The 57,671-nt window shown below is 53.6% G+C and carries 54 protein-coding genes (2 of these 54 only partly in view); 11 read left to right on the top strand and 43 right to left on the bottom strand.

Going from position 1 to position 57,671, the window contains the following annotated elements:
- On the bottom strand, positions 1 to 59 hold the start of the coding sequence (locus MKY58_RS15810; protein ID WP_339321124.1) for an FMN-dependent NADH-azoreductase. 556 nt of this gene lie to the left of the window's left edge; the window shows 59 of its 615 coding nt (coding positions 1-59); the start codon lies at positions 57 to 59; its stop codon lies off the left edge, out of view.
- A 164-nt stretch (positions 60 to 223) separates the two neighbouring features.
- On the opposite strand from MKY58_RS15810, the gene MKY58_RS15815 reads away from it, so the two are divergent.
- A complete protein-coding gene (locus MKY58_RS15815) occupies positions 224 to 880 on the top strand; it encodes a transcriptional regulator (protein ID WP_339321125.1) in 657 nt (218 codons plus the stop codon).
- 110 nt (positions 881 to 990) lie between these two features.
- Here the strand turns inward: MKY58_RS15815 and MKY58_RS15820 are convergent, their stop codons facing one another.
- The 6 genes from MKY58_RS15820 to MKY58_RS15845 all read right to left on the bottom strand — a co-directional run bounded on the left by MKY58_RS15820 (position 991) and on the right by MKY58_RS15845 (position 9,544).
- Complete coding sequence (locus tag MKY58_RS15820) at positions 991 to 1,272, bottom strand: superoxide dismutase family protein (RefSeq protein ID WP_339321126.1); 282 nt, start codon at positions 1,270 to 1,272, stop codon at positions 991 to 993.
- Positions 1,273 to 1,416: 144 nt separating this feature from the next.
- Positions 1,417 to 3,696: a glycoside hydrolase family 3 N-terminal domain-containing protein gene (locus tag MKY58_RS15825; protein ID WP_339321127.1), complete on the bottom strand. Its 2,280-nt coding sequence runs from the start codon at positions 3,694 to 3,696 to the stop codon at positions 1,417 to 1,419.
- Between the two features lie 44 nt (positions 3,697 to 3,740).
- Complete coding sequence (locus tag MKY58_RS15830) at positions 3,741 to 5,069, bottom strand: MFS transporter (RefSeq protein ID WP_339321128.1); 1,329 nt, start codon at positions 5,067 to 5,069, stop codon at positions 3,741 to 3,743.
- 174 nt (positions 5,070 to 5,243) lie between these two features.
- Positions 5,244 to 7,781: a helix-turn-helix domain-containing protein gene (locus tag MKY58_RS15835; RefSeq protein WP_339321129.1), complete on the bottom strand. Its 2,538-nt coding sequence runs from the start codon at positions 7,779 to 7,781 to the stop codon at positions 5,244 to 5,246.
- A 321-nt stretch (positions 7,782 to 8,102) separates the two neighbouring features.
- The gene (locus MKY58_RS15840; protein WP_339321130.1) at positions 8,103 to 8,624 is read right to left on the bottom strand and encodes a PadR family transcriptional regulator; all 522 of its coding nucleotides are present in this window, start codon (positions 8,622 to 8,624) and stop codon (positions 8,103 to 8,105) included.
- 155 nt (positions 8,625 to 8,779) lie between these two features.
- Positions 8,780 to 9,544 carry a class I SAM-dependent methyltransferase gene (locus tag MKY58_RS15845; RefSeq protein ID WP_339321131.1) on the bottom strand — a complete coding sequence of 255 codons (765 nt, stop codon included), beginning with the start codon at positions 9,542 to 9,544 and terminating at the stop codon, positions 8,780 to 8,782.
- A 188-nt stretch (positions 9,545 to 9,732) separates the two neighbouring features.
- Between MKY58_RS15845 and MKY58_RS15850 the strand changes: the two genes are divergently transcribed.
- Positions 9,733 to 10,191, top strand: coding sequence for a GyrI-like domain-containing protein (locus MKY58_RS15850; protein ID WP_339321132.1), 459 nt, complete (start codon positions 9,733 to 9,735; stop codon positions 10,189 to 10,191).
- 115 nt (positions 10,192 to 10,306) lie between these two features.
- Here MKY58_RS15850 and MKY58_RS15855 read toward each other — a convergent pair whose 3' ends face one another.
- The 10 genes from MKY58_RS15855 to MKY58_RS15900 form a co-directional block, all read right to left on the bottom strand.
- Entirely contained in the window at positions 10,307 to 11,104 is a 798-nt protein-coding gene (locus tag MKY58_RS15855) for an ABC transporter ATP-binding protein (RefSeq protein ID WP_339321133.1), read from the bottom strand.
- Complete coding sequence (locus MKY58_RS15860) at positions 11,097 to 12,017, bottom strand: ABC transporter permease (RefSeq protein WP_339321134.1); 921 nt, start codon at positions 12,015 to 12,017, stop codon at positions 11,097 to 11,099. Before MKY58_RS15860 ends, MKY58_RS15855 begins: the two co-directional genes overlap by 8 nt.
- 134 nt (positions 12,018 to 12,151) lie before the next feature.
- A complete protein-coding gene (locus tag MKY58_RS15865) occupies positions 12,152 to 13,192 on the bottom strand; it encodes an ABC transporter substrate-binding protein (protein ID WP_339325173.1) in 1,041 nt (346 codons plus the stop codon).
- 206 nt (positions 13,193 to 13,398) lie between these two features.
- Positions 13,399 to 14,082 carry an HAD family hydrolase gene (locus MKY58_RS15870; RefSeq protein WP_339321135.1) on the bottom strand — a complete coding sequence of 228 codons (684 nt, stop codon included), beginning with the start codon at positions 14,080 to 14,082 and terminating at the stop codon, positions 13,399 to 13,401.
- Positions 14,083 to 14,323: 241 nt separating this feature from the next.
- Positions 14,324 to 15,256 (bottom strand): 1-phosphofructokinase, encoded by a 933-nt coding sequence (gene pfkB, locus MKY58_RS15875; protein WP_339321136.1) that lies wholly within the window; start codon positions 15,254 to 15,256, stop codon positions 14,324 to 14,326.
- Positions 15,257 to 15,483: 227 nt separating this feature from the next.
- Positions 15,484 to 16,407 carry a carbohydrate kinase family protein gene (locus MKY58_RS15880; protein WP_339321137.1) on the bottom strand — a complete coding sequence of 308 codons (924 nt, stop codon included), beginning with the start codon at positions 16,405 to 16,407 and terminating at the stop codon, positions 15,484 to 15,486.
- 44 nt (positions 16,408 to 16,451) lie between these two features.
- The gene (locus MKY58_RS15885) at positions 16,452 to 17,036 is read right to left on the bottom strand and encodes a histidine phosphatase family protein (protein WP_339321138.1); all 585 of its coding nucleotides are present in this window, start codon (positions 17,034 to 17,036) and stop codon (positions 16,452 to 16,454) included.
- Between the two features lie 15 nt (positions 17,037 to 17,051).
- Positions 17,052 to 17,474 carry a metallothiol transferase FosB gene (fosB, locus tag MKY58_RS15890; RefSeq protein ID WP_339321139.1) on the bottom strand — a complete coding sequence of 141 codons (423 nt, stop codon included), beginning with the start codon at positions 17,472 to 17,474 and terminating at the stop codon, positions 17,052 to 17,054.
- Between the two features lie 40 nt (positions 17,475 to 17,514).
- Positions 17,515 to 18,009 carry a tetratricopeptide repeat protein gene (locus tag MKY58_RS15895; RefSeq protein WP_339321140.1) on the bottom strand — a complete coding sequence of 165 codons (495 nt, stop codon included), beginning with the start codon at positions 18,007 to 18,009 and terminating at the stop codon, positions 17,515 to 17,517.
- Positions 18,010 to 18,036: 27 nt separating this feature from the next.
- A complete protein-coding gene (locus MKY58_RS15900; protein WP_339321141.1) occupies positions 18,037 to 19,068 on the bottom strand; it encodes a LacI family DNA-binding transcriptional regulator in 1,032 nt (343 codons plus the stop codon).
- Positions 19,069 to 19,363: 295 nt separating this feature from the next.
- On the opposite strand from MKY58_RS15900, the gene MKY58_RS15905 reads away from it, so the two are divergent.
- On the top strand, positions 19,364 to 20,413 hold the full coding sequence (locus MKY58_RS15905) for a 2,3-butanediol dehydrogenase (protein ID WP_339321142.1): 1,050 nt from the start codon (positions 19,364 to 19,366) through the stop codon (positions 20,411 to 20,413).
- Between the two features lie 256 nt (positions 20,414 to 20,669).
- On the top strand, positions 20,670 to 21,431 hold the full coding sequence (locus MKY58_RS15910) for an MBL fold metallo-hydrolase (protein WP_339321143.1): 762 nt from the start codon (positions 20,670 to 20,672) through the stop codon (positions 21,429 to 21,431).
- Positions 21,432 to 21,640: 209 nt separating this feature from the next.
- Here MKY58_RS15910 and murI read toward each other — a convergent pair whose 3' ends face one another.
- From murI to MKY58_RS15945, 7 genes are all read right to left on the bottom strand, one after another.
- Positions 21,641 to 22,450, bottom strand: a complete 810-nt coding sequence (gene murI, locus MKY58_RS15915) for a glutamate racemase (protein WP_339321144.1) — start codon at positions 22,448 to 22,450, stop codon at positions 21,641 to 21,643.
- A gap of 166 nt (positions 22,451 to 22,616) precedes the next feature.
- Positions 22,617 to 23,105: a GNAT family protein gene (locus tag MKY58_RS15920; RefSeq protein ID WP_339321145.1), complete on the bottom strand. Its 489-nt coding sequence runs from the start codon at positions 23,103 to 23,105 to the stop codon at positions 22,617 to 22,619.
- A 25-nt stretch (positions 23,106 to 23,130) separates the two neighbouring features.
- Positions 23,131 to 23,631: a DinB family protein gene (locus MKY58_RS15925; RefSeq protein ID WP_339321146.1), complete on the bottom strand. Its 501-nt coding sequence runs from the start codon at positions 23,629 to 23,631 to the stop codon at positions 23,131 to 23,133.
- 258 nt (positions 23,632 to 23,889) lie between these two features.
- Positions 23,890 to 30,000 (bottom strand): S-layer homology domain-containing protein, encoded by a 6,111-nt coding sequence (locus tag MKY58_RS15930; RefSeq protein ID WP_339321147.1) that lies wholly within the window; start codon positions 29,998 to 30,000, stop codon positions 23,890 to 23,892.
- A 132-nt stretch (positions 30,001 to 30,132) separates the two neighbouring features.
- Positions 30,133 to 30,762: a pyridoxamine 5'-phosphate oxidase family protein gene (locus MKY58_RS15935; RefSeq protein ID WP_339321148.1), complete on the bottom strand. Its 630-nt coding sequence runs from the start codon at positions 30,760 to 30,762 to the stop codon at positions 30,133 to 30,135.
- A gap of 153 nt (positions 30,763 to 30,915) precedes the next feature.
- Positions 30,916 to 31,653, bottom strand: coding sequence for a MerR family transcriptional regulator (locus tag MKY58_RS15940; RefSeq protein ID WP_339321149.1), 738 nt, complete (start codon positions 31,651 to 31,653; stop codon positions 30,916 to 30,918).
- 123 nt (positions 31,654 to 31,776) lie between these two features.
- Complete coding sequence (locus tag MKY58_RS15945) at positions 31,777 to 32,103, bottom strand: hypothetical protein (RefSeq protein ID WP_339321150.1); 327 nt, start codon at positions 32,101 to 32,103, stop codon at positions 31,777 to 31,779.
- Between the two features lie 247 nt (positions 32,104 to 32,350).
- On the opposite strand from MKY58_RS15945, the gene pepT reads away from it, so the two are divergent.
- Positions 32,351 to 33,628 (top strand): peptidase T, encoded by a 1,278-nt coding sequence (gene pepT / locus MKY58_RS15950; RefSeq protein WP_339321151.1) that lies wholly within the window; start codon positions 32,351 to 32,353, stop codon positions 33,626 to 33,628.
- A complete protein-coding gene (locus tag MKY58_RS15955) occupies positions 33,628 to 34,464 on the top strand; it encodes a class I SAM-dependent methyltransferase (protein WP_339325174.1) in 837 nt (278 codons plus the stop codon). The genes pepT and MKY58_RS15955 overlap by 1 nt, the downstream gene beginning before the upstream one ends.
- A gap of 188 nt (positions 34,465 to 34,652) precedes the next feature.
- On the opposite strand, the gene MKY58_RS15960 is transcribed toward MKY58_RS15955, so the two are convergent.
- The 11 genes from MKY58_RS15960 to MKY58_RS16010 all read right to left on the bottom strand — a co-directional run bounded on the left by MKY58_RS15960 (position 34,653) and on the right by MKY58_RS16010 (position 44,848).
- On the bottom strand, positions 34,653 to 35,804 hold the full coding sequence (locus MKY58_RS15960) for a glycerate kinase (protein ID WP_339321152.1): 1,152 nt from the start codon (positions 35,802 to 35,804) through the stop codon (positions 34,653 to 34,655).
- 84 nt (positions 35,805 to 35,888) lie between these two features.
- Positions 35,889 to 36,332, bottom strand: coding sequence for a threonine/serine exporter family protein (locus MKY58_RS15965; protein ID WP_339321153.1), 444 nt, complete (start codon positions 36,330 to 36,332; stop codon positions 35,889 to 35,891).
- Between the two features lie 9 nt (positions 36,333 to 36,341).
- A complete protein-coding gene (locus MKY58_RS15970; protein ID WP_246537094.1) occupies positions 36,342 to 37,100 on the bottom strand; it encodes a threonine/serine exporter family protein in 759 nt (252 codons plus the stop codon).
- 344 nt (positions 37,101 to 37,444) lie between these two features.
- Entirely contained in the window at positions 37,445 to 39,607 is a 2,163-nt protein-coding gene (locus tag MKY58_RS15975) for a glycosyl hydrolase family 18 protein (RefSeq protein ID WP_339321154.1), read from the bottom strand.
- 440 nt (positions 39,608 to 40,047) lie between these two features.
- On the bottom strand, positions 40,048 to 40,569 hold the full coding sequence (locus tag MKY58_RS15980) for a GNAT family N-acetyltransferase (RefSeq protein ID WP_339321155.1): 522 nt from the start codon (positions 40,567 to 40,569) through the stop codon (positions 40,048 to 40,050).
- Between the two features lie 794 nt (positions 40,570 to 41,363).
- The gene (locus tag MKY58_RS15985; RefSeq protein ID WP_339321156.1) at positions 41,364 to 41,855 is read right to left on the bottom strand and encodes an 8-oxo-dGTP diphosphatase; all 492 of its coding nucleotides are present in this window, start codon (positions 41,853 to 41,855) and stop codon (positions 41,364 to 41,366) included.
- 109 nt (positions 41,856 to 41,964) lie between these two features.
- Complete coding sequence (locus MKY58_RS15990) at positions 41,965 to 42,474, bottom strand: hypothetical protein (protein WP_339321157.1); 510 nt, start codon at positions 42,472 to 42,474, stop codon at positions 41,965 to 41,967.
- Between the two features lie 218 nt (positions 42,475 to 42,692).
- Positions 42,693 to 42,992, bottom strand: a complete 300-nt coding sequence (locus MKY58_RS15995) for a hypothetical protein (RefSeq protein WP_339321158.1) — start codon at positions 42,990 to 42,992, stop codon at positions 42,693 to 42,695.
- Complete coding sequence (locus MKY58_RS16000) at positions 42,908 to 43,228, bottom strand: hypothetical protein (protein WP_339321159.1); 321 nt, start codon at positions 43,226 to 43,228, stop codon at positions 42,908 to 42,910. Before MKY58_RS16000 ends, MKY58_RS15995 begins: the two co-directional genes overlap by 85 nt.
- A 345-nt stretch (positions 43,229 to 43,573) precedes the next feature.
- Entirely contained in the window at positions 43,574 to 44,095 is a 522-nt protein-coding gene (locus MKY58_RS16005) for a DUF4241 domain-containing protein (RefSeq protein WP_339321160.1), read from the bottom strand.
- 237 nt (positions 44,096 to 44,332) lie between these two features.
- Positions 44,333 to 44,848, bottom strand: coding sequence for a GNAT family N-acetyltransferase (locus MKY58_RS16010; RefSeq protein ID WP_339321161.1), 516 nt, complete (start codon positions 44,846 to 44,848; stop codon positions 44,333 to 44,335).
- Between the two features lie 359 nt (positions 44,849 to 45,207).
- On the opposite strand from MKY58_RS16010, the gene MKY58_RS16015 reads away from it, so the two are divergent.
- Positions 45,208 to 46,479: an MFS transporter gene (locus MKY58_RS16015; RefSeq protein WP_339321162.1), complete on the top strand. Its 1,272-nt coding sequence runs from the start codon at positions 45,208 to 45,210 to the stop codon at positions 46,477 to 46,479.
- Between the two features lie 160 nt (positions 46,480 to 46,639).
- Here the strand turns inward: MKY58_RS16015 and MKY58_RS16020 are convergent, their stop codons facing one another.
- The 3 genes from MKY58_RS16020 to MKY58_RS16030 form a co-directional block, all read right to left on the bottom strand.
- A complete protein-coding gene (locus MKY58_RS16020; RefSeq protein WP_339321163.1) occupies positions 46,640 to 47,179 on the bottom strand; it encodes a BsuPI-related putative proteinase inhibitor in 540 nt (179 codons plus the stop codon).
- 47 nt (positions 47,180 to 47,226) lie between these two features.
- Positions 47,227 to 47,892, bottom strand: coding sequence for an HAD family hydrolase (locus MKY58_RS16025; RefSeq protein WP_339321164.1), 666 nt, complete (start codon positions 47,890 to 47,892; stop codon positions 47,227 to 47,229).
- A gap of 100 nt (positions 47,893 to 47,992) precedes the next feature.
- Positions 47,993 to 48,991 (bottom strand): NADH:flavin oxidoreductase, encoded by a 999-nt coding sequence (locus MKY58_RS16030; RefSeq protein WP_339321165.1) that lies wholly within the window; start codon positions 48,989 to 48,991, stop codon positions 47,993 to 47,995.
- Between the two features lie 271 nt (positions 48,992 to 49,262).
- Here MKY58_RS16030 and MKY58_RS16035 point away from each other — a divergent pair, with 271 nt between their 5' ends.
- Positions 49,263 to 49,694, top strand: coding sequence for an Lrp/AsnC family transcriptional regulator (locus MKY58_RS16035; RefSeq protein ID WP_339321166.1), 432 nt, complete (start codon positions 49,263 to 49,265; stop codon positions 49,692 to 49,694).
- A gap of 92 nt (positions 49,695 to 49,786) precedes the next feature.
- Here the strand turns inward: MKY58_RS16035 and MKY58_RS16040 are convergent, their stop codons facing one another.
- Both MKY58_RS16040 and MKY58_RS16045 read right to left on the bottom strand, forming a co-directional pair.
- Positions 49,787 to 50,968 carry an ABC transporter permease gene (locus MKY58_RS16040; protein WP_339321167.1) on the bottom strand — a complete coding sequence of 394 codons (1,182 nt, stop codon included), beginning with the start codon at positions 50,966 to 50,968 and terminating at the stop codon, positions 49,787 to 49,789.
- A gap of 155 nt (positions 50,969 to 51,123) precedes the next feature.
- Entirely contained in the window at positions 51,124 to 51,903 is a 780-nt protein-coding gene (locus MKY58_RS16045) for a nuclear transport factor 2 family protein (RefSeq protein WP_339321168.1), read from the bottom strand.
- Between the two features lie 197 nt (positions 51,904 to 52,100).
- Between MKY58_RS16045 and MKY58_RS16050 the strand changes: the two genes are divergently transcribed.
- The 3 genes from MKY58_RS16050 (at position 52,101) to MKY58_RS16060 (ending at position 54,830) form a co-directional block, all read left to right on the top strand.
- On the top strand, positions 52,101 to 52,706 hold the full coding sequence (locus tag MKY58_RS16050; RefSeq protein WP_339321169.1) for a TetR/AcrR family transcriptional regulator: 606 nt from the start codon (positions 52,101 to 52,103) through the stop codon (positions 52,704 to 52,706).
- A 56-nt stretch (positions 52,707 to 52,762) separates the two neighbouring features.
- On the top strand, positions 52,763 to 53,230 hold the full coding sequence (locus MKY58_RS16055) for a MarR family transcriptional regulator (RefSeq protein WP_339321170.1): 468 nt from the start codon (positions 52,763 to 52,765) through the stop codon (positions 53,228 to 53,230).
- A 169-nt stretch (positions 53,231 to 53,399) separates the two neighbouring features.
- Entirely contained in the window at positions 53,400 to 54,830 is a 1,431-nt protein-coding gene (locus MKY58_RS16060; RefSeq protein ID WP_339321171.1) for an MDR family MFS transporter, read from the top strand.
- An 85-nt stretch (positions 54,831 to 54,915) separates the two neighbouring features.
- Here MKY58_RS16060 and MKY58_RS16065 read toward each other — a convergent pair whose 3' ends face one another.
- The 3 genes in view from MKY58_RS16065 to MKY58_RS16075 are tightly spaced (at most 57 nt apart) and all read right to left on the bottom strand, a layout consistent with a single transcriptional unit that may run on beyond the window.
- Positions 54,916 to 55,788, bottom strand: a complete 873-nt coding sequence (locus MKY58_RS16065) for a sugar phosphate isomerase/epimerase family protein (protein WP_339321172.1) — start codon at positions 55,786 to 55,788, stop codon at positions 54,916 to 54,918.
- A gap of 57 nt (positions 55,789 to 55,845) precedes the next feature.
- Positions 55,846 to 57,129 carry an alpha-L-fucosidase gene (locus MKY58_RS16070; RefSeq protein ID WP_212951593.1) on the bottom strand — a complete coding sequence of 428 codons (1,284 nt, stop codon included), beginning with the start codon at positions 57,127 to 57,129 and terminating at the stop codon, positions 55,846 to 55,848.
- A gap of 25 nt (positions 57,130 to 57,154) precedes the next feature.
- Positions 57,155 to 57,671: the end of an extracellular solute-binding protein gene (locus MKY58_RS16075; protein ID WP_339321173.1), read on the bottom strand. 710 nt of this gene lie beyond the right edge of the window; 517 of the gene's 1,227 nt are visible here — the last part of the coding sequence; its start codon lies off the right edge, out of view — the gene reads right to left on this strand; the stop codon is at positions 57,155 to 57,157.

Raw genomic sequence — 57,671 nt, forward strand, 5'->3', positions numbered from 1 at the left:
ACACTGACGGCATGCTCCGCCGGGCGATTGCTCGCTTGAATAAATAACGTTGTTGTCAAGTCATTTCCTCCATTCATAGGCCACTTTTGATGGACTATACTTTATAAAGTATTTTATTTATAAAACAAATTTAACCAGTTTCTTTTGACTTTGTAAAGAACTTTCTTTAGAATGTGAGGAGAGCAGCAACTTTCGTAATATGTGATGTGGGGGTCGTGAACCATTGAAAAAGAAGGACGAGTCATCTGTAACATCCACCAGAAAAGCCATTGTAACGCTGCTGAAGCAGCACGGTCCTATGGATGCCGTTACGTTAGCTTCGAAGTTATCATTGACAGGGATGGCTGTGCGTCAGCATTTATATGAACTACAGAAACAGGAAGTCGTTGAATATGAGGAAGAGGCTCGTCCCATCGGCAGGCCAGCGAAAATATGGAGGCTGACGGCCTTGGCCAACCGTTGGTTTCCTAACGGCTATTTGCAATTATCGGTCGATTTACTTCATTCGGTCAGGGCCACGTTCGGAGATGAAGGATTGGGGAGAGTGCTTGAGGACCTCAAACATAATCAAATAATAAAATATCAGGAGCATTTGTCGGATGCGGACAGCCTAAGGGACAGGCTCCAAAAGCTGGTCATGATCCGTATGAACGAAGGGTATTTTCCGGAAATACAAGAGCAGGAGGACGGAAGCTTCTTATTCGTACAGAAACATTGCCCGATTGCAGAGGCTGTCGCTGTGAGTTCCTGTTTTACCGATAACGAGCTCGAACTGTTTCAATCGGTGCTTGGCGATCATGTGACCATCGAACGTGTTGAATATCTTTTGTCAGACGGCCCCAGCTATGCCTATCGGATAACGGACAATCAGGGCATGTGAAGATAACCTGGATCAATATACTTTCTGATAAAAAAACGCATCTCCCGGTGGAGATGCGTTGTTCACGGGCATTTCTATGTGTTAACCGATATCGCCGCCTGCTTGCCGGATTACTCCGGGATATTTCCGCCCGCCACACGGTCACCCGAATTGCCCGCCGGATCGGTGACGTTGTCATCTTCGCCGGCATGGATGATCAGCGAGCGTCCAAGCACTGAGTTGGGCTGGCCTTTCTCTAGCGTTCCATGCTGAATGATCGTCTCCGCTTCCACGGTGCCGTCAGCGCCTACGACTAGGTTCGGCATGTCCCCGACATGGCTTCCTTGCGGATTCTCAAGGCCATGATGCTTATGGGTCGGGTTAAAATGAGCACCGGCAGATTTAAAATCCATTATCATATCATACCCGGTTTTAGTCCTCAATGATCAGAGCTAATTTTCAGATGATCCTCAGCATTCCTAGAACAAGAAGAAGGCTGTCCCAAAAGCCATCCTCATGGCAATGGTACAGCCCTCTCATATTTAGGTTAAAACGAGTCAGCTTCTACGATATTTCATCGTTCGCTCATCCTCGATCACGCCGCTCCAGTTCAACCCGAAGGCAAAGTCATATACATGTTTCTCCGAATCGACATGGCACTCCATATCGTGCGCGACATCTTCCAACTGCTCTTCGACGGTGCGCATATGGGCGGGCATTTGCATCGGCAGCAGCCCGGACGGCTCCGCCGCCCCCGTCAATACATCCATGATCGCCTGATCCTGAACGCCGAAGTTCGCAAGGATGGCATCCACTTCCGCTTCAAACTCCGAAACGACCGTGGGATTGCTCAGCACCATGGAGACGATGACGGGTTTGCCTTTCATTTTTTCCTTCGTCTCCAGTACCATGTTTAAATCCGTCGTATTATGCGGAATAACGGTTTTTCCTTTATAAGAACGGTTTCGCGGTTCCTTCCCGTGTTCATCGCCGGCCAGGCTGACTTCCCGGGCATACTCTGCCGTATACGGCTTGTATTGCAGGCTGATCGGCACATAACCGTTTCCGCCCTGCTCCTCGTCCTCCTGGCTGTAGCCGGTGCCGGATTTCGGTGATGCGATAAAGACAAGGGCGAATTCCGCTTCGTCCGGTTGGTCGGTGACTTCGAAATATTTCGAGACGACCTCCAGGTTGACCGGATAATCATAGCTTTCCGGCGTCGGATGGCCGAACCAGTCTTTTCCCGGCGGAAGAAAACGTTTGGGGATGTAAACTTTGCTTTTTGCACGAAGCGGGAGCACCCCGTTTTTGTTTTTGAGCATGACGATCGATTTAAGCTGTGCTTCGTAACCTTCCCGCATAAATTCGGGGTTCCCGACCAGCTTGGCGCTTTCCTGCGGATCGAGGTACGGATTTTCAAACAAGCCGAGGCGGAACATATTTTTCAGCAGCCGGACGGCCGATTGCTCGAAGCGTTCCCGCATATAGGCTTCGCCGTGTTCGCGAACCCCGATCTTGTAAGCCTCAAGCACCGGCTCGATCTCATTGTTGCCGCCGAATTGGTCAACGCCCGCCATCAGCAGCTTGTAATGGCGCTCGGCCACGGTCAAATCCTCCACGCCCCATGGTTTTCCGCTCAGAAAAGAATCCTTGGCACCGGAGACGTCGGCCGTGATCATCCAGTCCGTGCATACGACGCCGTCATACCCGTATTTGCCGCGCAGCAAATCCCGAATCAGGTACGAGTTATAAGAGTTGCCGACATTTTCGCCGTTTACGGTGTCCTGGCCGAAGGAGATCGTGTAATACGGCATGACGGCCGACGCCTTCCCTGTTTTGCCGTCCAGCTTGAATGCCCCGTCAACAAAAGGCACCAGATGTTCGTCAAAGTTGTTGCCCGGATACACCGCATACTTCCCGCAGCTGTAGTGGGCGTCCCTTCCGGCTTCGCCCGATCCGCCTCCCGGCCAATGCTTCACCATCGCGTTGACGCTGTCATAACCCCAACCGTCCGCGATTTCCCGTTCGCCTTCGGATGTCTGGAAGCCGTCGACATAAGCGCGGGCCAGATCGGCGGCGAGCTTCGAATCTTCGCCGAACGTGCCGTTAAACCGGAACCAGCGCGGCTCCGTAGCAATGTCGATTTGCGGAGACAGGGCGGTTGCTAGCCCTAACGCGCGATATTCCCGGGAAGCGATCATCCCGAACTTCTTCGTGATCTCGGGATCGAAAGTCGCCGCCAGGCCGAGCGTCTCGGGCCACATGGAGATATGGCCGCCCGCACCCGCGTTGAATTCGGAGCTTGAATCCGAAGCGTGGCGGGGATCGGAGCTGTTGTTCGCCGGAATACCGAGGCCGGTGCCTTCGGCAAACGCCTGGATTTTATTGTTCCAGCGCGCCGCAACTTCCGGACTTTCCACCGTGGTTACGAGCACGTGCCGCACATGGTCCTTGGTCAAAAATGCGATCTGCTCATCGGTCAGTTCCCAGGGCTTCGCTCCGCTCTCTTCATACGTTTTCCCGCCGTACGTGCCTGAAAACCAGCCGGTACTGAGCGCGGGAATGGACTGATGGCGGCTGTACAGCATCAGGCCGGCAATCTGCTCGACCGTCATTTTCGAGGCCAGATCTTTCGCCCGCTCCTCCGGCGACAGCCGCCAGTCCTCGTATTTGTCCAGTTTGCCATCACGGCTTAAATCCTTGAAGAACAAGCCGTCCTGTTCGATGATGCCCACGCCCGATTCCTCGCTGTAGCCCAGCGTGGGGCCGCCGGGATTTTTTACATATCGAACGGTTTCTTCTGTCTTATTGATCGTATCTAGAGTATGGTCTCTCATATTTGCTCTCCCCGATTCTCTTTATTTTTATCCGAGTTTTACGTTCAGTTTATGTTGCCTGCCGCAAGGCCGATGCCTGCCGTTTCGGTTCCGTTCTCTGTGGCTACGGGCTCGCCTACTTCCGGCAGCGGCTTGATGGAGATCATGCCGATTGCCGTGAATATGGCAAGGACGAGGTAGAAGAACGTCCAGCTGCCAATTCCAATCGATGTGCCTGCGCTTAACAGAAGCGGAGCAATCGCCGGAACAATCGATTGCGGCAAGGCGTTTGCCACGTTCATAATGCCGAAGTCCTTGGCCGAATCTTCTTTGCGCGGCAGAATGCGCGCCACCAAAGCCATATCGACGGCGGAAAAACAGCCGAACCCAAGGCCAAGCACCGCGGATGCGATGACATAAGCCAAGTAATGAGGAACAAACGCAAATATCAGAACGGCAATCACCATAATGAATGCAGACATATACAAGAACGGTTTTTGCTTTCGGAATTTATCCGACAACATCCCGCCGAAAATACTGGTCAGCGCCATGGCAATCGTGGAAATAATGTTCACGGTAGCCACGCTGGATGTCGCCTGGGCTTCCGTGTAACCCATCCGGTTGACAAGCATCACCGTGAGGTAAAGGCTGCTGCAGTATCCCATCATCATTAGAAATTTCGAAGCGACCGCCCAGGAAAACATCGGGAACCGCCGCGGGCTAGGGTAAATTTTGCTCAGCTTTTCGCCGAGCGGCACGACCGTGTTATGCTCGCGGATAATTTCCACTTTTCCTTCTTGAATCAGGAACAGGCTGATGATCGGACCTACGATGCCGATTGCGGCGATCAGCGTCCATTTCGCGGCCGAGGAGACATCGGGCAACAATGTCATCAATACCATCCCGACTACGATGCCGAGCGGTAAGGACATGCCGAGCAGACCGGAAATCGTGCCTTGTTTTTCTTCTTTCACCTGATCGGGAATGAGGGCCGTGTACGCCGCCATCCCGAAGTTGAAGAACAGCTGCGCAATTGCCCACCCAACGATGATGAGCCATAACGAGGATGTCCAGCCAATCATCAGAAGCGCGGCGCTGCCGACCAAAGGGCCGAGCAAAATCCAGGTGCGCCGGCGTCCGAATCGGTTGATCGTCCGATCGCTGATCGCACCGCCCAAAGGGTTTCCGATCAAGGCGAAGAAAGCGCCGATTCCGGCCACGAGGCCATAAGACGACGTATATCCATTCGGATCGATCTCGATCATCTTGAATGTCAACAACAGTGTCGCCGGCGTCATGAGTGCGACCATCATCAGGCCGTAGCCCAACATCACGCCGAAGGTCAATCGGCCAAAAGGGGTTTTGACCTGTCCTTTTACTTTAGCTCCAGCCATTTATATAACCTCCCATTGTCTTGAAAACGATTACAATCAAATTATAAAAGAAACCGCCTTCATGAAGACAGGCGGTTGTTTAAAGACTTATGGGGCGATTTTTAATCTCATTATGAAAGCGTTTAACTCTCCCTTTCCGATTGGCTTAAAAATTGACACAGATTGCGCTGCCGCTCATACCATAGGCGTTAATTCAATCAGCTGCACCTCATGCGGTTTCAAGGTGGAGCCAATCACCGTCCCGTTCTCGTTCTCCACGTTCAAGACTTGAACCTCTCTTAATGGGGTGGAGCTCTGCTTCAGATAAGCGATATCCTCAGCCGTCAATGATTCCGGTGCCCCCATTTCCACCCATTTGTCGTAGCTGCTGCCGTGTTTGCGGGTGATCGTTTGGGTAACCATGCGGTACGCGCCTTGAGGTAACCCGCTAAGCGCGATGTCGATTTTTAAGATTTTCTCTTCCTTGAATCCGTTATACCTGTGTGTTTCATCTATAAACGAAGTGTCGCCGAGAGCGTAAAGATCATCATAATGACAGTAATTATACGTCATGATTTGAATGGAGTCTCCGCGGGCGGCCACGATATATCCGTCCCCGCGGGCAATCAGCGTCTCCCCCAGCTTGCCGAGCAGCCTGTACGCATGCATGGCGGGCTTCGGGATCCCATATTGGGCGATCAGCCCAAGCCCTCCGTGAAACAAACGCGGTGACGGGAACGTTTCCTCGATGTTGTCGCTCAGCACCCAGTAACCGAAACCGTCGATGGCATCAAGATTATCGAGAATGTTTTTGGCGATATAGGCAGCCTTGTATAAGGTATCGTTCGTCAATTCGCGGTGATAGGCGGTCGAATTCCATTCCGTCATATACACCTCGCGGCCGGATAACCCCTGGTCGGCGAGCAGCTGCAGCTCCATCGCAAGTCTCTCCTTAAGAAAATCGGGATTCGGCGAAATCCCTCCGAATTTCTCCAGCAGCCTCCGGTAAAGCTCTTCGTCCTGCGTGAGCTCCGCTTCTTCCTGCTGTACTCGTTTTTCGATTTCTTCATGCGGATAAAAATGCAGCGGAATGAAGTCGGGAAGACAATCGTGCTTGCGGCAAAACGCGAAAAAATTCGTCGCCGTTTCCGGCGAAGTCACGGTGATGATCCGGCCGGGCGCGCCGATCTTCAGTCCTGCGGATAACCGTTTGACGGTTCTGTAGGTGGCCAGATACAGCTCATGGTATTCCTGAACGGATCCGGGCCAAAATACGTTTAATTCCGGCTCGTTCCAGAACTCGAATCTCCAGCTCTCGACCTCCGCCGCGCCGTAACGGTTCATGCAGTGACGAAGGAAGCTGTCGATAAGTCCGCACCATTTATCCAGCGACTTCGGCGGGCTCGTAAAGCTGGCTCTGTAGAACACCGTCTTCCCGGGATCGGAGGCCAGCGCGGAGGGCATAAATCCCAGCTCCACGAACGGCTTCAAGCCAATCGACAGCATAAAATCGAACAGCTGGTCCACCAGCCTGAAATTGTAGCGCGGCCGGCCTGCCTCGTCTTCATCATATACCATCATCCCGTCGTCAAAGATCCCGTGGAAGCGTAAATACCGGAATGGACAGCATTGCTGCACATAGGCCAGCTGCTGTTGTACATCGGCATGCAGCCCTTCCTGCGCTTTCCCGATCGTGATGAGGTTTTTCCACGTATGCTTCAGGTTTCTTCCCGGAGCGGCCGCGTTCACCTCGTAGGTCTTCGATTCGATTGCCTGGATCGTTTCAACCTCCAACGATTCGGTCCGCCGCAAATACTGACGGATGATCCCCAGTGCGCTGGATTGGTTGAACTGAAGATAGTTCGAAGAGATGTCTTGCTTCTTCTCTTCCGTTTCCCGTTCAGGCCGATACTGCTTGCGGTATTCGTGAGGGGTCATGCGGTATTTGTTTTTAAACGCCGTGTAAAACGATTTGGCATTGGGAAATCCGTGGCTTAACGCCAGATCGGCAATCGGGAGGTCTTCATGACGAAGCAGTTCCTCCACCGCGTTCTTCAACCGGATGCTGGTCAAATAGGATTGGAAATTAAGCCCGATATTTTCGCTGAAAAATTTGGACAGATACGGCACGGACAGAAATTCCTTCTTGGCAATCGATTGCAGGGTGATCGGTTCATTGTAATGCTCATCGATGTAATTGATTATTCGGAGCATGCGCTCCATATACTTCTCGTTGATCGCGCCGCCGGTTTCGGAGGATTTGAACTGCTTAATGAGCATGGAAAATACGGCCAGCATGCGGATGCCCATATCCAGCTCGTACGCCTCTCCTTTTTTCTGCTTCAGCTCGACCATCTCCGCCAGCATCTGGCGGATTCGGTCCAACCCGCTTTTCTGTTCCGGCCGGACCGTGGAAGAATTGCACTCGAACTGTATGTCCTCAATGCCTTTAATGTTATCCTTCAAAAATACCATTGGGATCAGAAACGTGGCGATAATGTTCATATCGAGCCCAATGACCTCATGGACATGGCTGGAATTGATCAAAAACACATCGCCTTCGGTTATCGTGTGCCGCTCGATTCCGACGGTGACTTCCAGATTGCCGGACAGCACGAATATGATCTCCACGCTGGTATGCCAATGACTCGGCACGTAATTTACCCGGTGCAGCGATACATCAAACGGCAGATCGTCCGCTGTCTCCACCAATTCAAAGATGGACGTTTTCAAAGATGTCCCCCCAGACAAAGATTGTGTCTCTTTTTTGTACTATCGTCCATTATACAAAATAGTATGCTTTAATATCTAAGCGCACTAATCAAAGTCTAAAGACCGCGATCAGGGCATTTTTGATGTATTGGATTTAGGCTTTAACTCCATTCGCGTGCAAACGAAACTAAATAACCAGCCGCCGATGGATTACAGGCGACTGGCTCTCTACTTAAAAGGTGTATGGATTAGGTCAATTTTTTATATCTTTGCATATGTAGCCCGAATTCTTAGCGGAGCAAAAAAATAATGAACGACGCGGAATTTCGGCGTTAATGCTCATCATTCTTGCTTCGCTTCCAGCTCTTGCAGCGTTTGGATCAGAAAATGCTTGTTGCACTCGAGCAGAGCCATGCGGTGGCGGAAAGACAAATTCACGCCGATGCCCTCGCCGTGCGGCGGAATTTTCGAACATGCCCCGATCAGTTCCTGCACTCTCTCCAGCTTGATCTTAAGCAGTTCTATGGCATCCTCCCGCGACAAATGATCGATAAACATCAGTCCGATATTCCCGTCCGGCGTCGTATTTTCGGCATGGACCAAGGAAGCGCGGAGCAATTGAAAAAAACGTTTTTTGCCTTCTTCCGTGATCGAATAAATCTGGCGCGGCGGCCGGTTGCCTTCCTGCTCGACCGTCACGTTTACGCAGCCCTGCTTGTCGAGCCGCTTCAAAATGGCATACGCCGTCGCTTTTTTCATATCGGATACTTGACCCAAATTGCGCTCAATGAAATCGTTGATTTGATACCCGTGCTGGCTTTGGGTCATCAGCAATCCCAAAACGAGCAGTTCGCGTTCATCCATCGTTAAGACTCCTTCAATGCTGTTGCTACTTCTAGTATAGTCATTCTTGACTAGCAGGTCAAAAATGGTTTGGCGCGAGGTTGTATGAAATTATGGCAGTAGATCGTCTAACATCCCAGGTACCGCGTCCGGGGGAAAGCCGCGCAGGCAGATCGTTACCGTTTCTTTCGGGCCGCGATGATAAAACGGTGACAGCTCGTATCCAAATATCCTTGCTGCTCCAATGTACGATGAAGCTCCCGAAGCTGCCGGTCATACCGCTCCACCGAAAAGTCGGGGATTTGCCAGGGAATGACGCTTAAATAATAGACGACGGCTCCCAGGTCATAAAACCTGGAACGCGTTACCTCCTCGTCTTGGCCTTGAATATCGAAATACGGCTCCAACTCCCGCACGGCGTAATCCAAATTCCAATGCGCAAATTCGTCGTTCGGCGCTGCCAGCCATTCGTTCAGTTCCTGGTCGTTCGTCCCCCCAACCTGCTGGGTGATGAACAAGCCGCCCGGTTTCAAAATCCGGTGAACCTCCTTGGGGCAATACGATTCATGGCGGTTGATCACCAGATCGAATTCCTCGTCCGCAAACGGAATCTGCTCATCCTTTTCGATGTAGGAAACCCGGACGCCCAACGGTTCAAGCCTTCGGCGGGCTACCTCCACATTCGGCTTATACCCTTCCGTAGCGCAAGTATGCGCGGGAAGCCGGCTGAACCTTGACAAGAACTCGCCGCCGCCAGTCCCCATATCCAGCATGCTTTCCGATTGGGATATGGCTTGTTCCACCAGATTGTAATAATTCCAGCGCAGCGGAAATTCCTGCAGCCTTCCCGTGTTCCCCAGATACGAAAAATCCCAGCCGCTAAACGTCATGTCCGTCGCTTGAACGACTTCCTCATAGGACAGGTTCGTCAAATGCTTCATGTTCCCACACCCTTTCGTTTCTCTCTGTCGTCCTGAACATATCATTTCTATGAAAACGGCCAAAAAACCTTTTTTCGGAGGAGGGATGTTCTTTTGCCGCTTTTTCGAAAAAAATGAATGAATATATTTTTATACCATGATAGCATCCAAAGTGAATTCACTCATATGACCAGAAAAGGAGCTTAACGATGAACCTGAAGATGGAAAACATTCCGAATTACCGCTTGGCCTATGTGCGGCAAGTCGGCCCGTACGGCCCGGCCAATGCCCAAGCCATGGAAACACTGAAACGGTGGGCCGCAGACAGACATTTGCTGACCGAATCGGCCATTCTGCTCGGAATCCCGCAGGATCGCCCCGAAACGACGCTTCCCGAAAACTGCAGGTATGACGCCTGCATCGTGATTTCGGCGGATGTTGCGTTGGATGATACCGTGGAGGAAGGCGAATTTACCGGCGGCGAGTATGCGGTTTGCACGGTGAAGCATACCACGGAAGAGGTTCAAAAGGCATGGGCCGCCGTTTTCCCGGCTTTGCGGCAAAGCGGATATCAACCGGACAACAAGCCTGCCTTGGAACGATATACCGGGAAAATGATCGCCGATGGATATTGCGAAATTTGCATCCCTGTGATGAAAACGGTCTAAAGAATACGCAAAAAGAAGAACAAGCGGCTGCCGATCGCGACAGCTCCTTGTTCTTCCTTATACGCATGTTTTATGGCACGATGATGAGCTTATTGCACGATGTCATTTGAATCGCTTATCCGCCCAATACGACCCGATCGTCCGACAGCTTGTGGCCGCTGATCCGTTCGAATTCGCCGAGCAGCTTTTCGATCGTAAGATCCTTTTTCGTCCGTTCATCGATATCGAGAATGATTTTCCCCTTGTCCATCATGATCAGCCGATTTCCCAGCCGAATGGCCTGCTCCATATTATGGGTGACCATCAGCGTCGTCAGCTGCATCTCGCGCACAATCGTATCCGTCAATCTCGTAATCAGCTCCGCGCGGGCGGGATCAAGCGCTGCGGTATGTTCGTCAAGAAGCAAAATCTGCGGCTTGGTGAAGGTGGCCATCAGCAGGCTGAGCGCCTGCCGCTCCCCTCCGGACAACAGTCCGACTTTGGCGCGGAGCCTGTTTTCAAGGCCGATGCCCAAACGTTCGAGCGATTCGCGGAACATGCTGCGGCGGCTTGCGTTGATGCTGACCGAAAGTCCCCGCCGGGCCCCGCGCCGGTAAGCCATCGCCAAATTTTCCTCGATCGTCATTCGCGGCGCCGTTCCGGCCATCGGATCCTGGAACACGCGGCCGATCCATCGGCTGCGGCGGTATTCGGGAAGGCCGCTGATCTCCTGGCCGTCGATCCTGACCGCGCCGGCGTCCGGTTTCATCATGCCCGAAATGATGTTCATCAAGGTCGATTTGCCTGCGCCGTTGCTTCCGATGATCGTGACGAAGTCGCCGGGATTCAGCTTCAGGTTGATGTGCTGCAAAGCGATTTTTTCGTCCGGCGTTCCCGGATTAAACAGCTTGGAAACATGGGATAATTCAAGCACGGAGATCACCTCCCTTAAACTCCTTCGATAAGGCCCCCGTGAGTTCTTCGGTACGCTTTTTGGCCATTTTTTTCTGCTTCATCGCCCGGCTGGCCGTCGGGAAGACGAGCGCAATGATGACGATGACCGCCGTAATGACCTTCATGTCCGAAGCATCGAGCCATTCCACCCGCAGCGCCAAGGCAACGACGATCCGGTAGACGATCGCGCCGAGCACGACCGAAATCGTGGCATGAATGATGTTGCGGGCTCCGAATACGGCTTCGCCGATGATCACCGATGCAAGTCCAACGACAATCATGCCGACCCCCATCGTAATGTCCGCAAATCCGGATTGCTGCGCGATCAGGGCCCCGGACAGCGCCACAAGGCCGTTGGAGAGGCTGACGCCGATGATTTTGGTGGTGTCCGTGTTAGCCCCGAAGCTGCGGATCATCCGGTCGTTGTCGCCGGTTGCGCGCAGCGCCAGGCCGACGTCCGTCCGGAAAAACCAATTCATGAGCAGCAGCACGATGATCAGCATGCTCCCCAGCACGATCCACGGGTTGACGGAGGTAAGCACGGTATCGGCATCGATGATCGCGATGTTCGGTTTGCCCATAATCCGCAAGTTGATGGAATGCAGCGCAATCATCATTAATATCCCGGACAACAGCCCGTTGATTTTTCCTTTGGTATGGAGCAGCCCCGTGCATAACCCAGCCGCGATGCCGCCGGCAAAGGCCACGATGCAGCTCAGCCATGCGTTATATCCGTGGGAAATCATGACGGCGGCAATGCCGCCCCCTGTCGTAAAACTGCCGTCAACGGTCAAGTCCGGAAAATCGAGAATCCGGTACGTAATATAGACGCCAAGCGCCAACAAAGCATAAAGCAGTCCCAGTTCGACCGCGCCTATCAGCGAACTGATCATAATGACGTTCCTCCTTCGGGTAATTTCCGCCCCGATCGGGCGGAAGAGTTCATAGATGCCGCAAATCCAGCCCGTATGCAATGAAGGGAGTGGACGAAGGACGTCGCCACTCCCTATCACACCAATCCGTGCCGTTACTTATTGATGATGTAGTTCTCCTTGTCCTGCACTTCGTTCTTCATTTCTTCCGTTACCGTAACCCCTTGCGCCTCGGCAGCCTTCAAATTGAGAACGACGTCCAGCTTCTCCTGCATTTTCACCGGAATCTCTCCCGGATTTTTACCGTTTTTCAAAATGTCCGCCGCAAGTTTGCCGACCTCGTATCCGTGATCGAAATATTTGAAGCCGACGGTCGCGAACGCGCCTTTTTCAACCGTATCGTAGTCGCTCGAGAAAAACGGAATATGATTTTCGTTGGCCACTTGGATGATCGTATCCGCTCCGCTGACCACGGTATTGTCCAGCGTAATGAAAAGCGCGTCGGCGCGGCCGACCAATGACTGCGCGGCTTGCTTGACTTCGGACGTGTTGGTCACGGCCGCTTTGACCAGCTTGATGTTATGCTTGGCCAGCGCTTCTTCGGCATTTTTGGCCATGACGACCGCATTCTGCTCCCCTTCGTTGATGATCAGACCTACCGATTTGATGTTCGGAAAATGCTTGGCGATAAAATCCATCAGCCGTTGAACCGCCTCGGGATTCGTGTCGGAAACGCCGGTCACGTTGCCGCCCGGCTTCTCCAGGCTGGAAACGATCTTGGCATCGACCGGATCGGTCACGGAGGCGAACAGGACCGGTTTGTCCTTGACCTCTTTCACGACGGCCTGCGCCGAGCTGGTGGCGATGGCGAGCACGAGGTCTTCCTTGCCCGAAGCAAACTTTTGCGCGATGGACAGGTTGGTCGCCGAATCATTTTGGGCGTTTTTATAATCCACTTCCAGATTGTCGCCTTCGGACAACCCCGCATCCTTAAGCGCTGCCATGAAGCCTTCCCGCGTCGCGTCTAGCGACGGATGCTCGACGATTTGGGAAATGGCGATTTTATACGTTTTTTTGTCCGCTTGGTTTCCGGAGCCGCCGGCTTCCGTTTTCTTGCCGTCAGAACTGCCGCAACCTGCAAGCGCTGCCGCCAAAAGCGCCGACATGACGACAGGCAGCCATTTTTTCTTCAACATCATTAGACCCCTCCAACATTTTCCTCTACACTGCTTTTGTGTTCGAAAGCATTAAAGCAATCGGGTAAAAAAAAGAGTGCCGATCGTATAAAATTTTCCATTCCATACAATCCATTGATTATTCATAATCATAAAGGGGCACTCCGGCATCCGTCAATCGGTATCATGTAAAAAAATGAATTTTTTTATCGGATTTTAAAGGATGATTATTCCAATTCGCCTACCCGGTTTTGCTTCTCCAGCCGTTCGATCAGCTCGTTTAACGGCATCGCTTCCATGTCGGGGATTTTCAGGTCGTAACCTTCGAACGAAAAGGTCGTCGTCATCTCGTTCGGCACGATCACGGTACGGACTCCGGCTTGTTTCGCCGCGATAAACCCGTTCAAGGAATCTTCGAAAGAGACCGCTTCCTCCGGCTGGATCTCCAGCTTTTGCAGCGATAATCGATAAAGCTCGGGGTCCGGCTTCACCTTCTTGACCAAATCCGCCGTATTGACGAATTCGAAATAACCGTGCAGGCCGAATTTGTCCAGGTACGGCTCGATCCAGTTGTAATAGGAGCTCGAGGCGATGCAAACCCGCAACCCCAGCCTTTTGGCTTCCTGCAGATAGCTGACGACGCCGGGCCTCGGCTGCACGTCCTTCAACAGCTCCCGGTAGCAAACGTCGACCTGCTTGCGGATCCGTTCGGCATCCCCGGCCTGTTCAAGCAATTCGGCGAGGTATGTATATGGGTTGAAAAATTCGAAGGAAGTCCCGACGCACCGGGCATACATTTCGAGCGGGAGCTCCTTGCCGTATTCCCTGTATATTTTGCAAAAGGCGTGGTAGGCCGGCGTTTCCGTATCCACGATCAATCCGTCGAAATCAAAAATAAGCGCTTTAATCATGTAACTCTCCTTTTCGTCCTCGTATTCTTTTCCCCGTCGCCGGTCCCCATTTTCCCAGCCGTTCGGCATGAACCCGCCCTTTCCCCGGGAAAATAAACAGCCGCTTCACGGCCGCTCTGAAATAGGCCCTCGGTTTATACTATAAAATTCTTCGCCGGCGCGGCACATTCCTCTTTTTTCGGGAAGCGGCGAAAGACCGGACGCCAACGCGCCCGGCCATTACAAATGATACTGCCGCAAGTTATAATGCCGTGATCCGTACCTGCCCGCGCAGCCGTTCCACCTCATCCGGTTCGATCAGCCCCGCTTCGTCCGTCATGGCGTTGGAAGTGCCTGCCGCCGAAGCCAGAGCCAGCCCTTCTTCGAGAGACAGCCCTTTGGCCAGCGAGACCGCCATTCCGGCGACGTACGAATCCCCGCAGCCGACCGTGTTCACGACGTCGACCTTCGGCGTTTCCACGCGGAAAGTTCCCGCTTGGGACGCCACCATGGAGCCTGCGCCGCCGAGCGAGACGCTGATCCGGTCCATGCCGTATTTTTGCAGGAGCGTTTCGACCGCCTTTTGGAGCGCCGCCTCATCCTGAACGTGGATGCCGAGAAGCCCCTCGACTTCCTCTTCGTTCGGTTTGATCATATCCGGCCCGGCTTCCAGGCCGAAGCGCAGCGCGTCCCCGCTGGCATCCAAAATGACGTAGGCTCCGGCTTCTTTGGCGATCGATACGAGCTTCACGTAAAAATCCTTCGGAACCCCGGCCGGCAGGCTGCCGCTAAAGCAAACGATGCGGGATTTGGCAGCGTGCTCGCGGATTTTCTCTTCCATCTGCGCCAAAGCCTGCGGGTCGACGGTCGGCCCCGGCTCCAAAAGCTCGGTGGAAATACCGTTTTCCTCGTCCAAAATGTTCAGGCAAACCCGCGACTCCCCGGGAACGGAGACAAAATCATGCCCGATGCCCATCCGGTCCAATAGCTGTTTGATCATTTCGCCGTTAAATCCGCCGACGAAGCCGGTTGCGGTCACCGGCACGCCGAGCTGGGCCACGACTTTCGCCACGTTGATCCCTTTGCCGCCCGGCGCGGCGCGGAACCGCTGTACCCTTGAAACCTTGCCCAGCGGAAACGTCGGAAGAAAATACGTCTTATCGATGGCTGCATTCAATGTTACGGTCGTAATCATAAATACCCTGTCATCCCATCCTAGCCGTGAACGTGAGCTCCTTTTCCGTCATGACCCGGCCCGGGGAAAGCCGTCCTTCGCTGCCTGCTCACCGTTTGCTATCCGTCTCGATGCCCCCTGAAGCCCTTGCGGTCATGGGGCAAAAACCCCATGCCGCCGGGCACATCGGCAATATCCAAAGTATACCTGCATGCCTCAAATTGCACAACGTTACATTCCGGAGCTACTCACGCCTCTTCCAGCATCGCGTGTACTTTTTCCAGCGTCGGCAGGGAGCCCGTCCCCCCGATCCCCAGCGTCGAAATCGCCCCGCTTGCGTTGGCGAACCTCACCAGCTCCCGTCCGCGCAAACCGCTGCGGTACGCATAAATCAAACCGGCATTAAAAGCGTCCCCGGCACCGGTCGTGTCGACCGGCGCGACTTGGAAGGAGGCGACCAGCTCCGGTGCCCGCTCCGGCGCAAACAGCATCGCTCCCCTTTTGCCGCATTTGACGACCACGGTATTCACGCCTGCCGGAAGCCCTCTGGCTGCTTCTTTTACGCTTTCGGCCCCGTAAATGTGCATCATTTCCTCTTCGCTCGGAATAAACAGGTCCGTGTGCGGCAGCAGACGGTCGATTTGTTCGCGGTACCACAATCCGCGGACGTCCCAGCCGGTGTCAAAGGAGGTCGTCGCCCCCTCGGCCCGGAGGCCCGCAAACAACGTTTCCCAATGCGGCCGCATGCCGTCCTGAAGAAAATAAGAGCCGAAATGCACATGGTCCGCTTCGGCAAGCAGCCCCGCAGGGAGGTGCTCCGGCGCAAGCAGCGGAATGCTGCCCGGGTACGTGAGCAGTCCGCGGTCCCGCGGCGTCGAAAAAGACAAGGTGACCCCGGTTTTAAGATCCGCCTTCCGGATGACATGTTCGGTATTCACCTGCATCCGATCCAGCTCGCGCAAGCAAAAACGCCCGAAGTCGTCTTCCCCCACCACGCTTACGAAATGAACTTCGGCGCCAAGCGATGCCAGCGCGCATGCAGTAATCGCCGAAGACGAACCCAACACCACGTCGAAGGAATCGATCAGCTTTTCCCTGTTCCACTCCGGCATCACGTCGGTGCCGGCCAAAATAACGTCCACGTTCAACTCGCCGACGACAACGATTTTCACGGCATTTTCCCCTTTGCAATTGGTCTTATGGTCTTATGCCTGCATTACAAATTGACGGCGTCCAAATGACGGCGGCAGTTGTACAAATCGCATACCCACTGTTCATCCAGCTTGCGGATCAACGTGACCGACGTGTTGTGAAGATGCTGGCGTTCCCCCATGTTCGCAACCAGCGCCGGAAGCAGCGTCGAGATCAAGGCGCCATGGCTGACGAGGAGCACGCGCTGCCCGGGATGCCGCTGGCAAACCTCCTTCACGAGTTCCGTTCCGCGCGCAATCATCGACTCTTCGGTCTCGATTCCAAGCTCAAACTCCCGCCAGTCCTCGCCCCACATCCGAATCCGGTCTTCCTCCGTCGTGCCTTCGATTTTACCGCAGCCTTTTTCCCGCAAACGCTCATCGCTATAGAGCGGAATGCCAATCGCTTTGGCGATCGTTTCCGCCGTTTCCTTCGCCCGCGACAAATCGCTTGCATACACGGCATCCCATGTCTCGTTCCGGAACCGTTCCGCCAGCGCCCGGGCTTGCGCCCGGCCCGTATCATTAAGCGGAATATCCGTTTGTCCCTGCGCCTTTTTCGCCACGTTCCAGTCGGTAATGCCGTGTCTGACCCATCCAATCGTCGTCATCCTATGTCCCCCTTGTTATTCGTCGTAAAATGTCATATGGCCTTTTTCCGCCCGGTAATAATCGAGACGGTCCTGCAGCGTGCCCGTGTGAAGCTCGAAGCGGTGTCCGTCCGGGTCCAGGAAATAGACCGATCGCTTATCCTTTTCATCGCGTTCCCGTCCGGGCAGGACTGTGACATCAAGTTCCCTCAGGCGGTGAAGCCAAAAGTCGAACTCTTCTTCCGCCACCGAAAAGGCGATATGGGTATACGTCCGCGGCACCGCTTCTCGCTTTGCATCCTCTTCGTTCAAGGCAATCCACAGCCCTTCCAAATCGAAGTAGGCAAGCTTTCTCCCTTTGACGAGCGGTTTTGCCCCAAATACGTTCTCATAGAAGGCCATCGAGGCGTCGAGATTCGAAACGGAGAAACAAATATGATTGATTCCCTGCAATTTCATGCGGCCGCTCCTTTCCTTGAAACTTCCGGATCGGCTTCGCTCACTGCCATACTTCATCCAGCTTATCGGCATAAAAGCGGATCGCCCTAGCGTAACCCCGAATCCCGTCATCCCCGGACGTATCGGCGATTTCGGCCAGCAGCAGCTCCATCGCCTTCGGGTGTCTGCCTAAATTATACAACACCATCGCATAAAACACGCGGAATTCTCTTCGCTCCGGAAACGCGCTCATTCCCTGTTCAAGCACCTCCGCCGCCCGGCCGTATTCCCCGAGCGACCTGAAGGTGCTGCCAAGACCGAGCAGCGCGCCTGCAAGCGATTCTTCGCCGAGCCCTAACCGGATGGCTTCTTCATAATACGGCACCGCCTCCCTTTCGAGACCGAGGACATCGTGGGTCCATCCCGTCTGGTACCAAATTTCCGCATTGCCCGGCTCCTCTTCCAGCAGCGACAGCCATAACTTCCTGGCCTGTTCGGCATCGCCCGATTCCCGCAGCGATATCGCCTGACGAATCTTTTGTTCCGTATCCGACATGTTTCCGCCCCTTCCTTTCCAAGCCCGTTAGTCCAGGTAGACCGTGCTCCGCTTCATCTTCACGCTGGACTCGCGCACGATCAGCCTTGGTTCGAATTGCACCCTCTCATAAGCGCCTTTGGATGGTTCGCGGATCCGTTTCAGCAGCAGCTCCGTCGCCAGGCGGGACACTTCCGCCCCCATGATGGATACCGAGCTGATCTGCGGGGAAGTGAGCGTCGTCCAAATGTTGTTGTCGATGCCGACCACGGCCACGTCCTCCGGCACCCTGACCCCAAGCTCTTTAAAACGGTTGATCAGCCCGATGGCGACCATGTCGTTCCCGGCGTAAACCGCGTCCGGCATATGTTTCAGGCTTTTGAAATAATCGGCGGCTTTCGCCCCCGTGCTAAGCGAGAAGTCCTCGCCGAAATAAACCAGCGACAAATCGACGTGCGCCAGCGAATTGACATAAGCATTGTAGCGTTCCTCGATGATATCCTTAGGCGCTCCGGCGTAACCGATCCTCGTGCGGCCGATGCTGATCAAATGCTCCATCGCAAGGCGCCCTTCCTGCTGCGACATGCAAACCACGTCCGCTTTAATGTCGGGCCCCAGCTTTTTCCCGTAGTTGATGACCGAGATCGGCACCGGCGATTTGTTGACGAGCTCGACGAAGTTTTTCGGATACGCCAGCGGCAAAATGATCAGGCCGTCCACGTGCAGCTTTTTGACGTCGCGGATCGTCTCCAGCTCGATCTGCCCGATGCCGGACGTGTTGATGTTGACGACGCGGTAGCCGTGATGTTTGGCGGCCTGCTCCACGGACCAGGCGATTTCGGGCATGAACGCGTTGCGGATATCGGGCACGGCAAGCGCGATCTGATAGGTGCTGCGCACCTTCAGGCTTTGCGCCGCAATGCTCGGGATGAAACCAAGTTCTTCGATCGCCTGAAGCACCTTCGTTTTCGTTTTTTCGCTGATGCCCCCGGAATTGTTGATGGCCCTGGATACCGTCGCGATCCCGACGCCGGCTTTTTTGGCGACGTCTTCGATGGTGACTTTCGAGTTTTTTGACAAGCCGACCCGGCCCTCCTTAATTCGGAATCGTTTCCTATTTTCGTTCCGTCTTTTCATTTACTATTTCTATTATACCATGAAAATTTTGGCGGTTGAATTACGCGGAGATCCGGGTGATATACCCTAGCTTAAAAGGCTGTTTTTCAAGAAAAAATCTGTGTGCCCCGTTTCGAAACCGGTTTGACAATCCTGTGAAGTTGTGACATATTAGTTTTCGGAAACGTTTCCGAAACGCGAGCAATCCAAGCTCATCTGAACCTATTCAGAACCTAAGATCGAAATGGAGATGTCAAGCATGAAAGCATTAAGATGGCATGGCCAAAAAGACCTGCGTCTGGACACCATCGAAGAACCTGTCGCAACGAGCGGCAAAGTCAAAATCAAAGTGGAATGGTGCGGCATTTGCGGCAGCGACCTGCATGAATACACGGCGGGACCGATTTTCATTCCCGAGTCCGCCCCTCATCCGCTGACCGGCGAAAAAGCCCCGATCGTGATGGGACATGAATTCTCCGGGCAAATCGTCGAAATCGGCGAAGGCGTGACAAAATTCGGCGTCGGCGACCGGGTCGTCGTCGAGCCGATTTTCGCGTGCGGCAAATGCGAAGCCTGCAAGCAAGGCAAATACAACCTGTGCTCCGACATGGGCTTTCTTGGACTTGCCGGCGGGGGCGGCGGATTTTCCGGTTACGTCGCGGCGGATGAAGCCATGGTCCATAAAATTCCGGATTCCGTGTCCTTCGAGCAGGGCGCGCTTGTCGAGCCGTCAGCGGTCGCTCTGCATGCGGTCCGTTCCAGCAAGCTGAAAGTCGGCGATAAAGCGGCCGTATTCGGCACAGGACCGATCGGCCTGCTCGTGATCGAGGCATTAAAAGCTTCCGGCGCATCCGAGATTTACGCGGTCGAGCTGTCTCCGGAACGCAAACAAAAAGCGGCGGAGCTCGGCGCGATCGTCATCGATCCGAAGGAATTCGACGCCGTGAAGGAAATCCATAAACGCACGCAGGGCGGCGTGGACGTCGCCTATGAAGTTACCGGCGTTCCCCCTGTGCTCACGCAGGCGCTGGAATCCACCAAAATGGGCGGCGAGCTGATGATCGTCAGCATCTTCGAAAAAGAGGCGCCGATCCACCCGAACAACGTCGTCTTGATGGAACGGACCGTCAAAGGCATCATCGGGTACCGCGACGTCTTCCCTGCGGTCCTCAGCCTGATGGAGCAGGGTTATTTCCCTGCGGAGAAACTCGTGACCAAGCGGATTTCGCTCGACGACGTGCTCTCCGAAGGCTTCGAAACGCTGCTGAAGGAAAAAAACCAGGTTAAAATTCTCGTGAAACCGGAATAACCGATCCGGGATCGTTCTCTTCTTTTGATCTATCCAACTTCCAACCACCTATTGCAAAGCCGGATTCTCGTCCTGAGAAATCCGGCTCTTTTTTATCCGCCGTTTCGAAGCGGATCGCGACAAAACGCGTCGATAATTTTATATTGACAAATTCTTTAATTTGTGTTATGATATAATATTTGTGTTTGACTAATGATTTTTGTGGCGCTATGATAGTACCTGCCTTACATTTTTCATGAACCTATGGAGGTGCGGCATGAACCCAGCCACGCAAAATTATCGTATTCATATGCTTGACATCGCAGCCGTCGTTATGGGAAAAGAGGACATCATTCATCCCGTGCTGATCCATGATGAGAGGCACGCGGTGTTGGTCGACGCCGGATATCCCGGCCAGCTCGGCAAATTCGCCGAAGCGCTAAACCCTTACGGACTTCGCATGCAGGACGTGACGCAGGTCATTTTGACCCACCAGGACATCGATCATATCGGAAGCCTTTCGGCAATCCTCGAAGAGGCGGGGCATGACGTCGAGGTGATGGCCAGCGCGGAAGAAAAACCTTTTATCGAAGGCGAAAAGATGTTATTAAAAATAACGCCCGAAGCGCTTGCCGCAGCGGAAGCCATGATTCCCCCCACCGTTCCGGACGCGTGGAAGCAGGCCTTCCTCTCCACATTAAAAAATCCGCCCAAATCCCCCGTGCACAGGGTCATTCATGACGGACAAAGGCTGGACATCTGCGGCGGCATCGAGGTGATAGCAACGCCGGGACATACTCCGGGACACATCAGCCTATACCATGTTCCAAGCAAAACGCTGATCGCCGCCGATGCGCTCCGGGTCGCCGACGGACGTTTATGCGGACCGGATCCGGACCAGACGCTGGACATGGGAAGGGCGATGGAATCGGTCGGAAAGCTTGCCGGCTGCCAAATCGAAACGATCATCTGCTACCATGGCGGCATGTACAAAGACGGAAACCTTTCCCGAACCTTGCGTGAACTGGCTGGCCTCTAAGGGAGCCGTCAAATATGCGTTGCGTTTGTTCCATATAACAGAAGTCCCTTGCTCCCGGTCGCCGACAGGCCGTTTGATTCCGGACCTTATACGACGCCGGCAACGCCGGCGGCACGAAACGGCAAAAAATCCGCCACGAATCCCCGCGATTCCCGGTTGATTCATGACGGATAAGCTTAGCGCTCGGACGGATGGCGCCCGATATGGCTCTAACCCGTTACTTTTACAGCTTTGCCCGTGTTTGCCGTTTCACGGCTGTGGTAGAGCTCGAAGGCCTGCTGCATTTTCCGCAAATAATCCGGTTCCCGGCCGGAGCAAGCAAAACGAATTTCCCCCTTGCCGCCCGAGCCCAGTCGTTTTTGCTCCGCCAAAACGCTCCGGAGCCTGCGGATCGTGCCGCGGCTGCCGTCGATAATCTCCATATGCGCCGGCAAAATCCGGCTGAGCAGCGGCTTATAAAATGGAAAATGGGTACATCCCAATACAAGCGTTCCATAATCGTTCAAATCGTACGGCGCAAATTTTTCTTCAAAATAAGCCGTCATCACGCCGGGATCGAACTGCATGGCCTCGCAATACGCAACCAGTTCGGGCAGCGGGAGCGAATCCACGATGCTGTGGTCGTCCACGCGGGAGACAAGCTGGGCGTATTTCGATTGGTGAAGCGTCAGCGGCGTCGCGGCGACCAATACTCTTTTTCCGGTGTTGCGGTTCATTTCGACGGCCGGCTTCACCGCAGGTTCCATCCCGATGATCGGAAAGCGGTATTCCTGGCGCAGTTCCTCCGCCGCCGCGCTGGTTGCGGTATTGCAGGCAATGACCAGCGCCTTGATGTCTTCCCGCAAAATTTGATCCAGCGACTCACGCACAAAGTCCTGCACCTGCTCCTTGGTTTTCGTGCCGTAGGGCGCATGAAGGGTATCGGCAAAAAACAAAAAATCCTCTTCGGGCAGCTGCTTCACGGCTTCAGAAAGGACGGTCAATCCGCCTAAGCCTGAATCAAAAAGCGCAATTCGCATGTTGTTCACCTGATTTTTTCATAGATTCGTTTCGCATGGTTCTTTGGTTCCCTATATGATGAAAACCAAATTATGGCCAAAAGTCAAGGATAACCGCCGTGGAAAAATCATACATTGCCGTGAATCGCCGCGGTATGAAGCCATCACGAACCCGGTCCCGGCCAAGTTAAACCCGCCTGCGGACCATGCAAATAAACGGGGTTTCCCGGCCGTGTACGGGGGAAGACAAGGCGCCCGCCCGCTCGAAGCCCGCCTTCCCGTAAGCGCGGATCGCCCGCTCGTTAAAAGCGGCGACAACCAGCCGGATCCCTTTTCCCGGAAAGGCACGCTGCACGTACCTGGTTCCCTCCTCGACAAAGCGGCGGCCATGCCCCTGTCCGGTCAGCTCGGGCTTCATCCCGAGGCCAAAGTCCACCAAAGATTCATCCTCATAGATTCCCGCGGCGTAACCGCCGGGGACTCGGGCCGAAATGCCCGTGCAATAAAATCCGATGACGCGTCCTTCGGCATCCTTGACGGATACGTAATCGCCGTTCATCAGCTCGGCGGCATCCTCTTCGCTCCCGTCCATGCTGTACAGCTCATAGGGAGGCGGATATTGCCACAATGCGATGACCGCCGCGTCCTCCGCGTTCATGCTGCTGATTCGATACACTGCTTAGCACAACCTTTGCCTGATTTTAAAATAAGGTTCTTGCGGATTGTTCTTGAAGAAGGGTTTCACCAAGCCCGCGGCCGATGACATTCGCCGATACGCGTTTGATGCCAAGCTCCTTGGCCCAAACCGAAAGCTGGCCGACGTGGTGAATTTCGTGGGCGATGACGTGCCGCAGCACTTCGCCGTACACAAGCGGCTCCGTCTGCCATGGAACGCGCACCACGGTTCTCTCTTTTTCCGCGTTTACCTTCGATAAAATATCCTTGATTTGGCCGCGGCAATCCTCCGACAGCATCCTGATTTTCTCCAGCGATGCGTAATCCTCGAAACGAGGCTCCCAATCCGCCATTCCTTCGATCGCCCGGATCCAGCTCAGTTCCACGTCGACGATATGGAACAGCGTCCGAAGTATCGATCCGACGCCCCCCGTCCGTTCCTTGGCGAGTTCGCCGGCGGGCAACTCTCCGAATACCTCAAACCACTCATCTCTCACCTGCCAGTTATACTCAAACCAGGTCTTCAAGCTGCCGCTCCCTTCCATCCCCTTACCATCTTCGTTTTATCCTATGCCGCAAAGAGTCTGCATTCTCTCCGCGGCTGCTATTTTTCATAGGGTTTAGGGACCGTTTTTCAAAAGTTAAACACAGTATACCACGGATCGATTCCGGCTGCCGCAATCGGAGCCCGCAAACGATAACCCCGGGCAGGACACAACAAAACCGGGTGGTCTTCCACCCGGTTTTGTTCCATCCGTTCAAGCATGCTATGAAAGGCGCACGTATCAGTGGTTCAACAGCATATATACCATTTTGGCCATTTCCGCCCGGGTCACGTTCCCCTTCGGATCAAAACGGAGATTGCCTTTGCCTGTCATCAAGCCAAGCCCGTTCACCTGTTCGACGGCTTCTTGGGCCCAGGTCGACACCTGATCAAGATCCGCAAAATTCGCTTTTGCTGATCCGCCCTGCATTTTGCCGTACAGCCCGCTCGCCTTCGCCAGAATAACGGCGGCTTCCTCGCGGCTGATCGGAGCCTGAGGCCGGAATTTCCCTCCGCTTCCTTGAACGATGCCCAGCTTGGACGCCTGGGCGACCGCGGCGGCATAATACGCATCCGCAGGCACGTCGGTAAACGATGGCGTTGTTTCGGACGCATGTTGGCCCGCTCCGCGCATGACGAGGGTGATGAAATCCGCCCGGCTCACCTGCCGGCCCGGCTGGTAATGATTCGCATCCACGCCCTGGACCAGATGTTTGGCCGCCAATTTCGTAACGTATTCCTCCGCCCACGAACCTTTTACGTCCTCAAACTGCTTGCGGTATTCCAAAACCGCATACGCGCCTGGCGCATCGGCCGCAAACGAGACGGTGCCGCCGCGGAAGCTGCCGCCTTTGTACACGGGCTCCCTGCCAAGCAGGTACACGCCCGCGTAATCGCTTTGAAGCTGTTTTTGCTGCTCGGCCGTCAAACTTCTTTCGATCGTGATCGGACCGCCGAAAACGGCAATTTCCGTTTCGGTTTGTCCTTTGACCAGGATCAGGCGCAGCGAATAAACGAGGCCGGCATGCACGTAATCCTTGGAAGCATTCAAGCTTGCGCCCAGCTTTTGCTTGATGCCGTCATTCATCGCGGTATCCAGGCGAAGCAACAGTTGGTCGGCTGCTTCGAGCCGTTCCGGAATCGAGGCGGCCGGCATCGTTACCGTGAATCCCGGCGCGGAAACGATGATCGACAGCCCGCCGTCTTTGGCTTTTTTCACCGGCCCTGCAGGGAGGTACAAAGCGGATTCCCCGTCCCCATCGGCGCTTCCGTTCAATTCTACGATGACCTTTCCGTTGTCGGCCGTGGCGACCGCTTGTTCCAGCGCCTGCTGATCGGCCCGGTACGCGCCGTCCGAAGACGGTTTTATCGCGAGATGTCCGCGTCCGGTTTCAGCAACCGGCGGTTTTTCCGGGCCGGAACCTCCCGGATGGGTTCCTTGGTTTCCGCCGGCGTTTCCTGGGCCGCCGCTGTTTCCTCCGCCTCCCGGCGGATGCGTTCCCCCGGTGGCTGCTCCTGTATCGAAGCCCCAAATATCCGACAGCACGCTGCCGCTATGCCCGTCCTCCGCTTTGGCGTACCATTGCTGATAGCTGTTCGAAGGCAAGCCTTTCCAGGCTACCGATGTTTCGGTACCGCTTGGAACGTTCGATTGGGCGCCGATTTGCTGGCCGGTGTAAACTTTTACGCCGATGTAATCCGTAGCCACCCGTTTGGTGGCAGGCTCAAGCCCGAGATCCAGGCTGAATTCGTCTTTGCCCTTATCCGTTTCCGGATCGTAGTAATTATAATCGTCCAAATAAGGGGAGTACGTCTTGATATGCAGCTTGTTGTTTTTCATGTCGAACTGCATGAGACGGATATACCCGAGTCCGCCTTCGGGCGCCCCTTGATAATCGGCAAGCATCTGGTACACGCTGCGATCCGGAATGCCGTCGCCGTTATCGTCCAGCTGATCGACCTTCAGTTCCGCATCGTGATAGTGGCCGGACAACGCCGCGATCACGTTTTTGTTGGGCTTCACGACCTTTTCGAAAATCTGGTCGGCGATCGGTGCCCGGTTGTTCGACACGAGAAGGTATTCATGCAGGCACAAAATCGCTTTGCGTTCCGGATATTTGGAGACGACCTCGTTCATCCATTCGATCTCCTTGTCGCCGAGTCCCCAGCCCATATACACGATAATGAAGTCGTTTCCGTTCGAAGATACCAAATCGTAGTGCCCTCGGTTGTTGTCGTACGATCCGCCGAACACCTGGTTGTCTTTAAAGCGGTCTTCGCCGAAATATTGCTTGAACTTCGTATAATCGTTGTTTTGGTGATCGACGTCATGGTTCCCTGCCAGCACGCCGTACGGAATGCGGGCGTCTTCGAGCACCTTCATGTCTTTGTCCGCTTCGATCCATTGATATTCCTGATACGATTTATCGACCACATCGCCCGTATGGATCACGTATTTGATGTTCATTTTGTCCTTTTGGTCGACGATCCAGTTGACGATTTTTTGGTAAATCTGCGGATAGCTTTGGGAGTAATACTGGGTGTCGGACATCCATACGAACGAAAAATCGTACGGATCCTGGGATTCCGGCACCGGTTTGCTGCCGCTAGCTGCCGCCTGAACGGCGATTTCATCCTGCACCAATACGTCGATCGCCTGGCCGTTCGCGTAATCGCCGGCCTTCACGACCGCATTCAGCTCGAAATCATCCGCACCGGCTATGACCTGATCCAGCTGAACCCATTTCCCCTGCGTCGGGCTCCAAGCATATAAGCTTACTTTCCGGCCTGCGAGCGATTTCCCTTTCCAGTTGATTTCTACGCGGTCGGTGCCTTTGACCGAAGGATCCAGTTTCACCTCAAAGCGCTGGTAAGGAAACTGTTCGACGGACTCGTTCACGAGATACTTTCCGTCCAATGCGCCGATTTTTTCGTAATCCTCCGCACTCATGGCTTTTTCCCCGGCAGGGGCCATCTCTTTGGGAGGTTCGGTTGCGGACGCGTTCAGGTACCCGGTGAACCCTTCCGCGCGGCTGCCGTCATATTTGAACCCCTTATAAAATGTCACGTTCATCGGATCCTGGTTCGGATCCTGCACCTTGACGGTCAGGTTGGCTTCGGCGCCGACATCGGTTTGCCCCTGCTTAGGGCTGACGAGCTGCGGCGGAAGCGGATTTTCGTCCGGCACGTTAAAGTTGACGGTCTTTTCGGAAATGTTTCCGGCTTTGTCCGCGGCCTGAATGGACAGCGTATGCGTTCCGCCCTTCATTGCTCCCGAGGAGGTGCGGTACGGAAGCTCGACCGGTTTGCCGTCCAGATTTACCGTCACCTTGTCCACGTCTGCCAAGGCGTCTTTGATCTCGGCATCGATGACGAATTCCCCGCGGTACTCCTTGCCTTCTTCCACCGTCGGCTGGATGGTCGGAGCGGTATTGTCCACGATGACGTTCGACGTGATTTGTTCCTTGCCGTCCGAAACGGTCACCCGGTGAGTACCGTCCGGCACGGTCGACGTATCCCAAGCGTATGCCCTGGCTTTCAGATGTTCCGGCTTCAGATCGAAGTGAAACCCGATCGATTCGCTTTTGCCTGCGGAATCCCCCATCTTGATCTGCTTTTCTTTTTCGGCGTAGGCAGGATCCCAAATTTCGGTGCCGTCGGCCAGCAGCAGCCGGACGTTTTTGACTTCGAAATCGTCTTTGTTTTCTTCCGGACGTTTATCGAACGGCGATGTTTTGGAGCCGGCCCGGATGTAGATGACGTTATCTCCCGCCGCCAAACGGTCCGCGCTGATCGGGAAAGACAGCGTCGTATAAGACGTGATCGGATCCATGAAGGTATACAGGATCGACTTGTCCTCGAGTTCCGGCGGTCCCATCGTCACCGCGTTTTTGAAATAATAATCGACGTTGACGGCATCGAAAACGAAATAAGCGTCATGCTCAAGCCCGGCAAACGTGCTGCCGTCAGGCACTTTGGTCCCGTCGATGCTTAACTCGACGTCTGCGGCTTTAGCGGCTTCCGCGGTTCCTTTGATCGTACGGACGCCTTTCAAAATTTCCTGGTCCTTTACGTTCAAGCGGAGCGGGGCATCGCTTACGCCTCCGGTAACGTCCACTTTCGCGATCGCCGATTTCGTTTCGTTCACCCCGTCGGACGCGACGAAATAATATTCGATGTATTTCCGTCCGATCAATTCGGCCGAACTCAGCTTATAGCGGTAAAGCATATCGTTAAAATCTTCCGTCAGGCGATGCCCCGTAAAATTCGGCTGCTTGTCCGAACGGACAAACACTTCGACCGAGGTCACCTCATGATCGTCCTTGACGTCTGCTTTGATCTCAAGCCCTTTGGACTGATCCGCTTCCGTTACGCCCGTGACGTCCGTTACCGTCGGCGGGACCGTGTCGGCTTCGACATGAACCGGCTCGGCGGGAACCTGCGCTGCCCTCACGGAACCGGGCGAAGGCGCGTCCTGGCCCGATGCGGCTTTGATCATGACCGTGCTGCCGTTCACCGGGTAGCCGAAAACGATCGCCTTGTCCTCTTTCGTTTCATCGCCTTTCGTTCCGCCTTCATACATCAGATCGGCATCGTAATAGGCGGCTGAAACTTCCTTGCCGGTATTCGTTTTGATTACGACCGCCCGTCTGCCGGAGTTGGCCATGCCGTCGCTTTGGATCGTCTGCAGCGTTTCCCCCGGAATCAGGTTCGTTTTGTAAAATTGATTAAAATCATTTTCCGTGTATGCCGTATTGGCGCTGTTTTTGATCCAAAAAACGACGGATTGTTTCGGTGGAATCTTAAAATCCGGGTTCACAGACGCCCATTCCACGTCGGCTCCCGGTCCTTTGTCCGGATATCGGTAATATATTTTGTAATTTTTGAAATTTACCGGCTGATCGGAATTGTTGTACACCTCGATGTATTCGTACGCGTCCGTCGAAGTGCCCGGAACGTTGGCCGTGTTAGGCACAAGCTCGGTCACGAGCAGCACGGGCGCCTTGGCCGGATGAAACGGCTCCATGCGGACTTGGGTCGCGTAAGGTTTGTCGAGCTGGCCCGCTTGAATGCGGTATTGCAGCGTCGGCTCCGCCAGCGCGGCCGCAGGAATCGTCGCCGTGTAATCTCCCGTGTTGCCGGAGTCGGTCATCGTCGTTACGGTGTATCTCGCCTGGGACAGTGTTTTGTAGAGCAACTTTACGGCAGCTTTGGAACCATCCGCATTCGTGCCCGGATTTTGTACATGGGCTTTGACCTCGTAATCCGCGGCATCCACAACATCGGCTGGCGCATGAGTGATTACCGTTTGTTTTCCTTCTTCAATAACCGGAGGTACCGCTTGCGATGGATCGATCGTCCCCGGCGTGGCCGCCGTTTTTCCGGATTCCTCCGTAACGGTCATCAGCGTGCTGCCGGCAACCGGATGTTTGAAAAAGATCCCCATATTGGGCTGCACATGCTGCGCTTCGTAAGCAGCCGATACGATCGTGTCGCCGCTGCTGCTTTTGATCGCCAGCGTTCTGGCGTTTTTATTCGCCATCCCGCCGCCGCCCTGAATCCGGAAAAGGCTGGCGCCTTCAACCAGGTTCGTTCCGAAATTGGCGTTGAACTGATCCGCCGTTTCCTGGGTGTTCTTGCCGTTCATGATCCAAAACACGACCGGCTGGCGGGCCGGGATGATGATGTCGGTTCCGGGATCGGGCGTCCATGGATCGCTATTATTGTAAAAAAACGAGTAATCCTTGAAGTTCACGTCCTGATCCGTGTTGTTGTATACCTCCACGAATTCGTAAGCGTCCGTGCTCGTACCCGGCAGATCGGCCGTATCCGGCACCATTTCCGTGATCAGCAGCGCCGGCGCAGCGGCCGATGCCGCAAGCTCCTTCAGCTGTGCAGCCCGAATTTGCGTAGAATACGAAACCGTCCGAATGACGTTTGCCCCGGAGTCCAAAATGTCGATCGAATAGTCCAATTGGCGCCCGATCAACGTTTCGCCCGGAATGTCTCCGATGTATGTATCCGCCTGCTGACCCGCCGGCTTCAGCTCGACCGGAGCAAACGGTTGGCCGTCCACCGTATAACGGATTTGACCGCTCCATGGTTGATCTGCGCCGTAGACGACGGCCGTCACCGTATAATTCGTCTTCTCCGGCACCGATGCCGCCGGCGTATGCTCCAGACGAATCCCGCCCGGTTGTTCAGCCTGACTCTGCTGTCCCTCCTGCACGGCCGGGATCGGCTCGGCATGCGCAGCGGCCGTCGTCATAATCCCGGGCGTTCCGGCCGTCAGCATCATTCCGCTCAGCACGGCGATCGAAACGCTCCGTCCAAGCTTCTTTGTTCTGTTCAATGCAGCCTGCAACTCCTTCATCAACATATTTGACCCAACAAGTCCATTGTATGAAGGTTGTGTTAGCCGGATATTACGGCAGCGTAAAGCGGTCGTTAATCTGGTTAAACAAACGTTAACACAGGAATATATCTAATAAAGCCGTTTTTCGTAGCTTTCGGCCAAAGATGCCCGGACCTCTTCCGTGGACAACCTCAGCTTGCCGGCGTGGGCGGCGATGATGGCCGCCGGATCGGGAAGCGATTCCGCCTCGGGCCAAGCATCCGTTTGCCACAGCCGGGATCTTTTGAACGCTTTCGCGCAATGGATGTAGCACTCTTCCACTTCGACCGCGATGCCTGCGGCGGGAGTTTTGCCGTGCGCGGACATCCGCTCCATCAAATCCGGATCGCGGACGATGCAGGCCTTGCCGTTGACGCGCAGCGTCTCCTCCAGTCCGGGAATGACGAAAATGAGGCCGATGCGCGGATTTTCCAACAGGTTGCGGAGCGAATCGTATCTTCGGTTGCCCGGACGTTCCGGCAGGATCAGATGATGTTCGTCGAGGATGTATGCAAAACCGGGAGCATCGCCCCGCGGCGAACAGTCGCATGAACCGTCCGCGCCGCTGGTGGCGACAAAAACGAGCGGAGACAACGAAATGAAATGCCTGCAGTGGCGGTCAAGCGAAGCGACGACCTTTTGGTTGACGAGTTCCCGGGGTTTGCCCGCAAGCTGTTCGAGCTCCTCTACGGAGCGAATGACATGCTGAAACTTTTCCAATGTAAACACACCTCCGGTTTTATTATAAAGCAGCGGGTGCCGCTCATTGACTAAAAAGAAAAAACAGGCGTTTTACGAAAATGCATCCGATATAAAAACACCCGGCGAACGGCAAAAAACCGGAGCAAGCTCCGGCTTTTTGTTCGGGTGCCTCTATTTTCGGCGATCCGCATATTCGCTCATGGCATCCCGCATAAAGGCGGCAAGCCCTTCGCCGAACCGGTCGATGTTTCGCATAAAACGTTCATCGTCTACGTACATTTGTCCAAGCCCTTTGAACGCTTCCAGCGAATAGCTGCCCATCCGGTTCAGGAACTTGTACCATTCGCCGATCGCCTCCTGCGCTTCATCGGATGCCGGGGACGTATGCCGCAGATCCGCAAGCTTGCGGTAGATGGCGTTCATGCCTTCTTTCAGCTGCGTTTGTTCATCCTCTGAAAGGCTGCCGAGCTTGGCCTTGGATGCATCCACCGCTTGATCCCCCCAGCGTTTTCTCGCTTCTTGTTCATACGGGTTGGCGCTGAAATCAAAGCCCGCAAATTTTTCCTGATTCGACATGTCGATCTCTCCCTTTTCGTGTTTCATCGTTTTCTCCAGGGTTTCGATCATCCGCTCCAGCCGGGTACGCTTTTCCAGCAGGAGCTTGTGGTGAAGCTCCATCGCCTCCATCCGGTTAAAATCCGGGCGGCTCACAATTTCTCGGATTTCTTTCAGCGGGAAGCCCAGTTCCCGAAAGAACAAAATTTGTTGCAGCATCGCCAAATCCTCGTCGGTATATATCCGGTAACCGGCTTCCGTCGTTCGGCTCGGATGCAGCAATCCGATTTCGTCATAATGGTGAAGCGTGCGTACGCTGATCCCCGCCAGTTCGGCGACTTCCTTAACCATCATGGATGTTCTCCTCCTTCTTGTTCACTATAAAGAATAACGCAACGTGAGGGTCAACAGACAAAATTGGATTTTTTTCGGATCCATTCCTTTTGCATGCAGGCGCGCCATCCGCCGGACCTACCATCAAGCTTTTTCATCTTTTTCGGAATCGGATTCCAGATTCTCCTCCCAGACTTTGTTCGCTTCCTGGTGCTTCCTCCAGTTTTCTATTGCCCTGTCCATGCATCGCCGGACTCCGGTTGGGAAATCCCCCAGAATAAAATAAATCAACCCGGCGATGAAAAACAGGATGCTTAACAGAAGCAGCGGGGCCCCCGCTCTCCCTAATGTGTTCTCGTACTCCTCCCAGCTCCACGGTCCTTTAAGCAACAATGCAACGACCATGTACTTCATCGCAAACAAAAATGCGGCAATCGCCAAAAAAGCAACGCCCGCTCCTCTCCGGTTCATCCGAACTCCTCCCGACTTGCGTTTATCCGCTAAAAAAAGCGTCTATATCCATAACGCGATCCGTGATCCGGTCGTTATCCGTTTTTTACGCATTCGTTTTATTTTCACGCAATTCCTCCGCCCCGCCTCCCTGTGATTTTATGGCCTGTCCATGATATCATAGAAAGGAATCGCACCATACATATGATGTTTCATTCGACGGAGGAGTTGCCAAGCATCCCCGACAATAAAAAAGGAGCTGACGAATGTGAAACAGGAAATCATGGAACGTTTTATTTCCTATGCCAAAGTGGAAACGCAATCGAACGAGGAAAGTCCGACTTGTCCTTCCACGCCGGGTCAATTGAACCTCGCCCGCATGCTGGTCGATGAGCTGAAAAGCATCGGGATGCAGGAGGTGACCATGGACGACAACGGTTACGTCATGGCGACGCTGCCTTCCAATACGGATCGCAACAACGTGCCGACGATCGGCTTTTTGGCGCATGTCGACACCGCTACCGACTTCACGGGGGCCGGCGTGAACCCGCAAACGATCGAAAATTACGACGGCGGCGACATCGTCCTGAATTCCGAGCTGAACGTCGTCCTGTCGCCGAAGCAATTTCCCGAGCTGCCCGCCTATAAAGGACATACATTAATTACGACGGACGGAACCACCCTCCTCGGGGCCGACGACAAAGCAGGCATTGCCGAAATCATGACTGCCATGGCTTACCTGATCCAACATCCCGAGATCAAACACGGCAAGATCAGGGTGGCGTTCACGCCTGACGAGGAAATCGGCAGAGGTCCCGAAAAATTCGACGTCAAAGCGTTTGGCGCGGATTTTGCCTACACCATGGACGGCGGCCCGCTCGGCGAGCTCGAATACGAAAGCTTCAACGCCGCCAAAGCGAGCATTACGATCAAAGGCACCAACGTCCATCCCGGCACGGCCAAAAACAAAATGGTCAACTCGATCAAAATCGCCATGGAGCTGAACGGCATGCTTCCGGCCGAGCAAGCTCCCGAGCATACGGAAGGATATGAAGGCTTCTATCACCTGTTGAGCCAAAACGGCGATACCGAGCGCACGAAAATGGAATATATCATCCGCGATTTTGACCGCACGGAATTCGAAAACAAAAAGGAAAACCTGAAGCGGATCGTGAAGCAGCTGCAGGAAAAATACGGCGAAGAACGGATCGTGAAGCAGCTGCAGGAAAAATACTGCGAAGAACGGATCGTGCTGGAGATGCGCGACCAGTATTACAACATGAAAGAAAAAATCGAACCCGTCAAAGAAATCGTCGACGTCGCTTATGAAGCCATGGAAAGCCTGGGCATCAAACCGATCGTGAAACCGATCCGCGGCGGCACGGACGGCTCGCAGCTGTCCTACATGGGGCTGCCGACGCCGAACATTTTTACGGGCGGCGAAAACTACCACGGGAAATTCGAATACATTTCGGTGGACAACATGCTCAAAGCGGTTCAAGTGATCGTGGAAATCGTTCAACGCTTTGAACGTCGCGGCGCATGATGCAGATCCCCGAAGGCAACCGCCAAAGCAATGTCGACCGTTTCTCCGGCTACAAGGATTTGTACGACCAGCACCGGCCTCGCGCCCCGCGCGAAGCCGTCCGGATTCTGACGGGATATTTGCGGCATAAGCCCCGCCTCGTTCTCGATGTCGGCTGCGGCACCGGGCTGTCCACTTTCGCATGGAAAAACGATGCGGAGACAATCGTCGGCATCGAGCCGAACGACGATATGCGCAGTAAGGCGGAAGAAAAGCTGCGCGCGCTCCAGGCCGAAGATGCTGACGCAGGCAGGATCCGATTCTTGAGCGGGTACTCCAACAAGCTGGAATTTCCGGACGATTCCGCGGATTTGATCACCTGCTCCCAATCCTTCCATTGGATGGAGCCCGTCAGCACGCTTGCGGAAGCAGCCAGGGTGTTGAAGCCGGGCGGCATTTTTGCCGCTTACGATTGCGACTGGCCGCCTTCCGCTTCCTGGGAGGCGGAACAAGCGTACATGGAGCTTTTGAACAAAGCCGACCAACTGCTGAAGGAACGCCAGAATAAGCAGGACCAAGCGTATAAACGGGACAAGGAATCGCATCTGGCCTGCATTCAGCAAAGCGGCCATTTCCGTTACGCGCGGGAAATCGTGTTCCATAACCGCGAAACATGCGACAGCAAGCGGTACATCGGTCTTGCACTGAGCCAAGGAGGGCTTCAAACCGTCATCAAACTAGGTTTTACCGAATTGGATGACGAGCTGGAGCGTTTCCAAGCGCTCGTGAAGGATTATTTTCAGGATCGTACGCTGGAGACGCTGTTCAGCTACAGAATGAGAATCGGCATAAAATAGTCGGGGGCGGGCCAGCGTTTCGCCCATCGGGCAACGACAAAAAGGCGAAAAACAAGATCCTTGCATCTTGCTTTCGCCTTTTTTGCATGAGCGGGAACTGGAACGGAGCCGCTTCAAGCGGAGCCCTCAGACCTCAATGCACGACGTTCGCCTGTGAGGCGGTCGCCCGCCAAGCTACCCCGCACCGGCTACACTTGCCTCTGCAGCATGATGAGCCGCATGACGTTTTCAGCCGCGCGCTCCAAATTGGCCTCTCCCTGGCGCAGCGCCTCCTGAAGATCACACGCGCCGGAAAGGATGCCGAATACGGCTCCGATTCCTTGTTCGTACAGTCCGTCGATGCCTTCGCCGATCCGGCCGGCAAACGCGATGACGGGTTTATGATGTTTTGCGGCCACTTTCGCCACGCCGGCGGGCGTTTTGCCGAACCGGGTCTGGCCGTCGATGCTGCCTTCCCCCGTCCAAACCATGTCCGCCATTTTGACTTTCTCCTCGAGTCCCGTCAGCCGGGCGACCAGTTCAATGCCTTTTTCCAGCTTTCCGTTCAAAAACACCATAAGTCCAGCGCCCAAGCCGCCCGCGGCCCCCGCGCCGGGCACATCCGCGATATCCTGGCCCAGCTCCCGGCGGATGACGTCGGCATAATGCCTCAAATTCGCATCCAGCATGGCTGCCGCCTCGGGCGTTGCACCTTTTTGCGGACCAAACACATGGGACGCGCCTTCCGGGCCGCACAGCGGATTCGTCACGTCGCAAGCTACCCGGATCTTCACCTTCCCGATTCTTGGATCGAGTCCGCTCAGGTCGATGCGGGCCAGCTTATGCAGCTCCCCTCCTCCGGGCCCGAGCGGCAGCCCGGCTTCGTCGAGCAGCCTGCCGCCGAGCGCTTGAAGCATCCCCGCTCCGCCGTCATTGGTCGCGCTGCCTCCGATTCCGATCAGCAGGTTGTCGATCCCATGATCCAGCGCAGCTTGAATGAGCTGTCCGGTCCCATAGGTCGTCGTCAGCAGCGGATTCCTCTCCGATTCATGAATCAGGCCGATGCCGCTGGCGCTCGCCATCTCCAGCACGCCGGTTTTCCCGTCGCCGGAAATCCCGTAATAGGCCTCCACTTCACGGCCTAACGGTCCTTGGACCTGGAGCGGATACAGCGTCCCTCCCGTCGCATCCACGATGGACTGCGCGGTACCTTCCCCGCCGTCGGCCATGGGGACATGAAAACAGCGCACGCCCGGGTTCACGCGCCGGATACCGCGCTCCATCGCCGCGCAAGCCTGCCTGGCAGTCATGCTTTCCTTAAAAGAATCCGGCGCAAGCACGATCGCCTTCACATCGTTCATTTGGCGTCCTCCTTCCGTTTCTAACCCATATGACATCGAGAATGCCAGGCCCAAAGCCTCTCCAGAACAAGATCTTCCGCGGTTTCATGACGATTTGGAAGCACGGATTTTCCGGATGACCTGGTTGGTCACCTCGGACAGCAGCAGGCCAAGCGCAATCGCGCCGGACATCATAAATGCAACCGCTCCCGACTGCACCGCCTGGTCGTATCGGTTTTCGACCGCGCTCCGCATCGCGTCATACGCCAATCCGCCGGGAACGAGCGGAATAATGCCCGACACGCTGAAAACGATGATCGGTTTCCGGTATTTTTTTGCAAAAAAGTAACTGATCATCGTGACGCAGTAAGCGGCGACGACCGTTGCCGCAAGTTTTTGGATGCCGATATCCTGGAGCCATATGTACAGCACCCACCCCACCATGCCCGCCAGCCCGCACTGCCAAAGCGCTTTTCTGGGGGCGTTAAAAATCATGCCGAATGCGGCGGATGCGATGAAGCTCGTGACGGTTTGTTCGATATAATACATCATGACCCCCTACTGAAACGACAGCATAAACGCGATTCCCGCGCCGATGGCAAAGGATGTAATGAACGCTTCGGCGCCTTTGGACAAGCCCGAAACGAGATGGCCCGCCATCAAATCCCGGATCGCGTTCGTAATCAACAGACCGGGAACGAGCGGCATGACGGAGCTGATCACGATGATGTCCCGCGCCTGCCCGAATCCGTATTTGACGAAAAGCACCGCGCATAACCCGATCATCGACGCGCCCGAAAACTCGGCGAAAAACTTGACCGGGATCAACCGGTGCAGCAGCACCGAGCAGTAGTATCCGATGCCCCCGGCCAACATGGCGGGGATGAAATCGGACCACGTGCCCTGGAACATGATCAGGAAACAGCCGCTGGCCAATGCGGCCATGAGCACGTTCAGCCATAACGGGTAAATGGCCCGCGTGCGGTCGATTTCCTGCAGTTCCCGGTAGGCTTCGCCGATGGTCATCCCCCCTTGGCTGATCTTGCGGGACAACGTGTTGACCCGGTCGATTTTATACAGATTGGTTGTCCGCTCCGTGATCCGGTTCAGCCGCGTCATCGGCTGCGGGTCTTCCAGCGAAAAAATGATGCCGGTCGGCGTCATATAACTGTGCGTATGGTCGATCCCGTAAGATGAGGCGATCCGCATCATCGTGTCTTCGACCCGGTACGTTTCCGCTCCGCTTTGCAGCATGATCTGCCCGGCAAGCAGGCAAACTTTCATGATTTCGCGTTCTTCGCGCAATGAATCCTCCAAAGCTTGCTCCTTTCGCGTCCTGTAAATGGAATTGAAGAATTTACCTACAGTATAATGCCTTTTTCGAATAAAAGCATGGGGATTCCGGCGTTTCTGGCCTGCTTTTCATGATTTTCGGCATTTTGGGAGCAATTCGGTATCGCCCACTTCAGGCGACGAGCGGTAAAACGGTATTCGTGCATATCGTTTTAATCATCCATGGAATGGCTGAAAGCCGGTCCGTCGGAAAGATCTTCCGAATGGACCGGCTGTTCGATTTTCGCTCCGTTACTCCGTTAGGCCTTTCTAACAATAGAACTTTAGGTTTTTAGGCTTGCAGCCCCCATAATGCCGGAACGTTTGTTTTATTTTTTCAGCCATAATGCAGGCACGTTCGGCGGTTCCCATCCCGGAAGCGAGGTATGCGCAATCCGGCATTGATAGACCGTCCCGCCGTAGCTCACCTGGGCGCCGACGTCATACGCCGAATTCAGTGACCATACGGGGACCGTTCCGGGGGCGGAAGCATCCGTGGTCACGCGAACGGCATTGCTGGCAGGTGAAAGGTTTCCGGCCGCATTCCTGGCTTTTACCGTAAAGGTATATTCGGTTTCAGGCGTCAGGCCGTTGACGGTATAGCTGTTGGAAGACGCGGGTACCGTGTCTGCAAGCGCATCCCCTTGATAGATTTCGTATGCGGTAACGGCAGCGTGATCGGCAGACGGCTCCCACTGAAGCGACACGGTCGTATCCGAATGTGCCGTTACCCTCAGATTGGCCGGAGCTGCCGGAGGCTGGGGATCCGTCCCTTGAGCAAGCGTGGATACGGTAAGCGGGCTGCTGGGGTTCGATACGTTGCCTGCTGCATCCGCAGCTCTTACCGTAAAGGTATAGGACGTTTGCGGCTCAAGTCCCGATACCGTATAAGCCGTTCCCGAGACGCGTGTTAACAGAGTCTGGTCCCGGTAAACGTCATACCCGACGACGCCAACGTCGTCAATTGAAGCATCCCATTGCAGGGAAATGGAGTTGGCCGTTTGTGAAGGTGAAGTCAGATGCGAAGGAGTCGTAGGCGCGGTCGTATCCGGCCGAGTCGAATCCGATCGTAAATCCGAGGAGAGTTGATTGAGCAGTTTCATGCCTGTGCAGGCGAATTTTGGGCTTGTCCGGCAGTCTTCGCTTAACTCCCAAATCATCGCACCGCCCAAAGAACGGTTTTTGATATAGGCGGCTTTTGCGGCAATCGACTGCGGATCTTCGTAGCTGATAAAAATCTTGGAGGAAGGATTGTAAAGGTACGGTACTTGACTGGTCTGGCTCCAATACCGGGTAAAGCCGTTTTTGTTCACGTACGCGGCTGCCAAGTCGCCGTAATCGAACATCCCCGTCGGTCCGGACTCGTAATTGTCCCAGGTCCCATTGGGAACGACGCTGCCGTTATAATCCGGCGTGCAAGCTTGATAGAGTCCGTCGGCACGGGGACCGGGCGCGCAATTTTTCCATCCCCGCCCGTACAACGGAATACCCATGACGATTTTGGAAGCCGGCACTCCGGCATTTAAATAAGCGTTTATGGCCATGTCCGCGCTGAACTTATTGTCAGTATCCGGATCGTTCGGGTCAGAATACAGGCTGGCGTTGTGATTCGTGGTTTGTTCCCAGTCGCCATGGAAATCGTAGGTCATGATATTGATCCAATCCAGTATTTCCGCGATGGCGTCCAACTCGGTCGTCGATGCGAAGGAGGGATTGGCGCGTCCCGCAATCGTCAGCAAATAGCTGCGTCCGTCTTGGGCTCCCGCTGCTGTCAGCTTTTCCCGCGTTTCCCGCAGCAGCAGCGTAAAATTATGCTTGTCCTCCGGACGGGTGCTGTTGCCCGGCAAACCGCCTTCCACCGGGTATTCCCAGTCAATGTCGATCCCGTCAAATCCGTAGGCACGGATGACTTGAACCGCCGAATTGGCGAAATTGGAGCGTGCAGCGGGATCGGCAGCCACGTCCGAAAAATGGTTGGACCAGCTCCAACCGCCGACCGATAGAAGGGTTTTCAGGTTGGGATTCGACTGCTTCAGCTTGTTTAGCTTATAAAAATTGCCGCATTTTCCTTTTTCGCAGTCTTCCCATTCCAAAGGCACGCCTTCGTTATGATTGACGTCCGCCCATGGATCGCCCAACACGATGGCGCCGTTAGGCACGTTCCCCGTTTGGGTCGGAACGCCGGCATCCCTGCAATTCCACGTCGCTTGGTTCGGATTTCCGGGATCGTTTGACGGGTTGCCGTGTTTTCCGTTCCAGCATAAGTCCGCAAAAGCGTAATTCAGGTGGGTAAGCTTCGACGCATCGATATGTTCCACTTGAAAATTGGGGTCATACATGCTCCAGTTGGTAAAATAACCGACAACCTTGTAGGCCTGATCGGCGGGTGCCGCCTGCACTAAGCCCGCTCCGCCGGGTCCCCATCCGGTCAAGGCAAGCAGCAGGCTGAACCAAACGGCAAGCGCCACTTTTCCCCATTGCCTTTTTGCCATTTCTCATCCTTCCTTCGCTTCAAATTTCCGCTCCCCACGCCAGGTTCCGGATTTGGGCATGCGGCCGGAATTCACGCGTTCGCTTTAGAAGTGGAAACTGCTCTTTTCACCTCCTTTCATGGATGAGACGATGGTTGTTGCCGAATCAAAACCAAAATTAATACGCTTTCATTTTCAAGCTTTCAAAAAAGGACAGCTGTTGAAGTTGTCCTTTGTCTCCTGTAACCAATTCGTTTACTTTTGTGCTTTCATTTTAATACCAATTTTTGTAAGTATCAACCTTTAATTTAGTATTTATAGCAATTTTTTAAATAAAATACCACATCAAGCAAACAGGCGTATCATGAAGGATTGAGATACTGCGTTTTGCAAATCTCAAAAAGTGATCCGGAAGATAGACCCCATGGCATGCCTTTGCAAACTCCAACGGGAACGACCCGTCAGTTCGATTCCAGATCGTCCCACGCCAGGCACAGCTCCTGCACGTATTTTCCGCCGATCTGCAGCTGATTCTTCAAGAGAAACCGCCCGCCCATTTTTTCGTAAAACTTCACGCTCGGATTTTCTTCCAGCACCCAGACCAGCATCGTGCGATACCCCTTATCTCGAAAATAACCGATCATACGCGTCATCAGTTCCCGGCCGTATCCGCGTCCTTGCGCTTCCTGAAGCAGGTAAAGGGAATAGACTTCCGCTTCGATGTCCAGATCTTTTTCCCGGCTTGGTCCCCCGTTGATAAAACCAGCGATCCGGCCGGACGGGCTCACCAGCACAAACGTAGCCGACCCGTTGTCCGAGGCGAAGACTCGAGTCCATAATTCGATCCGCGAGTCGAGATTCAGGCTGTCGAGATAATGATCCGGCACGATCCCGCGATAGGTCGAGAGCCAGCTGTTCAAATGCACGTCCGCTAAACCGGGAATGTCCTTCGGGGTGGCGTTTCTAATGATCCAAGAGTTCATGCTTCCACCTTCCTCTTTTCAAGATGGGTTTATGAATGATTGTTAAGTTCGAATATAGTTTGCGAGGGGAGGAAAATCAAGTGAATATGTACCGTTTGAACTCGGATGCCCATCAAATAGAAAAACTGCCGATTCACGATGAATCGGCAGTTCCAGCATGAAGCTCTGCCCCCCGAATTCCGGGCAACAGCCGGGGAGATGCTGAATCCCCAAAGATTGCGAGTACTCTGCCCGAAACATTACCGGCTGCGATTGCCACGGGAGCCGCGGGAGCCGCGAGTGCGTCCTCTTGTCCGGTCGCCGCGCGTGCCGCGAGTGCGGTCGCCTCTAGTGCCGCGAGTACGGTCGCCGCGCGTTCCGCGAGTACGGTCGCCGCGCGTTCCGCGAGTACGGTCGCCGCGCGTTCCGCGAGTACGGTCGCCGCGCGTTCCGCGAGTGCGGTCGCCACGCGTTCCGCGAGTGCGGTCGCCGCGAGTACCCTCGCCGCGAGTACCCTCGCCGCGAGTGCCTTCTCCTAAAATCTCATCCAACATATGATCAACTCCTTCTCATAGGATTGATATATGTTATGAAGAGAATCTATCATTTGTTATAGCCACTCGCGCATTTCATGCTAGAGCATCCGATTTGAGCAAATTGCCGCCGAGCTAGATGCCATGCCTGATTCAAGCCGCACCCGATTCTAACTTTGATATGAATGGCAAGGCTCAAATCTTGATATCTGATAGATTGGCGTCTTAGCACTTATAGTAGGGAAATCGCAAACTCGTATGAAAAGCATGTAAATAAAACTTTCAAAGCTTTTTGACGCTTTCCTTCAGCGTTTTTTTGTTTTCCATGTCATAGACTTCGTAGATTTCGAAAGTGCCTTCCTCGAAAAAAAGCGGGAAACGCCGCTTAAACCAATCCTGCATCGGCAGCGAAGTGGCTTCCCGGATCGGAACCCAGAGCAGTTCGCCTTCCGGCGGGTTCTCGAGCAGTTCCCCCTCGAACGAAGTCGCCAAATAATTAAAAACCATGTACCTGTAGTTCGTCGCGGGATCGACGAATTCGTCCAGCCCTTTATAGACCAGGTCTTTGACGATCAATCCCGTCTCTTCGCGCACTTCGCGGATGGCGCCTTCCGTCAAGCTCTCGGGAAACTCCACTTTGCCTCCGGGGCCGATATAGCCCGGAAAGCCCCGTTTGCTCGGGCGGTTCAGCAGCAGCACTTTGTCGCCGTCCTGGACGAGGCACATCGTATACAAAGCCACCTCGACCGCCGGAGCGGATGTGATCTGCGTCATGATGATTCCTCCGGTTCGTTTAACATGATCGAATCTGTATGTCCATTCTAGCATATTTTTGAGCGAACTTTGGATTGAAAGTTCCACCTAGCCACGCCAGGCATCCGAATTATGGCTTCGAACCGACGACATTTGCGCCCTCTGTTCCGGTCCCCAGCAGCAGCTCCTTGTCGCGCCGAATTTCTTTTAAGGACGTAAAGTCGGCAATGGAGCGGTTTAAGGTGACATCCAGCACGACCTTTCCGTTTTTCGTGAAAACGAGCTTATTCAGCGAATCGTCATCCAGGGGATACGCGCCCAGGAACGTCCGGTCCAGCAGATACCCGATGAAAGAGCTGCTTGTCGTCCATGAACTTCCAACGATTCGTTCCATTTCGCTTTTCGTCGTATACGGATGAAAAATATAGGCATGATCCCAATCAACCGGCGTCAGCTCCGATAATTTAAAAGCCGCGCTGCCCTCCATGACGGCCTGCAGACGGCGGACAAATTCGTCCGCTCCTTGGTTGGCCGTCTGCTTCGACTGGAAAGAAGCATAACTGAATCCAAAAGGGATCAACAGAATGATTAACAGCAGCAAAAGGGGGATGGCCCGCTTCTTTTTGTTCATTTTGTTCATCTCAGGGTCTCCATCGACATATATTCATAAACCCGATTCATAAATAATTCACAGTATATTCATAGGATATATAAGAATTTCCTATATCATACCCTTTAGCGGCGGCCATTTCCAGCTTTTTTTTGAAAAAAAAGGGGCGATTTGGGACATGGCAGCCGGAGCCCAAGAGCCCCCCGGATATTCGGCACAAAAAAAAGGAAGGCGCGATGGCCTTCCCCTCATTCTTCGGTATGGAACTGCGGTTCGGATTGATCATGCGGCACCGTGACGGCGATCGTGCGGACCGTCTGATTGACCGCTTTATCCGTTGCGATATACGTGATGGTATAAACCCGGGATTTCTTCGCGCGCAGGCGGAACGACGCGGCAGCCGAGCCTATCTCGGCTTCGATATCGTTCGGATCCCGGTCAGATGCATTGCTCGAAATGGACGTTAACAGGACGGATGCGATGCCTGAACGGTATCCTCCGCGCTTACCGAAGCCTGCACCGGAACCATTTTGTGATTCGGCGGCCAAATGACCGTTTCGCTCAGACAGAGATCGAACGAGGGTGCCGTTTTGTCGATTTTGACCGTAATCGTATGCGGCTCCTCCGCATTTCCCGCTTTGTCGACGCTCCAGTACACAATCGTATGCACGCCATCCGCGCCCAGCGTAACGGAGTTACCGGCCTGCTCCTCTCCGCCGTCAACCGTATAGCAGGATTCCGCGTACGAAGCGCTGAAGGTAACGGTCGCGTCGTGTTGACCCATCCCTGAGGCGCGTTATCCGCCGTCGTTGGAGGCACGGTATCCTGCATCGTCACGCTTCCGTGCAATCTGACCTCCGCCATGTTCCCGAACCCGTACCGATATATTCGGATATATCGGTACGGGTTCGGATCGCTATCGAATGATTATTCTGATTATAGCATCCCTCATGCACATCTTGGACTACATTATTGGTAAATGATCCCTTGACGCAAGGCAGGAGAACCGATTCCCTGACCATTGGCGGCTGGCGTTTTGATTCTGAAAGAAAAAGAAGACCGGAAACCGGCCTTCTTCGCTGACTGTATGGAACCGGACGATCGGGCAGGAACTATGTGCCTTTCAAGCTTAAAGGTCCGCTTCTTTGATAAAGACAATTTTCACGCCGATAATCCGGCCTTCGCCATCGGCAGCGGCATACGCTGCATAGCCTCCGTCGCCAAAGCCGGAATGCGAAACCACGCCCCCGTCCAGCACGCCGGCCTCTGTTTCGCTTCCTGTTATATCGCAGCAGGCAAGATACCACTCGCTGTCCGTCGTATCCGGCTCCGGCGCTTCCGGATCGGGAATGCGGTACTTGCTCGCATCGAATATGCCCGCCTGCCCGCTGTCCACGCCGACGATGAAATTGCATTTCACCCATTCCAGCCGATCTTGCTGATCCGTATATGCGCTGTGGCAAGCGACCAGCTTGGCGCAGGCTTCGCCCCAGTCCCTCACCTCGGCCTTGTGAACGAAAGCGTCCCAGGCGCCGTTTAACGGGCGGTCCAACACGCCCATAATGATCGTGTCCGGGTTCAAGTCGTAACACGGATCGGATACGACCATTTTGCCGGATGTGATTTCAAATTGTCCCAATGGAATCATCATGTTTCATTTCCCCTCTCTGTTCCCCATCGATTGCGATACGCTGGTATGTATATAAAATAGCCGGCGGGACCGAAAAATTCAGACTTCCCCTTCAGCTCTATTCGCTCCTCTCGACCCATTCCCCTTCATATTCGCGGACAATGCCTTCTGCATCCGTCCGAAGTCGAGCGGTGTAGCCGCTGAGTGAACGATATTCGTATTTCGCCTCTACGCGTGGTCACTCATGCCCGGTCCGGGTTATAACGATATTTCCTTATAATACAAAACGGTGGCGTCCAAGCTTCCGTCGGCTGAACGGGCAAAATGCGGAATTTTGCCGGCCTCGATGAATCCGAGCGATCGGTACAACCCATTCGATGGATCTCCTTCCCTCGTATCCAGAACAAGCAGCGTCCTGTTCTCTTGGCGTGCCGCCTCTTCCGCCGTCTCCATCAGCATCCGGGCGATGCCGCATCTCCGGGCTTCCGGGGATACCATAAGCTTCGCGATTTCCGCGCGATGCGCGGCATTGGGTTTCATGGCGAGGTGAAGCTGCACCGTTCCCGCCGCCCGGCCATCCTTCTCCGCAATCCATAATCGAACTCCCGGCGATATCGCCTGTTCCCAATATTTCTTCGCCTCCTGCTCCGAAAGCGGCGGCAAAAATCCAATCGATGCCCCGTCATCGACGACGCGGATCAGGACATCCGACAGCTGTTCCAACAGATCCGCATCGATCGCTGTGACCTCAAAGATATGAATTCGTTCGTTCACTGACACCCTCCCCTTCCTGTATGAACCTGATCTAATGACGATGCGAGACAGCGGTTTGTTTCATTCGATCATAGCCGATCTGGACGGAAAACGGTAGTCAAAAGATAAACTTTTTTAACATTTGCGGACCCTTGAAAACCAGGACATTTCGGATGCGCGCCAAACCCGTTTCTGTCGATCATAAGAACCTTTGCCGAAGCAGTTATGCGTTTCCTTGCTTTGGATTCGTTCAAGGGAGAAGCATCCCCGAATCTGTCTCTTCCCCACGGACATCTTCCATTTTCTGCTTCCCACGGGGAGAACCTCCTGCTACAATGGGGATGACCATACAACGATGACAATGACGGGGGATCGGCAAAATGCATGTACTGCATGCGGTTACATCAGGATGGAAACTTCTTGGCCGCAATATCCGGCTTTTTTTTCTGGCGAATTTGCTGTACCAAATCGGGACGGGCATGTTTTCGGTGCTTTACAACTTGTATATTCAAGCATTAGGGTATGAAGACACGATGAACGGGACGATCGTCAGCGTGCAGTCCTTGGCGACGGCGCTCGTATTTATACCGATCGGGCTGATCGCCGACAGGGCCAGCCATAAGCTGCTCCTTTCGCTTGGCGCGATGCTTACGGGACTAAGCTTTATGGGAAGGGCTTTTGCGAGCGGGGAATCGGGACTGGTGCTGCTGGCGGTGGCCGCCGGCTTGTTTGCCGCCTTTTTTCAGGTGATCGCCGTCCCTTTCCTCGCGGAAAATACGGATAAACAGCAGCGGCTGAAAATATTCAGCTACCACTTCTCCCTCGTGCTTGCGGCGCAGGTGCTCGGCAGCAGCGGGGGCGGCGTTTTGGCGGATCTGCTGCAGCAGGCGGGGATGGAAAAAATCCATAGTCTGCAAACGGTGCTGTTCATCGGGGGCGCGGCAAGCTTGCTGGCGTTTATTCCGCTTTTGTTCGTCCAAAAAACGGTGAAGGAACACGTGCCGGTCGAAACCGCCGTGCCGGAGGCGGCAGCCACACCAGCGGTTCCGGCCAAGGATGACTGGAAAGCCATCTGCAAATTCACGTTCGCCCAACTGATCGTCGGAACGGGCTCCGGGCTTGTCGTGCCTTATTTGAATCTTTATTTTACGAACCGTTTTGCCGTTTCGTTATCGGCTGTCGGGATTTTGATTTCGCTCGGCCAGGTGATGACCATCGTATCGATGCTCATCGGACCCACGCTGGCGAACCGGGTTGGCCCCGTAAAGGCCGTTGTGCTGTTCCAAATGATGTCGTTGCCGTTCCTGCTGCTGACCGGTTTCACGAACTTGTTCGTCATCGCGTCGATCACGTTCCTGTTCCGGCAGGCGCTCATGAATGCGGCCAATCCCATCCAGTCCTCCATCATGGTAGACCGGGTATCGGACGCGCGCCGGGGCATCGCCAATTCCATGACCCAAGCCGCATTTATGCTCGGCTGGGCGACGATGGGACCGGTGCAGTCGTTCCTGCTGACGGCCTACGGAACCTATTGGGGATATGCGATCACCTTCAGCATGACCGGCGTTTTGTACATCACCGCGTCGGCGATGTATTATTTTATGTTCAAAGAAGGAAAAACCGCAGCTTCCAAAGCAGCGGCCGCGGTGTAACTTCTATTCCTATCTTCTTAATTTACAAAGGTGTTTCTGTCAGTCCGAAGGCGATGCCCTTCCGCCTTTTGCATAAAACCACTCCTCATTAATAGAAGAAAAGAAGAGCTAACGGCAAATTTTTTGACCGTTGGCTCTTCTAATTAAAATGTAGATCGTTTTATAAAACTTCAACCACTGTAGTAGCGGTCAGATCTTCCGTAGATAAGCTTCCATTTTCGGTATCGAGACGAATCAACATAACGACCTTTATTTTATAACGGCCTTTGGAAACATGACGGCCCTTTACATCTTTATAATCCCATGTTTCTTTGTAGCTTAGTACCTCCTCATTCTTAAATTCCCTTTGTATTGATTTCATGGGAAATACTCTATTTGTAGACCACCTGTAAACTTCTTCATTTTCCTCATTCATTATAAATATCTCGTATTTTTGAGATCCGTAGTAAATTAGTTGGTCTTTCCCTGAAATGTTTCGAAGATTAAAAAGAATGGTTATGCGGTCTTCCTCTTTGATGGTATCTATGGAAGTTTTCATTACCTTACTTATAGGCTCCATTCTTTTCATGGTTTGAGTTTCTAAATGGCCTTCATTTTTGACATCATTCCCGCTTGGAAGGTCACTTGTTTTCAAGGTATCACAGGAGTTACAAAACGTTATCAATATTAGACAGGAAATCCATATTGTAAGTTTTTTCATACCCTTTTTCACCTCAAGTCATTGACGAGGACAATATGGAAAATGTTTCAAAAAGACTCCTGCCGCCCCTCTTCAAAAAACGCCCTCAACTCCTCCACGGTTCGCACATGATACGTCGGCCGAATCGCGGTCAGCTCCTCCTCGCTTCCGTATCCGAAACCCACCGCTACCGAATCGATGCCGTTTTTTTGCGCGCCGATGATGTCATGCTTGCGGTCCCCGATCATGATGGATTCTTCCTTGCGTAAGCTAAACTTCTCGATCACCGTGGCGATGATCTCCGCTTTGTCGGATAACGTTCCATCCAAATGGCTGCCGCAGACGTATTCGAAATAAGCATCGATGCCAAAATGCTTCAGCACCTCCACCGCAAATACGGTAGGCTTCGAAGTGGCCACGAATAACTTCCGGCCCTGTCCCTTTAGCGCCTCAAGCAATTCATGGATGCCATCGTACAGTTCGTTTTCGTAGATGCCCCGATCCTGGAAATATTCACGGTATTTCTCGACCGCCAGCACCGAATCCCGCTCCGAAAAGGAGTGGATCTCCCGAAAGGAGCTTGCAAGCGGCGGACCAATATACGGTATGAGCGTATCCGGATCCGCCACCTGAATGCCCCAATGGGTTAATGCGAATTGCACCGACTTCGTGATTCCGGCCTTCGGGTCCGTTAGCGTGCCGTCGAGGTCAAACAGGACGTTTGGATATTGCATGGCTTCTCCCCCTTTTAAAATCCCCCCGGCACCATCCTTTCGATCAAATGCCGCTTCCTCTTACTATATAAAGATTTTGCAAAAAGGGATAGAGAAGTTTTTAATGCTGCGATACCATCTCCGGGGCCAAAAAGGTATTCCGGATATAATCCGGATCCTGAAGCAGCGGTCTGCCGACCGCGATAAAATCGGCCAGGTTTTCCGATACGATGAATTCCGCAAGCGACGGGTCATAGATTTTTCCGACGGCGATCACCGGAATGCCCACGTATTGTTTTATAATGGAAGCATAAGGAACCTGGTATCCATCGGGAGTCGCGAGCGGATTGACCGGCAGCAGACCGCCGGAGGACACGTCCACCGCATCGATGTAGGCTTCCAGCCCTTGGAGGATCTTCCCGACTTCGACGGGAGTCAATCCTCCTTCGGCAAAATCGGATGCGGATACCCGGACGATCACGGGATAGTTTCTTCCCGTCTCCGAACGCACGGCTTCCAGGATTTCTTTTAAGAAACGGCTGCGGTTTTCGAGCGATCCGCCATATTGGTCGGTCCGCCGGTTGGACAGCGGGGACAGGAATTGATGCACCAAATGCCCGTGAGCCGCATGCACCTCGATGCCGTCGAACCCCGCCTGCAAGCTTCTTCGGGCTGCGAGGCGGAAATTCTCCACTTCGGCGCGGATGTCCGCGACGCTCATCTGCTCCGGAACGCCGTATTCATCATCGTAGGCGATGGCACTTGGAGCAAGCAGCCGCGATGCGCCGTTTCGCCAAGATTTTCTGCCGCCATGCGTCAATTGAATGAATACCGGCGTATCCTTGGCGTGAACAGCATCGACGACCGGTTTCAAAAATGCGGTATGGGCGTCGGTAAAAATGCCGATGTCATTGTGAAATAGCCGCCCATTCGGGGAAACGCCGGTCGATTCGATAATCAACAGCCCTGCCCCGGATGCCAATTTCGCGTAATGCTGCACGTGGTAATCGGTCGCAAACGATTCGGGCGTCCCCTGCCACTGCTGCATCGGGGATACGATCAGACGATTTTTCAAAGTCAGCTTTCCTATATTTTTTTCGCTTAAAATGGTTGTGTTCATCCGCTAAACCCTCCTGAATGTTGAACTTGTGTACTGCTTCTTTTTTAATTACAGTTTATCGGGCGGAGGGCTGGCGTGCCATGCCAATAACAAGTTTTCCTTCCCGTTTTACTATGGATTTGAAGGACTATTTCCCCTTATACTTAAAAAATGAAAGCAGCCGTTGCTTGGCGGTGCGATGCCGATAATCGCGCATGCCTTGAAGGCGCCAGGAATAAATCCTATTTCGTAAGATCATATGCTACATGCCGCCAAAGGAGGATGTCCCCTAATGGATCAAACCGACTTGAAAATATTGAATATACTGCAGGACAACGCCCGGATTACCATTTCCGAATTGGGCCGGATGATCAACATGACCGGGCCGGCGGTCACGGAACGGGTACGGAGGCTGGAGGAAAAAGGAGTGATCCGTTCGTATCGGGCCATGCTTTCTCCCGAAAAACTCGGAAAAGCCATTACCGCGTTTGTGGCCATTCAGGCGAACCGCTGCGACCTGTTCACGGATTTTTGCCGGCGGTCGCCGGACGTCGCGGAAGTCCATCAGATCAGCGGCCAGTTTAACTTCCTCATCAAGGTCGTCACCGAATCGATGCAATCGCTTGACCGATTCCGGAAGGAATGCAGCGAATACGGATTTACGCAGACGATGACCGTGCTCTCGACCCCGTTCGATCCCAAAGGCGTGCCTCTTGACGTTTAAAAGGCTGGCCGCCCGGATGTTTCGTAGGGTGGAACGTTCGTTTCCACCCGCCCCAACACCGGCAATGCAACGCTGATGCCCCTTGCCTCATTTTATCCGCCGATAACCGTGGTCGACACCGCATCTGAAGCATGATTCGCCTTCAATCCCGAAGCCAGCAGCAGCGCCAAAAATCCCCCGGCGACGCCCCACAAAACAAATACGTTCGAAGAGGCCGCACCCAACCCGCCAAAGTACATCGCTTCCCGCAATCCTTCTGCTGCAAACCGAAGCGGCGTCCACGAATAAATCCATTCTCGCGTCGCCTGGGACAAAAACTCCGGAGCCATGTTCAGCAGCGGTAAGGAGAAAAACATCAGCAGGACGAGCAGCGGCATCGCCGGGAATCCGATCCAATTCAGCAAAGAAGATTGCAGCAGGAAAAACGCCGATCCGGCCAACCATAGGAACAACCAAATCTCCCCCGTGTTCACCAGCTCCATGCCGTACCACGACGAAGCCATCCATAGGGTGAAACCCGACGCTATGCCGGCGATCACAAGTCCAGCGATCGCTTGCAGCGCGCTGACCGTCCACCTTCTGGAACCCGCCGCTACCGCTTTCCGGCTAGTCAGAAACATGACGACTCCGGTCACCAGGCTGCCGATCCACATGATCTGAATCAATAACCCCGGCGCATTCCCCGACGCATGGTTCGCCCCCGGCGGATGCACGACTTCCTCCTGAACGTTCATCGGCGCCATAAAAGCTTTAGCCGTCTCCACCGGAACTTGCCCCGTTTGTTGCCCGACTTGCCCAAGCAGCTGTTGTGCCAGCTCCCGGCTGATCAAGTTCATCGCTTGCCCCAAAACCTGTCTTACGACCGTCGAGGCTTGAGCGTTCATCCCCTCGTTGGCGATGATCTTCACCTTAGGGTGAATCGGCGAGGGAGTGGATAACGAGAGCATTCCGCTGCTCAGATCCGATGGAAGCACTAATGCTCCGTAATATTCGCGTTTATCCAGTCCTTCCCGGGCTTTTTCCTCGGAATCCACGACATGCCAGGCCAAAGGCAGCGCCCGGTTCGACAACATTTGATCCCGGATCTTCTCCCCGACCGCCAACGTTTCTCCATTCGGCAGCCCCGCAGGCCGGTCAAGGATAACAAGGGCAACCGGAAGCTCCTTGGGCTTTGATCCAAGCACCGATCCCATCATCGCCGCCCCGAATACGACCAAAGCGACCAGGACGATCGCCAGTCCCAGCCACGTCATTTTTTGTTTCAGCATGATCATGATCCTCTACTCCTCGTCTCTATACAAATGAACAAAAATAGCGTTGCTGCGGCAACGCGACCGTATCCATTGGGTACTCCGATTTATTCGTAATGCGAAAGACATCACCCCTTAGAAATCGGCGATGTCTTTCTTGTTATTCAGCTGGGCCAACCTTAAAATCTGCTGTTCGAATTATTGCGTTTTTCCGCCGGCAGGATCGCCTCGACGACGTCCCAATGTTCGGCGATCTTTCCATCCTCTACGCGGAACAAATCGTAGAAAGCCGTAGGTCGGCCGTCGAAGACCCCTTCACTCACGGTAAGAACAAAATCGCCTTGTCCGATCACCTGATGAAGATGAGTATATTCGAATGTAATATTTTTTTCCGCCAGTGCCTGCAATGCGGCATGAAGACCCGAAAGCCCGTCCGCAATATGCGGACTATGCTGAATGTAGCGGTCCCCATCAAAATAAGTGTTCAGCAGGTCCGGGTTTTTCCCAAATAAAATGTTCTCGACATAGCTTTTGACAAGCGTTTTGTTCGCGTCCGTCTTGTCGATATCCTGAATCGTGACCGGTCCGTCAATCATCGTATGGTTGCTTGGGGTTTTCTCCACCATCTCTTGCAAATTATCCCAATGTTCGACGATCAGTCCATTTTCAAAACGGAAAATATCAATAGCGATTTTGGGGCCGAAAAAATCATATACGGAATGAAGCACCACATAATTACCGTCGACCAAAGCGCGTTTAATGCTTACCTTAGTTCCAGCTTCCTTCAAATGCGCAAGTGCGCCAAGCATAGCTTCACGACCATCGAGTAAAGCCTGGTTATGCTGGATGTATTTTTCCGGATGCACGTAAGCCGTAATCGCTTCGGGGTTGCCGCTCTCCAAACTTTCCAGCACGGCGATGGCCTTATGGACGAGCTCATTTTGATTGTTTAATGTCATTGGGATATCCTCCTAATATAAATTTATAGACATCAAGATAAATAATGAACGTCATGTTGTTTATTTATCTGTTGCTCATTATAATGAAGGTGAATATGGCGCTCAATATTCAATATTTTTAGTTTTGAAGGATAACATACAAATTCACATCACTTTGTCGCTTAACGATCGAAATTTTATTTGGGAGAACGAAAACCATGGACAAAAAAACCGATTTAAGAGTGCTGCGCACGAAACAATCGATTCGAAAAGCGTTTTTTGAACTGATTCAGGAAAAAGGGTATGAAGCGATCACGATCCAGGATATTGCCGATCGGGCCATGATCAATCGAAATACGTTTTATCTTCACTACCAAAATAAACCTGATTTGTTGGATATATGTATGGAGGAGTTGTTAAGCGAATTAAAGAAAGCAATCGTCCTATGTCCGATCCACATGAATCCTTTCAGCATTTCCAGGCTCGAGGCGGTCATGCAAGCGGTATTGGAGCATGTTTCGGGCAACATTTCTTTTTACGACGCGATGTTGATTGAGGAAAATAGAATCTATCCGTTTCGAGCGAAAATGGAGAATATCATTAGAGACAAATTAAATGAGGGGTGGAATCCTGCGCAGGCAGATCCCCCTTTGGCGATATCCAAGGATTTGCTGCTCGAATATCTCGTGTCGTCTTTCATGGGAGTTATTGTTTGGTGGATTCAAAACGAGGTGCCCCTGCCTGCGGATGAAGTTGCCTCCCAATTTAGTAAAATCGTTGCGTACGGGCATTGGAAAGCTGCCGGCATTGCCATTGAGGAATAAAATCAGCATAATATTCAATATCATGCTGCATGCAGCGACGGGCGGGAGGACAGGCCATGAACAAACAAGAACAGGTCATGACTGATTTCAGGGACTTATTTAACAAGATGGCTTGGCTTAATAGAAACAAAATGGAAGACAGCCTTAAAGGTTATAAGCCTTCTGAAGTACATTGCATCGAAGCCATCGGAAAAAACGCAGACCCCAACGTGACCAAACTCGCGGAGTCCCTTTATATGACTAGAGGCGCCATAAGTAAATTAACGAAGAAGCTCATGGAAAAAGGCCTGATCGATAGCTACCAGAAGCCGGATAACAAGAAAGAAATCTATTTTAGGCTAACGAAGCTAGGGAAAGACATTTATAACATCCATGAGGAACTGCACAAAGAATTTCAAGAACGGGACCAAGCTGTATTTAAGCAGGTAACCGAGGAACAATTTGACGGTATGCTTCGCTTCATTGAAGCGTATAGCAAGCATTTGGATGCAGAAATAAAGAAACAGGGTATAAGCATTAATTAAGTTAAAGCGCATTTGAATCATGAAAATGCAACCACAGGCAGCCGGGCTCGATTGAGAGCAGGCTGCTTTTTTGCATCTTCGCTTTTGTTGACAAGGAAACAATATTGCGATATTGTTGACAAGGAAACAAATAATGCGAATAACAACAACCTCGGAGAGGAGAAATAAAATGGCAAAAGACAAAGTAAAGGAACCCGGATTACCCCGGGGAATCCTCATGACTGCCTGGGCGATTGCACTTGGAGCCATTGCTCCCATGCTGGACTCAACGATGGTGAACATCGCCGTCGATACATTATCGAAGGATTTCAACACGACATTGGATACCATTCAATGGGCCATTACAGGTTATGTGTTAGCCCTTGCGATTGCGGTTCCCGTATCCGGCTGGCTGATGAACAAATTTAACGGGAAGAAAATCTTTATCGGAGCGGTCATCGCCTTCGGTCTCATTTCCGTTTTGGCAGGTGCTAGCTGGGATATTTCCAGCTTCATCTTCTTTCGTTTGCTTCAAGGATTCAGTGCGGGGATCATTACCACGCTCATGTCAACCCTATTGGTTCACACGGCTGGTCCGGAAAATGTAGGGAAAGTGATGGCCATCGTCAGCACGCCTATGATTCTCGGACCGATCTTAGGGCCGGTCATCGGGGGATTCATCGTTCAAGGGGCATCATGGCACTGGATATTCTTCATCAACGTGTTTATTGTTCTGATTGCTGCACCCCTGATGATAAAAAAAATCCCGGACTTTGAACCGTTCGACAAAGACAGTACGCTCGATGTTTTTGGAATTATTGATTTGTCCTTCTTGAGTGCTGCCTTGATATACGGCATTACGAAAGCAGCGGACCATGCGTCTTTTAACAATCGCGAAACCATCCTGTGGGTGGGCATTGGTCTGGCTTTAGCCGTCATTTACTCCGTATATAATCGGATCCGGAAGAATCAAACCGTGCTTCCAATGAATTTATTTGCACGCAAGAGCTTCGCGGCTTCGAGTATCGGTTTGTTCTTGGCGAATATATCCGTCATGGGCCCGATGTTGATCCTGCCGTTATTCTTCCAAAACTTCCGTCATTTCACGGCAATCGAAGCAGCGCTGGCGTTAATTCCCCAGGGTGTCGGGATGCTCGTTACCCGGCCGATGATCGGAAAAATGATTGATAAGATCGGTGCGAAATACGTGGTCATGGTCAGTCTCGTTCTTTCGCTTATCGGATCGCTTCCGCTAATCTTCATTACCGATCAAACAAGCATGATCTGGATTTCCATCGTATTGTTCATCCGGGGGACCAGTTTCGGAGGAATTATGCTTCCGCTCACGAGTGACGCTTATACAGGACTTGACGGCAAACTACTTCCGAAAGCAGGCGTCGGCTTAAATATGATTGAAAACCTTGGCTCCAGCTTTGGCTCGGCTGTGATGGCAACCGTCGTCGCAACGGCCCAGCAAGGGATGCAGCCGACGATTGCCAACGGATTAAAAGGTTATCATGCCGGATTCTTGGTATCCGTCGTTGTCCTTGCGGCAATCTTCATTCCGGGTCTATTCCTTACCCATAAAAAGAGGGCGAAAAGCTTTGATTCGTCTATATAACCCGGGAACGGCCGGAATCCGGAGATACAAAAAAGCGCTGCCTGCGGAATCAACCGCCAGCAGCGCCTTAAACATGTGTTACGGATTATACCTCATCCCAAATTCGTCTTAAATTTTCAAGGCCCAGCTTCGTGCCTTCCCGGCACTCCTCCATGCCTTCGAATTCCAGCGTGACGTATCCGTCGTAACCGGACGCCTTGATCATCCGCAGCACCCGCCGCACGTCGATATCTCCTTGCCCGAAGATCGATCCCCGCAGGTAATTTCCGTGGGACGAGCGGAACCAGGCCCCGCCCCCTGGGTTCTGATCGGCCGGACGGATGTAGAAATCTTTGACGTGAATCAGCGAAGCAAACGGCAGGTTCCGCTTTACGCCGACCAGCGGCTGCTCATCGACGCAGAGAAAATTGCCGATGTCGAGCGTCGTTTTGAAATTTGGACGGTCCACGGCCCGAAGCACCCGCTGCACCCGGTCGCTGGCCTGCACGCTGACGCCGTGGTTTTCGATCGTGGTCGTGATGCCGTATTGCGCCGCATAATCCGCGATGCGCCGACAGCCCTCCACGATTTGCGCCAGATTGTCCTCCAGATAGTCGATGCCCCATTTTTCGGGCGGGAGCGTAAAAGCCGTCACGTCGTGGCGCATATGCTTCATCCCAAGGCGATGGACCGTATCCACATGTCGCTTGACCCTTTCCATTTCGGCTTCAAACGCTTCCGGAGTTTCCTGCACGAAATTCGCGGGCATCGAATAGTTGGACAATGCGATGCCTTTTGCGGCTGCCCGCTCGCGGACGGCATCCGCGAGATCCGGCTGGTCCTCCAGGGTGAAGCCGTAAGGAACGATCTCCATATGTTCCCCGCCCTGCTCCGCAATCCAATCGATGACGTCCAGGACCGTCATCTCTCCAGCTTTGATCGCTTGAAGCAAACTATAGGTGCTGACTCCAGGTTTCATTCCGTTCATCCTCCCTTTCGGTATCGATATCAACAGCTCATTTGGACGATCAAACGCTTACAATTCCTCCGTCAGTTCAAGCTCAATGACCGTATCCAGTTCATCCGGCAAGTCTCCTCCGGGGATGTGAATGAACGCGCCGCTTTCCGTATCCGAATATTGGTCCGCCATCCAAGGCGTATGCACATGGAGTTCGCTGCCGTCCGCAAGCAGGCGGGCTTTTTTGATTTTGCCCTTCAATCCCTGGAAGTAAATCGGCCCGATGCCCCGGTCGAAGACGTGCGCGTACAGCTTGTTGCCGCGCTGGGTGTAGCGGCCCCACTCCGGCTTCGGCAGCTTGGCGATGCCGCAGCCGTAAATGCTGTCGCCGTTGCGGCGCAGCCACTCGCCGACCGTCTCCAAAATTTCAAGCGATTCCTTCGGAATTTCGCCTTTGGCATCCGGGCCGACGTTCAGAAGCAGATTGCCGTTTTTGCTGACGCATTCGACGAGCGCGCGGATGACCTGGCGCGGAGATTTGTAATTCCGGTCGGTCGCGTGGTATCCCCAGTGGTCGTTCAGCGTAATGCACGCTTCCCATGGAATCGGCTCGCCCGCCGAATTGACGATGCCCTGGGGCGGAATGATCTGCTCCGGCGAGAAGAAATCCCCGGCGTACACTTCAGGCTCCGCCGCCATGATATTGCCGCCGAGCCGGTTATCGATCACGATATCCGGCTGCAGGGAACGGATCATTTGGATAAGTTCGGTCGCGCGCCATTTCTCTCCTGTCATGTCGTCGTAAGAAAAATCGAACCACATGATATCGATTTTGCCGTAGTTGGTCAGCAGCTCCCGGACCTGGCCGTGCATATAGTCGAGGTAACGGTCAAAATCGATCTTTTTGTCCTTGTAAGCCTCGTTGTCGCGCATCGGATGCTGACGGTCGCCATAAGCCGGATAATCGTCATGATACCAGTCGATCAAGGAATAATAGAAACCGACCTTCAGCCCCTCCTCGCGGAAAGCATCCACGTATTCGCGAACGAGGTCGCGCCCCGCCGGCGTATTCGTCGCCTTGTAATCGGTCAGCTGGCTGTCGAACAAGCAAAAACCGTCGTGATGTTTCGTCGTAAGCACCGCATATCGCTGTCCGGCAGCTTTGGCCGCTTTGGCCCAGCTCTTCGGATCGTATAGCACCGGATTAAATTCTTCGAAATAAGGCTGGTATTGCTCGTTGGTGATCCGCTCCTGGCTTCGCACCCATTCCCCTCGGGCTGGAATCGCATACAATCCCCAGTGGATAAAAAGGCCGAAACGGTCGTTCATCAGCGGCAGCGTTCGTTCGAAACGCGGATTCATGTCGTATTACCTCCGTTTGCTAGGTTTATTTTTTGTTCTTTTCATCGTAAGCCGTCTGGTAAATCTCCAGATATCGCTTCAGGTTCATCGCGTCGAGCTGGCTGACGTAGCTGTCCCAATCCGCATCCAGGCTGGCGTCGCCAATGACGAAGCGGGCGATCATTTCATCCACGTAGTCATTGATTGTTTTCGCCAGGTCGGCGATTTCGGACGCCTGCTCGTTCGTCAGGAACAGCGGCGGTACCGTGCTGACATCCTTCGGTTTATACGGCTCATATTTATTCTTCGTCTCGTTGTACAGAATTACCTCTAAATCGTCGTCACCTTTTGCGACGGCAGACAATCTGAAATCGTTCGTACGCAGCGCAGGGCCGGTTTGCGCCCAGTTGACGTTTTGCACCGTGCCGTAGGATTTAAGCTCCGACCACACCGCAGGTTTGCCGTTGATACCGATTTCTCCTTCCTTGGCGTCGCGCCATTCCTGATCCGGACGGCCGTACACGCTCCGCAGCGTCATCTCTTTTTCGTACAGCCCGTCGGCC

The organism is Paenibacillus sp. FSL W8-0194, from assembly GCF_037969745.1.
GTDB lineage: Bacteria > Bacillota > Bacilli > Paenibacillales > Paenibacillaceae > Paenibacillus_AQ > Paenibacillus_AQ cookii.

Coding starts and splice junctions, on each gene's coding strand:
- MKY58_RS15820 (WP_339321126.1), bottom strand. CDS start 1,272: ATGGATTTTAAATCTGCCGGTGCTCATTTTAACCCGACCCATAAGCAT.
- MKY58_RS15825 (WP_339321127.1), bottom strand. CDS start 3,696: ATGAGAGACCATACTCTAGATACGATCAATAAGACAGAAGAAACCGTT.
- MKY58_RS15830 (WP_339321128.1), bottom strand. CDS start 5,069: ATGGCTGGAGCTAAAGTAAAAGGACAGGTCAAAACCCCTTTTGGCCGA.
- MKY58_RS15840 (WP_339321130.1), bottom strand. CDS start 8,624: ATGGATGAACGCGAACTGCTCGTTTTGGGATTGCTGATGACCCAAAGC.
- MKY58_RS15845 (WP_339321131.1), bottom strand. CDS start 9,544: ATGAAGCATTTGACGAACCTGTCCTATGAGGAAGTCGTTCAAGCGACG.
- MKY58_RS15850 (WP_339321132.1), top strand. CDS start 9,733: ATGAACCTGAAGATGGAAAACATTCCGAATTACCGCTTGGCCTATGTG.
- MKY58_RS15860 (WP_339321134.1), bottom strand. CDS start 12,017: ATGATCAGTTCGCTGATAGGCGCGGTCGAACTGGGACTGCTTTATGCT.
- MKY58_RS15865 (WP_339325173.1), bottom strand. CDS start 13,192: ATGTTGAAGAAAAAATGGCTGCCTGTCGTCATGTCGGCGCTTTTGGCG.
- MKY58_RS15870 (WP_339321135.1), bottom strand. CDS start 14,082: ATGATTAAAGCGCTTATTTTTGATTTCGACGGATTGATCGTGGATACG.
- pfkB (WP_339321136.1), bottom strand. CDS start 15,256: ATGATTACGACCGTAACATTGAATGCAGCCATCGATAAGACGTATTTT.
- MKY58_RS15885 (WP_339321138.1), bottom strand. CDS start 17,036: ATGACGACGATTGGATGGGTCAGACACGGCATTACCGACTGGAACGTG.
- fosB (WP_339321139.1), bottom strand. CDS start 17,474: ATGAAATTGCAGGGAATCAATCATATTTGTTTCTCCGTTTCGAATCTC.
- MKY58_RS15895 (WP_339321140.1), bottom strand. CDS start 18,009: ATGTCGGATACGGAACAAAAGATTCGTCAGGCGATATCGCTGCGGGAA.
- MKY58_RS15905 (WP_339321142.1), top strand. CDS start 19,364: ATGAAAGCATTAAGATGGCATGGCCAAAAAGACCTGCGTCTGGACACC.
- MKY58_RS15910 (WP_339321143.1), top strand. CDS start 20,670: ATGAACCCAGCCACGCAAAATTATCGTATTCATATGCTTGACATCGCA.
- murI (WP_339321144.1), bottom strand. CDS start 22,450: ATGCGAATTGCGCTTTTTGATTCAGGCTTAGGCGGATTGACCGTCCTT.
- MKY58_RS15940 (WP_339321149.1), bottom strand. CDS start 31,653: ATGATGGTTAAGGAAGTCGCCGAACTGGCGGGGATCAGCGTACGCACG.
- MKY58_RS15945 (WP_339321150.1), bottom strand. CDS start 32,103: ATGAACCGGAGAGGAGCGGGCGTTGCTTTTTTGGCGATTGCCGCATTT.
- MKY58_RS15955 (WP_339325174.1), top strand. CDS start 33,628: ATGCAGATCCCCGAAGGCAACCGCCAAAGCAATGTCGACCGTTTCTCC.
- MKY58_RS15960 (WP_339321152.1), bottom strand. CDS start 35,804: ATGAACGATGTGAAGGCGATCGTGCTTGCGCCGGATTCTTTTAAGGAA.
- MKY58_RS15965 (WP_339321153.1), bottom strand. CDS start 36,332: ATGTATTATATCGAACAAACCGTCACGAGCTTCATCGCATCCGCCGCA.
- MKY58_RS15975 (WP_339321154.1), bottom strand. CDS start 39,607: ATGGCAAAAAGGCAATGGGGAAAAGTGGCGCTTGCCGTTTGGTTCAGC.
- MKY58_RS15980 (WP_339321155.1), bottom strand. CDS start 40,569: ATGAACTCTTGGATCATTAGAAACGCCACCCCGAAGGACATTCCCGGT.
- MKY58_RS15985 (WP_339321156.1), bottom strand. CDS start 41,855: ATGACGCAGATCACATCCGCTCCGGCGGTCGAGGTGGCTTTGTATACG.
- MKY58_RS15990 (WP_339321157.1), bottom strand. CDS start 42,474: ATGAACAAAATGAACAAAAAGAAGCGGGCCATCCCCCTTTTGCTGCTG.
- MKY58_RS16000 (WP_339321159.1), bottom strand. CDS start 43,228: ATGGGTCAACACGACGCGACCGTTACCTTCAGCGCTTCGTACGCGGAA.
- MKY58_RS16005 (WP_339321160.1), bottom strand. CDS start 44,095: ATGATGATTCCATTGGGACAATTTGAAATCACATCCGGCAAAATGGTC.
- MKY58_RS16015 (WP_339321162.1), top strand. CDS start 45,208: ATGCATGTACTGCATGCGGTTACATCAGGATGGAAACTTCTTGGCCGC.
- MKY58_RS16020 (WP_339321163.1), bottom strand. CDS start 47,179: ATGAAAAAACTTACAATATGGATTTCCTGTCTAATATTGATAACGTTT.
- MKY58_RS16025 (WP_339321164.1), bottom strand. CDS start 47,892: ATGCAATATCCAAACGTCCTGTTTGACCTCGACGGCACGCTAACGGAC.
- MKY58_RS16030 (WP_339321165.1), bottom strand. CDS start 48,991: ATGAACACAACCATTTTAAGCGAAAAAAATATAGGAAAGCTGACTTTG.
- MKY58_RS16035 (WP_339321166.1), top strand. CDS start 49,263: ATGGATCAAACCGACTTGAAAATATTGAATATACTGCAGGACAACGCC.
- MKY58_RS16040 (WP_339321167.1), bottom strand. CDS start 50,968: ATGATCATGCTGAAACAAAAAATGACGTGGCTGGGACTGGCGATCGTC.
- MKY58_RS16045 (WP_339321168.1), bottom strand. CDS start 51,903: ATGACATTAAACAATCAAAATGAGCTCGTCCATAAGGCCATCGCCGTG.
- MKY58_RS16050 (WP_339321169.1), top strand. CDS start 52,101: ATGGACAAAAAAACCGATTTAAGAGTGCTGCGCACGAAACAATCGATT.
- MKY58_RS16055 (WP_339321170.1), top strand. CDS start 52,763: ATGAACAAACAAGAACAGGTCATGACTGATTTCAGGGACTTATTTAAC.
- MKY58_RS16060 (WP_339321171.1), top strand. CDS start 53,400: ATGGCAAAAGACAAAGTAAAGGAACCCGGATTACCCCGGGGAATCCTC.
- MKY58_RS16065 (WP_339321172.1), bottom strand. CDS start 55,788: ATGAAACCTGGAGTCAGCACCTATAGTTTGCTTCAAGCGATCAAAGCT.
- MKY58_RS16070 (WP_212951593.1), bottom strand. CDS start 57,129: ATGAATCCGCGTTTCGAACGAACGCTGCCGCTGATGAACGACCGTTTC.